Annotated in this window: 55 protein-coding genes, 2 tRNA genes and 1 pseudogene (1 of these 58 only partly in view); 18 read left to right on the top strand and 40 right to left on the bottom strand. The window is 66.0% G+C overall.

Features of this window, described 5'->3' with window-relative positions:
- The 5 genes from rpmI to uvrB all read right to left on the bottom strand — a co-directional run.
- Nucleotides 1–63, bottom strand: the start of a protein-coding gene (gene rpmI, locus AC3A3X_RS06680) for a 50S ribosomal protein L35 (protein WP_027083463.1). It extends 135 nt beyond the left edge of the window; 63 of the gene's 198 nt are visible here — the first part of the coding sequence; it begins with the start codon at nt 61–63; its stop codon lies off the left edge, out of view.
- 381 nt (nt 64–444) lie between these two features.
- A complete protein-coding gene (gene infC / locus AC3A3X_RS06675) occupies nt 445–969 on the bottom strand; it encodes a translation initiation factor IF-3 (RefSeq protein ID WP_245157025.1) in 525 nt (174 codons plus the stop codon).
- 68 nt (nt 970–1037) lie between these two features.
- Nucleotides 1038–2939, bottom strand: coding sequence for a threonine--tRNA ligase (thrS, locus tag AC3A3X_RS06670; RefSeq protein WP_487582249.1), 1902 nt, complete (start codon nt 2937–2939; stop codon nt 1038–1040).
- Nucleotides 2940–3303: 364 nt separating this feature from the next.
- A tRNA-Val gene (locus AC3A3X_RS06665) sits at nt 3304–3378 on the bottom strand.
- A 342-nt stretch (nt 3379–3720) separates the two neighbouring features.
- Nucleotides 3721–5754 (bottom strand): excinuclease ABC subunit UvrB, encoded by a 2034-nt coding sequence (gene uvrB / locus AC3A3X_RS06660; protein ID WP_487582248.1) that lies wholly within the window; start codon nt 5752–5754, stop codon nt 3721–3723.
- Nucleotides 5755–5907: 153 nt separating this feature from the next.
- Here uvrB and AC3A3X_RS06655 point away from each other — a divergent pair, with 153 nt between their 5' ends.
- Together AC3A3X_RS06655 and AC3A3X_RS06650 are read left to right on the top strand one after the other, a co-directional pair.
- Complete coding sequence (locus AC3A3X_RS06655) at nt 5908–6411, top strand: GspH/FimT family pseudopilin (RefSeq protein WP_487582247.1); 504 nt, start codon at nt 5908–5910, stop codon at nt 6409–6411.
- Nucleotides 6412–6465: 54 nt separating this feature from the next.
- A tRNA-Asn gene (locus AC3A3X_RS06650) sits at nt 6466–6542 on the top strand.
- Nucleotides 6543–6665: 123 nt separating this feature from the next.
- On the opposite strand, the gene AC3A3X_RS06645 is transcribed toward AC3A3X_RS06650, so the two are convergent.
- Genes AC3A3X_RS06645 through AC3A3X_RS06620 form a run of 6 tightly spaced genes read right to left on the bottom strand, consistent with a single transcriptional unit; the run spans nt 6666 to nt 13296 of the window.
- Nucleotides 6666–7079, bottom strand: coding sequence for a type IV pilin protein (locus tag AC3A3X_RS06645; RefSeq protein ID WP_487582246.1), 414 nt, complete (start codon nt 7077–7079; stop codon nt 6666–6668).
- Nucleotides 7080–7130: 51 nt separating this feature from the next.
- A complete protein-coding gene (locus tag AC3A3X_RS06640) occupies nt 7131–10598 on the bottom strand; it encodes a pilus assembly protein (protein ID WP_487582245.1) in 3468 nt (1155 codons plus the stop codon).
- Nucleotides 10599–10612: 14 nt separating this feature from the next.
- The gene (locus tag AC3A3X_RS06635; RefSeq protein WP_487582244.1) at nt 10613–11191 is read right to left on the bottom strand and encodes a pilus assembly PilX family protein; all 579 of its coding nucleotides are present in this window, start codon (nt 11189–11191) and stop codon (nt 10613–10615) included.
- Complete coding sequence (locus AC3A3X_RS06630; protein WP_487582243.1) at nt 11188–12192, bottom strand: PilW family protein; 1005 nt, start codon at nt 12190–12192, stop codon at nt 11188–11190. The genes AC3A3X_RS06635 and AC3A3X_RS06630 overlap by 4 nt, the downstream gene beginning before the upstream one ends.
- Nucleotides 12189–12680 (bottom strand): type IV pilus modification protein PilV, encoded by a 492-nt coding sequence (gene pilV, locus AC3A3X_RS06625; protein WP_487582242.1) that lies wholly within the window; start codon nt 12678–12680, stop codon nt 12189–12191. Before pilV ends, AC3A3X_RS06630 begins: the two co-directional genes overlap by 4 nt.
- A 13-nt stretch (nt 12681–12693) precedes the next feature.
- The gene (locus tag AC3A3X_RS06620) at nt 12694–13296 is read right to left on the bottom strand and encodes a GspH/FimT family pseudopilin (protein WP_487582241.1); all 603 of its coding nucleotides are present in this window, start codon (nt 13294–13296) and stop codon (nt 12694–12696) included.
- A gap of 143 nt (nt 13297–13439) precedes the next feature.
- Between AC3A3X_RS06620 and AC3A3X_RS06615 the strand changes: the two genes are divergently transcribed.
- Nucleotides 13440–14462 (top strand): sensor histidine kinase, encoded by a 1023-nt coding sequence (locus AC3A3X_RS06615; RefSeq protein ID WP_487582240.1) that lies wholly within the window; start codon nt 13440–13442, stop codon nt 14460–14462.
- Between the two features lie 92 nt (nt 14463–14554).
- Here AC3A3X_RS06615 and ppnN read toward each other — a convergent pair whose 3' ends face one another.
- The 5 genes from ppnN to grxD form a co-directional block, all read right to left on the bottom strand.
- Entirely contained in the window at nt 14555–15934 is a 1380-nt protein-coding gene (ppnN, locus tag AC3A3X_RS06610; protein ID WP_487582239.1) for a nucleotide 5'-monophosphate nucleosidase PpnN, read from the bottom strand.
- Nucleotides 15935–16044: 110 nt separating this feature from the next.
- Nucleotides 16045–19251: a TonB-dependent receptor gene (locus tag AC3A3X_RS06605; protein WP_487582238.1), complete on the bottom strand. Its 3207-nt coding sequence runs from the start codon at nt 19249–19251 to the stop codon at nt 16045–16047.
- 324 nt (nt 19252–19575) lie between these two features.
- Nucleotides 19576–20172, bottom strand: coding sequence for a YhgN family NAAT transporter (locus AC3A3X_RS06600; RefSeq protein WP_487582237.1), 597 nt, complete (start codon nt 20170–20172; stop codon nt 19576–19578).
- A gap of 24 nt (nt 20173–20196) precedes the next feature.
- A complete protein-coding gene (locus AC3A3X_RS06595) occupies nt 20197–20982 on the bottom strand; it encodes an SDR family NAD(P)-dependent oxidoreductase (protein ID WP_487582236.1) in 786 nt (261 codons plus the stop codon).
- A complete protein-coding gene (gene grxD / locus AC3A3X_RS06590) occupies nt 20979–21299 on the bottom strand; it encodes a Grx4 family monothiol glutaredoxin (RefSeq protein ID WP_200604401.1) in 321 nt (106 codons plus the stop codon). The genes AC3A3X_RS06595 and grxD overlap by 4 nt, the downstream gene beginning before the upstream one ends.
- A 159-nt stretch (nt 21300–21458) precedes the next feature.
- Between grxD and AC3A3X_RS06585 the strand changes: the two genes are divergently transcribed.
- Nucleotides 21459–22037 (top strand): superoxide dismutase, encoded by a 579-nt coding sequence (locus tag AC3A3X_RS06585; RefSeq protein ID WP_487582235.1) that lies wholly within the window; start codon nt 21459–21461, stop codon nt 22035–22037.
- Nucleotides 22038–22160: 123 nt separating this feature from the next.
- On the opposite strand, the gene AC3A3X_RS06580 is transcribed toward AC3A3X_RS06585, so the two are convergent.
- Together AC3A3X_RS06580 and purE are read right to left on the bottom strand one after the other, a co-directional pair.
- Complete coding sequence (locus AC3A3X_RS06580) at nt 22161–23309, bottom strand: 5-(carboxyamino)imidazole ribonucleotide synthase (protein WP_487582234.1); 1149 nt, start codon at nt 23307–23309, stop codon at nt 22161–22163.
- Nucleotides 23306–23809, bottom strand: a complete 504-nt coding sequence (purE, locus tag AC3A3X_RS06575; protein ID WP_487582233.1) for a 5-(carboxyamino)imidazole ribonucleotide mutase — start codon at nt 23807–23809, stop codon at nt 23306–23308. The genes AC3A3X_RS06580 and purE overlap by 4 nt, the downstream gene beginning before the upstream one ends.
- A gap of 64 nt (nt 23810–23873) precedes the next feature.
- Between purE and AC3A3X_RS06570 the strand changes: the two genes are divergently transcribed.
- Nucleotides 23874–24143 carry a Trm112 family protein gene (locus AC3A3X_RS06570; RefSeq protein WP_487582232.1) on the top strand — a complete coding sequence of 90 codons (270 nt, stop codon included), beginning with the start codon at nt 23874–23876 and terminating at the stop codon, nt 24141–24143.
- Complete coding sequence (gene nadC / locus AC3A3X_RS06565; RefSeq protein ID WP_487582231.1) at nt 24140–25012, top strand: carboxylating nicotinate-nucleotide diphosphorylase; 873 nt, start codon at nt 24140–24142, stop codon at nt 25010–25012. The genes AC3A3X_RS06570 and nadC overlap by 4 nt, the downstream gene beginning before the upstream one ends.
- Nucleotides 25013–25077: 65 nt before the next feature.
- Here nadC and AC3A3X_RS06560 read toward each other — a convergent pair whose 3' ends face one another.
- Nucleotides 25078–25887, bottom strand: a complete 810-nt coding sequence (locus AC3A3X_RS06560) for an FHA domain-containing protein (RefSeq protein ID WP_487582230.1) — start codon at nt 25885–25887, stop codon at nt 25078–25080.
- Between the two features lie 106 nt (nt 25888–25993).
- Here AC3A3X_RS06560 and AC3A3X_RS06555 point away from each other — a divergent pair, with 106 nt between their 5' ends.
- Nucleotides 25994–26317: a DUF3301 domain-containing protein gene (locus AC3A3X_RS06555; protein ID WP_158733118.1), complete on the top strand. Its 324-nt coding sequence runs from the start codon at nt 25994–25996 to the stop codon at nt 26315–26317.
- Between the two features lie 411 nt (nt 26318–26728).
- Here the strand turns inward: AC3A3X_RS06555 and AC3A3X_RS06550 are convergent, their stop codons facing one another.
- From AC3A3X_RS06550 to AC3A3X_RS06520, 7 genes are all read right to left on the bottom strand, one after another.
- Nucleotides 26729–27232, bottom strand: a complete 504-nt coding sequence (locus AC3A3X_RS06550; RefSeq protein WP_487582229.1) for a ClpXP protease specificity-enhancing factor — start codon at nt 27230–27232, stop codon at nt 26729–26731.
- A gap of 105 nt (nt 27233–27337) precedes the next feature.
- A complete protein-coding gene (locus tag AC3A3X_RS06545) occupies nt 27338–27973 on the bottom strand; it encodes a glutathione S-transferase N-terminal domain-containing protein (RefSeq protein WP_158733116.1) in 636 nt (211 codons plus the stop codon).
- 149 nt (nt 27974–28122) lie between these two features.
- Nucleotides 28123–28908: a cytochrome c1 gene (locus tag AC3A3X_RS06540; protein WP_487582228.1), complete on the bottom strand. Its 786-nt coding sequence runs from the start codon at nt 28906–28908 to the stop codon at nt 28123–28125.
- Nucleotides 28901–30160 carry a cytochrome b gene (locus tag AC3A3X_RS06535; protein WP_487582227.1) on the bottom strand — a complete coding sequence of 420 codons (1260 nt, stop codon included), beginning with the start codon at nt 30158–30160 and terminating at the stop codon, nt 28901–28903. Before AC3A3X_RS06535 ends, AC3A3X_RS06540 begins: the two co-directional genes overlap by 8 nt.
- A 3-nt stretch (nt 30161–30163) precedes the next feature.
- Entirely contained in the window at nt 30164–30787 is a 624-nt protein-coding gene (gene petA, locus AC3A3X_RS06530) for a ubiquinol-cytochrome c reductase iron-sulfur subunit (RefSeq protein ID WP_487582226.1), read from the bottom strand.
- A gap of 178 nt (nt 30788–30965) precedes the next feature.
- Nucleotides 30966–31907, bottom strand: a complete 942-nt coding sequence (locus AC3A3X_RS06525) for a lytic transglycosylase domain-containing protein (RefSeq protein WP_487582225.1) — start codon at nt 31905–31907, stop codon at nt 30966–30968.
- Between the two features lie 188 nt (nt 31908–32095).
- Nucleotides 32096–32977, bottom strand: a complete 882-nt coding sequence (locus tag AC3A3X_RS06520; protein ID WP_487582224.1) for a lytic transglycosylase domain-containing protein — start codon at nt 32975–32977, stop codon at nt 32096–32098.
- A 152-nt stretch (nt 32978–33129) separates the two neighbouring features.
- Between AC3A3X_RS06520 and miaB the strand changes: the two genes are divergently transcribed.
- Complete coding sequence (gene miaB, locus AC3A3X_RS06515; protein WP_487582223.1) at nt 33130–34533, top strand: tRNA (N6-isopentenyl adenosine(37)-C2)-methylthiotransferase MiaB; 1404 nt, start codon at nt 33130–33132, stop codon at nt 34531–34533.
- A 164-nt stretch (nt 34534–34697) separates the two neighbouring features.
- Here miaB and AC3A3X_RS06510 read toward each other — a convergent pair whose 3' ends face one another.
- The 5 genes from AC3A3X_RS06510 to AC3A3X_RS06490 form a co-directional block, all read right to left on the bottom strand.
- Nucleotides 34698–36362 carry an amidohydrolase gene (locus AC3A3X_RS06510; protein ID WP_487582222.1) on the bottom strand — a complete coding sequence of 555 codons (1665 nt, stop codon included), beginning with the start codon at nt 36360–36362 and terminating at the stop codon, nt 34698–34700.
- Between the two features lie 317 nt (nt 36363–36679).
- Complete coding sequence (locus tag AC3A3X_RS06505) at nt 36680–37798, bottom strand: ABC transporter permease (protein WP_487582221.1); 1119 nt, start codon at nt 37796–37798, stop codon at nt 36680–36682.
- On the bottom strand, nt 37795–38727 hold the full coding sequence (locus AC3A3X_RS06500) for an ABC transporter ATP-binding protein (RefSeq protein ID WP_487582355.1): 933 nt from the start codon (nt 38725–38727) through the stop codon (nt 37795–37797). Before AC3A3X_RS06500 ends, AC3A3X_RS06505 begins: the two co-directional genes overlap by 4 nt.
- 23 nt (nt 38728–38750) lie before the next feature.
- On the bottom strand, nt 38751–39737 hold the full coding sequence (locus AC3A3X_RS06495) for an HlyD family secretion protein (RefSeq protein ID WP_487582220.1): 987 nt from the start codon (nt 39735–39737) through the stop codon (nt 38751–38753).
- Between the two features lie 11 nt (nt 39738–39748).
- Complete coding sequence (locus AC3A3X_RS06490; RefSeq protein WP_487582219.1) at nt 39749–40453, bottom strand: TetR/AcrR family transcriptional regulator; 705 nt, start codon at nt 40451–40453, stop codon at nt 39749–39751.
- A 149-nt stretch (nt 40454–40602) separates the two neighbouring features.
- On the opposite strand from AC3A3X_RS06490, the gene AC3A3X_RS06485 reads away from it, so the two are divergent.
- The 8 genes from AC3A3X_RS06485 (at nt 40603) to AC3A3X_RS06450 (ending at nt 48212) form a co-directional block, all read left to right on the top strand.
- Nucleotides 40603–40833: a hypothetical protein gene (locus tag AC3A3X_RS06485; RefSeq protein WP_487582218.1), complete on the top strand. Its 231-nt coding sequence runs from the start codon at nt 40603–40605 to the stop codon at nt 40831–40833.
- A 123-nt stretch (nt 40834–40956) separates the two neighbouring features.
- The gene (locus AC3A3X_RS06480; RefSeq protein ID WP_487582217.1) at nt 40957–41958 is read left to right on the top strand and encodes a PhoH family protein; all 1002 of its coding nucleotides are present in this window, start codon (nt 40957–40959) and stop codon (nt 41956–41958) included.
- A gap of 11 nt (nt 41959–41969) precedes the next feature.
- Nucleotides 41970–42455 carry an rRNA maturation RNase YbeY gene (gene ybeY / locus AC3A3X_RS06475; protein ID WP_487582216.1) on the top strand — a complete coding sequence of 162 codons (486 nt, stop codon included), beginning with the start codon at nt 41970–41972 and terminating at the stop codon, nt 42453–42455.
- Between the two features lie 120 nt (nt 42456–42575).
- Nucleotides 42576–43460 carry a CorC family transporter gene (locus tag AC3A3X_RS06470; protein ID WP_200604378.1) on the top strand — a complete coding sequence of 295 codons (885 nt, stop codon included), beginning with the start codon at nt 42576–42578 and terminating at the stop codon, nt 43458–43460.
- Nucleotides 43461–43560: 100 nt separating this feature from the next.
- On the top strand, nt 43561–44715 hold the full coding sequence (locus AC3A3X_RS06465; protein ID WP_487582215.1) for a lipoprotein N-acyltransferase Lnb domain-containing protein: 1155 nt from the start codon (nt 43561–43563) through the stop codon (nt 44713–44715).
- A 122-nt stretch (nt 44716–44837) separates the two neighbouring features.
- Nucleotides 44838–45830 (top strand): magnesium/cobalt transporter CorA, encoded by a 993-nt coding sequence (gene corA, locus AC3A3X_RS06460; RefSeq protein WP_487582214.1) that lies wholly within the window; start codon nt 44838–44840, stop codon nt 45828–45830.
- A gap of 113 nt (nt 45831–45943) precedes the next feature.
- Entirely contained in the window at nt 45944–48004 is a 2061-nt protein-coding gene (locus tag AC3A3X_RS06455) for a carbon starvation CstA family protein (RefSeq protein ID WP_487582213.1), read from the top strand.
- Nucleotides 47988–48212 carry a YbdD/YjiX family protein gene (locus AC3A3X_RS06450; RefSeq protein WP_487582354.1) on the top strand — a complete coding sequence of 75 codons (225 nt, stop codon included), beginning with the start codon at nt 47988–47990 and terminating at the stop codon, nt 48210–48212. Before AC3A3X_RS06455 ends, AC3A3X_RS06450 begins: the two co-directional genes overlap by 17 nt.
- A gap of 185 nt (nt 48213–48397) precedes the next feature.
- Here AC3A3X_RS06450 and AC3A3X_RS06445 read toward each other — a convergent pair whose 3' ends face one another.
- From AC3A3X_RS06445 to AC3A3X_RS06405, 9 genes are all read right to left on the bottom strand, one after another.
- Nucleotides 48398–48808, bottom strand: a complete 411-nt coding sequence (locus AC3A3X_RS06445; RefSeq protein ID WP_487582212.1) for a hypothetical protein — start codon at nt 48806–48808, stop codon at nt 48398–48400.
- A gap of 164 nt (nt 48809–48972) precedes the next feature.
- Nucleotides 48973–49509: a cold shock domain-containing protein gene (locus AC3A3X_RS06440; protein WP_487582211.1), complete on the bottom strand. Its 537-nt coding sequence runs from the start codon at nt 49507–49509 to the stop codon at nt 48973–48975.
- A gap of 8 nt (nt 49510–49517) precedes the next feature.
- Nucleotides 49518–49979 carry a hypothetical protein gene (locus AC3A3X_RS06435; RefSeq protein ID WP_487582210.1) on the bottom strand — a complete coding sequence of 154 codons (462 nt, stop codon included), beginning with the start codon at nt 49977–49979 and terminating at the stop codon, nt 49518–49520.
- 172 nt (nt 49980–50151) lie between these two features.
- Complete coding sequence (locus AC3A3X_RS06430) at nt 50152–50628, bottom strand: DUF6985 domain-containing protein (protein WP_487582209.1); 477 nt, start codon at nt 50626–50628, stop codon at nt 50152–50154.
- A 34-nt stretch (nt 50629–50662) separates the two neighbouring features.
- Complete coding sequence (locus AC3A3X_RS06425; RefSeq protein WP_487582208.1) at nt 50663–51037, bottom strand: bleomycin resistance protein; 375 nt, start codon at nt 51035–51037, stop codon at nt 50663–50665.
- 45 nt (nt 51038–51082) lie between these two features.
- Nucleotides 51083–51523 (bottom strand): hypothetical protein, encoded by a 441-nt coding sequence (locus AC3A3X_RS06420; protein WP_487582207.1) that lies wholly within the window; start codon nt 51521–51523, stop codon nt 51083–51085.
- Between the two features lie 69 nt (nt 51524–51592).
- The gene (locus AC3A3X_RS06415; RefSeq protein ID WP_487582206.1) at nt 51593–51982 is read right to left on the bottom strand and encodes a VOC family protein; all 390 of its coding nucleotides are present in this window, start codon (nt 51980–51982) and stop codon (nt 51593–51595) included.
- A gap of 172 nt (nt 51983–52154) precedes the next feature.
- A complete protein-coding gene (locus tag AC3A3X_RS06410) occupies nt 52155–52481 on the bottom strand; it encodes a nucleotide pyrophosphohydrolase (RefSeq protein ID WP_487582205.1) in 327 nt (108 codons plus the stop codon).
- Nucleotides 52482–53584: 1103 nt separating this feature from the next.
- Entirely contained in the window at nt 53585–53863 is a 279-nt protein-coding gene (locus AC3A3X_RS06405; protein WP_487582204.1) for a hypothetical protein, read from the bottom strand.
- A 312-nt stretch (nt 53864–54175) separates the two neighbouring features.
- Between AC3A3X_RS06405 and AC3A3X_RS06400 the strand changes: the two are divergent.
- Nucleotides 54176–54571 (top strand): annotated as a pseudogene (locus AC3A3X_RS06400) (IS110 family transposase); the annotation flags it as partial.
- Nucleotides 54572–54917: 346 nt separating this feature from the next.
- Nucleotides 54918–55112 (top strand): hypothetical protein, encoded by a 195-nt coding sequence (locus tag AC3A3X_RS06395; protein ID WP_487582203.1) that lies wholly within the window; start codon nt 54918–54920, stop codon nt 55110–55112.
- Nucleotides 55113–55254: the final 142 nt, after the last annotated feature.

The raw sequence follows: 55254 nt of genomic DNA, 5'->3' as shown, positions 1-55254 counted from the left end.
CTTGCCGGAAGCAGTCTTCCGGAAGCGCTTGGCTGCCGCCCGATTGGTCTTGATCTTGGGCATTGCGATGTCCTTTCGGAGTTTGGTCACTGGCCTGGGCGGTGGCTCGCGCCACTCTTTCCGTCCTGCCCTTGCCGGCTTGTAAGTCGTTGATCTTGAAAGGATTCTACGACAGGTTCCTGGTACAGCACACAACAAACCCGGCGAACCGGGCCGCACATTATGCGGGCTGGCTGCCGGGCTTGCAAATGTTTTCTTTGAGAATCAGGGGTTTGGGGCCTTAACCCACGCTCCCGCCGCTCCTGGCCCCCTCTCCCGCTTGCGGGAGAGGGTTAGGGTGAGGGCAGGCAGCCGGTCACCCAAAAAAGCCAAGGGCGCCTGGCGGCGCCCCTTGCCCTCACCCCGGCCCTCTCCCGCAAGCGGGAGAGGGAGCAAAGCGGCGGGTCAGACCTTCTTCTTCGGCGCGATCATCATGACCATCTGCCGCCCTTCCAGGCGCGGACGCGACTCGATCACGATGTCCTCGCCCAGGTCGGCCTCGATCCGCGCGGCCATCTCGCGGCCGAGCTCCTGGTGGCTCATTTCGCGGCCACGGAAGCGGATGTTGACCTTGACCTTGTCGCCCTCTTCCAGGAAGCGGCGCATGTTGCGCAGCTTGATCTGGTAGTCGCCTTCGTCGGTCACCGGACGGAACTTGAGTTCCTTGATCTCGACCTGCTTGGTCTTCTTCTTCGCCTCGTTGGCCTTCTTCTGCTGCTCGAAGCGGAACTTGCCGAAGTCCATGACCTTGCAGACCGGCGGATCAGCGTTGGGCTGGATCTCGACGAGGTCGAGGCCTTCGTCTTCTGCCATGCGCAGCGCTTCGTCGCGCGTAAGCACGCCGATCATCTCGCCATCACTGCCAATCACGCGCACGCGCGGGACGCGGATTTCCTGGTTCTTGCGATTCGGCTTTTCGGGGGTACTGATGTTGCAATCTCCGGTATGGATCGTGCCGGCCGCCGGGGGTGGCAGCCGGACCTGTGCAGCTTACGGGCTTATTGAACGCCCTCATTGCGCAAACGCGAGGCGAATTCGGAGACGGTCATCGTCCCGAGGTCCTCCCCTCCCCGCGTGCGCACAGAAACCTCGCCGTTTTCCTTCTCGCGGTCTCCGACCACGAGCAGGTAGGGCACGCGCTGCAGGGTATGCTCGCGAATCTTACGGCCGATCTTTTCGTTGCGCAAATCGGCATCGACCCGGAATCCTTGATTCGCAAGGGTTTTCCGGACTTCGTCGACGTAGTCGCCCTGGGCGTCGGTGATGTTCATGACCACCGCCTGGACCGGGGCCAGCCAGGCCGGGAACTGACCGGCATGGTGCTCGATCAGGATGCCGATGAAGCGTTCCATCGAGCCGACGATGGCCCGGTGCAGCATCACCGGATGGCGGCGCTGGCTGTTTTCGTCGACGTATTCGGCGCCCAGGCGGCCCGGCATCATGAAATCGACCTGCATGGTGCCCAACTGCCAGGTGCGGCCGATGGCGTCCCTGAGGTGGTATTCGATCTTGGGGCCGTAGAAGGCGCCCTCGCCGGGCAGCTCCTCCCACTGCACGCCGGCCGCGCTCAGGGCCGAGCGCAGGGCGTTTTCGGCCTTGTCCCAGGTGGCGTCGTCGCCCAGGCGCTTGTCCGGGCGCAGGGCGATCTTGATCTGGATCTCACTGAAGCCGAAGACGTCGTAGACGGCCAGGGCCTGCTGGTGGAAGGCGCTGACCTCGGCCTCGATCTGGTCCTCGGTGCAGAAGATGTGGCCGTCGTCCTGGGTGAAGCCGCGCACGCGCAGGATGCCGTGCAGCGCGCCGGAGGGCTCGTTGCGGTGGCAGGCGCCGAACTCGCCGTAGCGGATCGGCAGGTCGCGGTAGCTGTGCAGGCCGTGGTTGAACACCTGCACGTGGCCCGGGCAGTTCATCGGCTTGAGCGCGTAGGTGCGCTTCTCCGATTCGGTGAAGAACATGTTCTCCTGGTAGTTGTCCCAGTGGCCGGACTTCTGCCACAGCGACACGTCGAGGATCTGCGGGCAGCGCACTTCCTGGTAGCCGCTGTCGCGGTAGACCTTGCGCATGTACTGCTCGACGACCTGCCAGATCGACCAGCCCTTGGGATGCCAGAAAATCAGGCCCGGCGCCTCTTCCTGCAGGTGGAACAGGTCCTGCTGCTTGGCGATCTTGCGGTGGTCGCGCTTCTCGGCTTCCTCCAGCTGGGTCAGGTAGGCCTTGAGGTCCTTGTCGTTGAGCCATGCGGTGCCGTAGATGCGGCTGAGCATCTGGTTGTTGGAATCGCCGCGCCAGTAGGCGCCGGCGACCTTCATCAGCTTGAACGCGCGCAGCTTGTCGGTGGACGGCACGTGCGGGCCGCGGCACAGGTCGGTGAACTCGCCCTGGCTGTACAGCGACAGGTCTTCGCTGGCCGGGATCGATTCGATGATCTCGGCCTTGTAGGCCTCGCCGATGCCACGGAAGAACGCAACCGCGTCGTCACGCGACTTCACGCCACGCGAAACCGGCAGGGCTTCCTTGACGATCTTGAGCATCTCCGCCTCGATCGCCGGCAGGTCTTCCGGCGTGAACGGGCGCTCGTAGGCGAAATCGTAGTAGAAGCCGTTGTCGATGACCGGGCCGATGGTGACCTGCGCGCCCGGGTACAGGCGCTGCACGGCCTGCGCCAGCAGGTGCGCGGCGGAGTGGCGCAGCACTTCGAGGGCGTCGGGGTGCTTGTCGGTGACGATCTCGAGCGAGACGTCGTGGTCGATGCGGAAGCTGGAATCGACGAGCTTGCCGTCGACCTTGCCGGCCAGGGCGGCCTTGGCCAGGCCGGCGCCGATCGAGGCGGCGACCTCGGCGACGGACACGGGCTGTTCGAATTCGCGGCGGCTGCCGTCAGGGAGGGTGATTGCGATCATGAGAGGGCGTCTTGCTGGCGCGCGGGTGCGCGGCTTGGCGGTTGGAGATCGTCGGAAGCGGCAACAAATCCCGGCTTCCGGAAACGAAAAACGGCGCCGCGGCGCCGTCCTGCAGGGGCGTCGTCGGCGTTCAGCGATGGGAAGTGGTAGTGCTCATGTCGCACGCTCGGCCGGCGGTGTTGCCGCGGGCCACCTCTGGGTCCTGTTTCCGGCCGATGCCGGAGCCAAGTGAAATAGTTGGGCCTTCGCACGGCCAAGTCAACGCCGGAGCGCGGGCGGCCTGCAAGCGGCGGGAATCCGCCCCGGAAAGCACGGGCCCCGAAAAGCAGAACGGCCGGGCAGAGCCCGGCCGTTCGCAACATATTGGTGGGCGGTACAGGGTTCGAACCTGTGACCCCTACCATGTCAAGGTAGTGCTCTACCGCTGAGCTAACCGCCCTTCGTTTCGCCACAAGTGGCTCACGAGGGCGCGCAGTTTAGCCCGTCGGCGCGATGGCGGCAACACCCTGATCTGTCGGAGCGGTGGCGGCAACGCCCCATTCCGTCAGCATGGTGGCGACAGCTTCCCGTCATTCCCGCGAAGGCGGGAACCCAGGGACGTTGCTCTGCGCGTTGGCTGACGATACAGATTGGTGTCGCTGCATCGCAGGGAGCAGAGTCGCTGGGTTCCCGCCTTCGCGGGAATGACGGTCTACTGGCCTTCGCGGGAATGACGGGGCACTGGCCCTCGCGGAGAGTGACGGGGTACTGGCCTGCGCGGTGGTGACGGGTCAATACGTCTTCATGCCGCGAAGCCGGCGTCCTTCAGTTGCCGCAACTGGTCGCGCACCGCCGCGGCTTCCTCGAACTCCAGATCGCGCGCGTGCTGGTACATCTGCTGCTCCAGCGTCTTGATCCGCGCTGCGAACTGACTCGGGCTGAGCCGGGCGTACTCGGCCAGGTCCTCGGCGACCTTGCGTGCCTTGCCCCTGCCCTTCGCGGTCTCGCCCGGTTCGGCGCGGGCACCTTCCATGACGTCGACCACGGCCTTCGCGATCGACTTGGGCGTGATGCCGTGCTCCAGGTTGTACTCGACCTGCTTCGCACGACGCCGGTCGGTCTCGTCGATCGCCTTCTGCATCGAGTTGGTGATGCGGTCGGCGTACAGGATCGCCTTGCCGCGCAGGTTGCGCGCGGCGCGGCCGATGGTCTGGATCAGCGAGCCGGCCGAACGCAGGAAGCCTTCCTTGTCGGCGTCGAGGATCGCCACCAGCGACACCTCCGGCATGTCCAGGCCCTCGCGCAGCAGGTTGATGCCGACCAGCACGTCGAACTTGCCCAGGCGCAGGTCGCGGATGATCTCCACGCGCTCGACGGTCTCGATGTCCGAGTGCAGGTAACGCACGCGCACGCCGTGCTCGCCGAGGTATTCGGTGAGGTTCTCGGCCATGCGCTTGGTCAGCGTGGTGATCAGCACGCGATCGCCCATCGCGACGCGTTCGCGGATCTCGCCGAGCACGTCGTCGACCTGGGTGCCTACGGGGCGGATCTCGACTTCCGGGTCGATCAGGCCGGTCGGGCGCACCACCAGTTCGACGATCTGGTCTTCGGACTTGCGCATCTCGTACGGGCCCGGCGTCGCGGAGACATAGATTGCGCGCGGCGAGCGGCCTTCCCATTCCTCGAAGCGCAGCGGCCGGTTGTCGAGCGCCGACGGCAGGCGGAAACCGAACTGCACCAGGGTTTCCTTGCGCGAGCGGTCGCCCTTGTACATCGCGCCGATCTGCGGGACGGTCACGTGCGACTCGTCGACCACCAGCAGCGCGTCCGGCGGCAGGTAGTCGAACAGGCACGGCGGCGGCTCGTCGGGCATGTGCCCGGTGAGGTGCCGCGAGTAGTTCTCGATGCCGTTGCAGTAGCCGACCTCGGCCAGCATCTCCAGGTCGAACTGCGTGCGCTGGGCCAGGCGCTGCGCCTCGACCAGCTTGTTCTCGGCGTACAGCTGCTCCAGGCGCATGCGCAGCTCGTCCTTGATCGTCTCGATCGCGTCGAGCACGGTGCGGCGCGTGGTGACGTAATGCGAACCCGGGTAGATGGTGTAGCGCGGCACGCGGCGCAGGGTCTCGCCGGTGAGCGGGTCGAACACGCTGAGCTGCTCGATCTCGCCGTCGAACAGTTCGATCCGCAGCGCCTCGGAATCGCTTTCCGCCGGATGCACGTCGACGACCTCGCCGCGCACGCGATAGGTGGCGCGGCGCAGCTCGGTGTCGTTGCGGGTGTACTGCATCTCGGTCAGGCGACGGATCAGCTCGCGCTGGTCGATGCGCTCGCCCCGGACCATGTGCAGGACCATGCGGAAGTATTCGTTCGGATCACCCAGGCCGTAGATCGCCGACACGGTGCAGACGATGATCGTGTCGCGGCGCTCCAGCAGCGCCTTGGTCGCCGACAGGCGCATCTGCTCGATGTGCTCGTTCACCGAGCTGTCCTTCTCGATGAAGGTGTCGCTCGATGGCACGTAGGCTTCGGGCTGGTAGTAGTCGTAGTAGCTGACGAAATACTCGACCGCGTTGTGCGGGAAGTACGCCTTGAACTCGCCGTACAACTGCGCGGCCAGGGTCTTGTTCGGCGCCATCACCAGGGTCGGCTTCTGCACCGTCTGGATGATGTTGGCGACGGTGAATGTCTTGCCCGAGCCGGTCACGCCGAGCATGGTCTGCGAGGCCAGTCCGCTCTCGAAGCCGTCCACCAGGCGCGCGATCGCCTGCGGCTGGTCACCCGCGGGCTCGTAGGGCGATACCAGTTGGAAGCCTGCGGGATGGAGACTGTCGTTCATCGGCGATGACCCCGGGGTAATCCTTCAGTGTAGACGGTGCTGGAGATGGGGGCAGCGGTGGCGGTTCCCTACCCCGGCTCGCTTCTGCGCGCCGACTGGATTCAGCTGCCGGCGCGCGGATAGTCGGTTGCCCGCGACACCGGAATTGGCGCCATGGATCGGCACCCGCAAGGCCTGACCCTGCTCGAGCTGCTGGTGGCCGTGGTGATACTGGGCGTGACGCTGGGCCTGGGTGCGCCCGCGTTCAGGCAACTATCGGTGGCGGTCCGGGCCAATGGCGCTTTCCACGAATTGACGTCGTCGCTGGCGATGGCGAGAACCCTCTCGCTGGTGCGCGGTGCCCCGGTCGTGGTCTGCCCGAGCCAGGATGGCGTCACCTGCAGGCAAGACAGCGTCTGGGACCAGGGATGGATCACATACACGGCACGGGACGGCAGGCTTGTGCGCGCTTCGTCCGGCGGACGGGGGCTGGTGATCAGAAGCAATCGACAGCGCCTGCGCTTCCAGCCGGACGGCTTCAGTGAGGGCAGCAATCTCACCTTGTCTGTGTACGCCGCCGCGGGAGGCCCAATGATCGGTAGCATCGCGGTGAGTCGGGCAGGCCGGATCCGATCGGAACGGACGCCAATGGCCACGAACAGCAGTAATTCGCCCTGATCTTCCGCCTGGACTATTGACCCAGTCCGCGGAGGCTTTACAATGCCCGTCCCCGCCCGAATAGCTCAGCCGGTTAGAGCACTTGACTGTTAATCAGGGGGTCGTTGGTTCGAGTCCAACTTCGGGCGCCAGATAAAAGAAAAAGGGCTGCGAGAGATCGCAGCCCTTTTTCTTTGTGCCTGCCGAAGCCGGCGCGTCCCGTGGAAGCGTGGCCCGCGCTGGCAGGCCACCCGTCCCTAGTCATTTCTGCGCGATCACCAGCACGAGCTGACGCTCGTGGAGGTGTTGCTGACGCTCTTGACGCCCAGCTGGTTGATGTTGAGCGTGGCGCACTTGGTGTCCTTGCTGGCCTGCTGGTTCTGGGGAACCGCTTGCACTACGTACGTCGTAGGCGACATCCCGGTGAGGCCGATGTTGTAGTGCGCGGCCAGATCGGTCCGGCACGCGATCCCATTGAGGGGCGGCGGGTTGTTGGCCGCATCGATGACGTATCGCAGGTTCGTCGTGTAGTAGCGCTCCATGTACTGCGCCACTTCCAGGCTGCACGCCGCCGCCGCCGCCCGCCGCGTCTTGACCACGTGAGTCTGGTAGCTGGGATAGGCGATGGCCATCAACACGGCCACCACCAGCACGGCGATCATCAATTCGATCAGCGTGAAGCCCGACATCCGACGAGGGCCTCCGGTTCGCACAAACAGTTTGCCTGCAGTTTTCATCGATCAGTCCTTGAGACCTTCGCGCCAGGAGACACGGCCCCAACCGGGACCCCAGTTGAACTTCACGCAGCCCGGCGCGCCCGTGGTGCCGTTCACGCAAATGATCGGAGTGCTCGGGGCGCCGCCGGAACCCGGAACGAAGCCGGGCAGTCCGACAACTCCGTCGGTGATCATGCCCAGGTTCATGCCGACCGAACCTGTAGGCACGGTGGTGTCGTTGGTGCCGTCGCCATCGCTGTCGACGGGGAGTTCGTCCTCGTGGTTGAAGATGCCATCGCCATTCGCGTCGATGAACGGTGTCGATACGGCACCACCGGTGAAAGCATCGATGTAGTTCAGATACCCCGAGCCACCGACCGAACAGGCGGTGTTGCCCGGAATCACGCTGGAGGCGACCAGCACGTTGCCCGCGATCACGAACTGCGCACCGATCATGCGCTCGCCTTCGGCGGTGCCGCTGGGCGGGGTCTCCAGGTCGACCACCCAGCCTCGCTTGTCCGCCATGTCGCCAGCAACAGGCTTCTCGAATGCACGGAAGGTCTTGGTGGTCCCGTCCTCCGCCGTGATCGTGCCCGCCACCTTGATCGTGCGCTCCTTCAACTCGTCGCGGCTGGCGATGGCCGTGCCGGTGTCGGTGAAGCCATACCAGCTCTGGACAGAGTTGTCGTCCGGGTCGGTCTCGGTGATGTAGCGGCCGGTGCCAAACAGGATCCAGGGCGTGAACGACACCGGGCTGTAGGCGATGGTGATGCCGCCGGTGATCGGCTGGCGCTTGGTCACGTCGGTGCCACTGACCTGGGTCGTGTGGGTCGCGGTGAACAGCTTGGTGGCGCTCCACTCCGTGGGGTCGGCACTGGTCAGGTCGAACTTCCAGACATTGCCCTGCAGGTCGCCCGCGTAGGCGTGGTCGGCCGTGCCGTTGCCGTCGATGTCGACCGCGGTCGGCATCGACAGGCCATTGGCGGTTTCGCTGTTGGTGGTGATCTTGGCCAGTTGCACGCCGGTCTCGGCGTTCACGACGAACAAGGCCGCCTTGTCGCTGGTGCTGTTGATGCCGTTGGGCACCAGCACGCCAGTGGCGCCATTGGTCTCGTTGGTCTTGACGATCAGCGGCCGGCCCAGTACCTGGCCCATGTCGTCATCGCCGGGAAACTCCCAGGCGCGACCGGTGGTGCTGAAACTACCCGGCGTCGTGACATCCAGGCCGAACACGCCCTTGCCGCCGCGACCGAGCGTGCCGATCAGGATGTTCTTGTCCGGCGTCTGGGTGCGCGTGGACACCACGATCGGACCGTCGACGTAGAACTTGTGGACGAAATCGACCTTTTGGCTGATCTCCTTGAGCTGGGCCATGTCGATCAGGCCCGGCACGTAGGCAAACAGTTCGTGGCCGTTGGTGGCGTCGATGGCATGCAGCATGCCGTCGTTGGCACCGACGTAGACGGTCTCGGTGGTGCCTTCCTTCACGTAAACGGGCGAGGAATGGACGACGTCGCCGAAGATGCTGCCGCGCGCGCGGTAATCCGTTCCTTCGCCAGCACGATTGCCCTTCACATAGTTGGCGATGGCCGTGGTGAGTATGGTTTCCTGGGCAGTGGTCGGGAAGCTGACGGGTGCCTGGCCATTGCTTCCGAAGGTCAGCACGGTGCGACTGGTCGGAATGCCGGCCGCCGCGTTCCACAACTGGGTCTTGGATACGCCGGTGGAGGTCACCGCAAACGCCTTGACGTCGCCGCTCCATTGCCCGGACACAAAGCTCGCCACGTAGCTGCGCGTCCCGTCGCTCAGGGTGGTGCCGTTGAACGAGACGCTGGAGGCCGAACCAACCGCTTCCGCGATCGAGTTCAGCGCCGCGCGCAGGCCAGTGGTAAACGCAGTCGGGTTGGTAGCAGCAACGAACTTGCCGCGACTGTTGACCGCCGCATGCAGCAGGTCGTCGATCTTCTCGGGTTTGTCGGTGCTGCCGCTCGGATCACCCCAACTCTTCGCACCGCTGGTCAGGGCGGCCAGGTCCGTGTCCGCGAGCCGGCCCTTGAGGCCGATGGAGATGCCGAACGTGACCATGTGCTGCCAGAACGCCGGATTGGCGGTGACCGCGGTGCTGGTGGACGCCGGCACGATGTTGTCGAGGTCGTCTCGAAGGTCGGTCTTCCAGTAGTGCATCGCGATGTCGCCGAGCGTGTCGGTGGCCGAATGCGAGAAGGGGCGATCGGGCTCGTAGGTGAAGGTGCGTCCATCGGGTTCGCCGAAGGCATCGTGGCCAATGATCTCGGACCCGGCCGTGCCGTCCTCGTTACCGATTGCGTTGTAGTTGCTCTGGTCGTTCCAGTAGCCGTCAGTCGTCAGGATCGCGAAGTTCTGCCGGCACGCCAGCTGCGGCTCGCCCGCCGTACCCGAACTCCAAGGGCCGTTGTCATCATCTCGCTTGAAGTACTCACCGGCGTTCTGTAAGGCGCCTTGCAACGGCGTGCCCTGGTTGCCCTCGGCGGAAAACAGCCGGTCGAACCAGATCTTGCGATTGGCTGCGTCGGTTTCGGTGGTCGTCGCCGTCACCTTCTTGAACAAGCCGCCGGCATTGGTCACCGGAATATCGAAGCCGCGACGTTGCCAGATCGTGCGGTAGCCGACGCGGTAATTCTCGCCCAGGTCGTTGAAGGCGTAACTGGCGCCGGCCTTGGCGACCTTCATGCGCGTGCGGTGGTAGCCGTACCACGTCGCGTAGTTCTGCCATTCCTCGGCGATCGTTCGCGTGACCGTAGTGACCGTGGTTCCCTCGGTCGTCGTCCAGGTGAAACCTGTGTCCGTGATCGCGCTGCACGTCCAGCGCCACTTGTTGCTGCCGTCCAGGTTCGGCAGGCACTTGCGCGCCGACGTGCTATTGATCAGCTCGTAGAAGGCGTACTTGGAGAGGTCTGACAGATCGCCCTTGTCATCGTCGGGAACGTAGAACCTCCTGCGGCTTCCCTGGATGCTGCCCTTGTTGCTCGCCGCCGTTGCCGGAGCACCCGGGTGCGCCGGCACGGCGAACGCGAGATTCTCATCGGTGTAGGTGAGTGCCGCCGTCACGGCCGGCCCATCCGTGCCATCTGCAAGCTTCCAGGGCTTGTAGGTGATACGCGGGTTGTAATAGAGCGTGTTGTAAGTGTAGGCGAAGTTCCGGTCGTCGCTCGTGCCGGAGGAATTGATTGGCGAGCCGATCCTGTCCAGTTCGAGGCGCGTGTTGTTCGATTCCACCGTCTCGATGTCCCCCAGATCCTGGTTGCGCATGTCCGTGTCTTCCATCGACCCGGAATCGTCAAGGATGAACATGATGTTCGGCGCAACCGGAGTGCCGGACTGCAGCGGATTGGGCGGGATCACCAGGGCAGCATGACTCTGGGCACCCAGCAGGGTCGCCAGGAACGTGATGGTCGACGCGGCCAGCAGTTGCTGGCCGGCGCCTTTGGATCGCTTGCGTGCAGGAGTTGTCATGTCGGGGTCCGGACTCAAGGCGAGGGAATGCGGAGGGCGGACTGGAGGAGGATGCTGGCGCGTCCGGCGGCTTCGTACTTGGCGCTGATGCGGAAGAGCTTGGCCTTGCACAGCGGATCGCTCGGCTTGCCGTTCGGCCCCATGACCTGGTCGCATTTGGCGGTGGTGTTGTACTCGCCGAGATACTCGACCAGGTACTGCAGGTCGTTGGCATTGATGACCGCAAGCGTTTCATCGCCTTCCAGCCGCGTCGCATTGACCCAACCGGTGGTGCCAAGCGAGCGGTCCAGGCCCGTCGTCGGTGGCCCGCAAACGCCGAGATTGCAGTTGGAACCGGCGGGGATCACCGTGTCCGGGTTCGCGGCCACGGCCTCGCCCTGGCGCAGTGCCGTCTCGGCGGCCTGGAACGAAAGACTGCGATCGAACAGGTTGCCGCTCATGCGCTCTTCGAGCATGGTTCCACGCAGGCTGGCCAGACCCAGCAGGGTCATGATCAGCAGCAGGACCAGCACCACCAGCAAGGCGATGCCGCGCTGCCGTCCGCGAGCGGCGATGGAGGGATTGGAGCGTCGCACGGAAGGTATGCGGTTCATGCGTTTCGGTTCCGCAAGGTGACTACATGGGTGATCTGGCGGCGCAGGCCGTTGCCGTCGGTACCGACCTTGATCCGGTCTTCGTTGTTGCCCTGCTGGCCTTCGAGCTGGAGCACGATGCGAACTGCCGTGACGTTCTTCCAGTTGCTATCAGCCGTGATAACACCGGCATCGACGTAGGTCGTTTCGCCGGGTACCAGGTAGGTCAGTTGCAGGTCACGAACACCTTCGATGATCTCGATCTCGGTGCCCATGGCATCCTGGAACAACGAGTTGCCACCCCGCCCGTTGTCCTTGACGTACCAGCGCACGCCGCGCACCTTGGCCAGCATCGCCTGGCCGTTGGCAGCGGTGCCGTAGTTGTAGGCAGTGGTGCCGCAGGCGCCACCCAGTCCCAGGCCGGTGCCGCAGTTGCCTGTGGTTGCGACCGGGATGCTGGCGCCGGACGGCGTTCCGACCTGGAAGATCGTCCCCTGGTTGCCGTCGCAGGCCATGACCACGTCGTTGGCGACGATGCCGTGCGTGGCGGTGCTGGCAGTGAAGGCAGCGGATCCGTAGCTCGATACCGTCACCGCGCTGAGGCCGGCCGAGTGCATTTCGATTGCATCGGTCCCGGCCAGGCTGTCGGGGAAAGCGCCATTCTCATAACCCCGCAACCCGTTGCCCCAGTTCGCCCACCAGGCGCCGGAGGTCAACAGATTGGCTACTGGCAGCATGATCACCGAGGCCGACGTGGCCGGCGAAGGTTGCGGCTGCCGACAGGCCGTGCCATCGGCCTCGCGGATATCGCGCGCCAGCAGTTCGAACCCGATCCGTCCACCTTCCTGGATGCGACCCAGGCTCTCGGTGGCGACATAGGTCTTGCGGTTGCTCATGAACATGGCGATGGCGCCGCCGACGACGAGCAGCCCCAGCAGCATCGCCACCATCAGCTCGATCAGGGTCACGCCGCGGACACCGCGGGCGCGGAAGCCACCTTGGTTGCGGATAGCAGCGCTCACATCTGGCTCCTGGTAACGATCTGGTAGGTCTGGCTGCCGCCGGCGGAACGACTCTCGTCCCATTCGACGGTTACCGTGCAGACACTGGCTGCGCAAACGATGGTTCCGCAGGGTGTACCGCCCAGGCTGGCCCTGAGGTTCCCCATCCAGAGCCGGACGTCGTTCTGCGCCAGCGTTCCGGTCGCCGTCGGCACGTCGCAGGTCCGCGCCAGGTCATAGGCGTCAAGCGCCGCGGCCTTGGCCGTGGGGTTGCTGATTCCGCTGCCCGGTACTGCGGCGCGAATCGCATCGAGGATCGCGTAGCTCTCGATCACCGCCTGGCTGCGGCCGAGCGAGGTCTGGCTGTTGCGGAGCGCGGCGGCCTGCAATGCGGCGACGCCAAGCAGGCCGATTGCCAGCACCAGCACGGCAATCAGCACCTCGAGCAGGCTCATGCCGGCACTGGATCGCGGATGCGAAATGGGCTGCCTCTTGTTTCGTGAAGTCATCGCTGCTCTCTCGCTAATCGCTATTGCCAGGGGCGGCGCAGTCGCCGTTGTTTCGGCGCTGGACGGAGGTTCGCCCACCCAGTCCGATGGTCACGTCGCGCGCGTTATCCGCCGGCAGGTCAACTGCAGCGCACACACCGATCTTTGCCTGCAGCAAAGCGCCTCCGGTATCGCGCGGGAAACCGTCGGACCGGAAAACCAGCTTGCCCTGCGTGACGTTGCTGCTGGACTGGACCGTAGCCGGCGCGAGCACGGTGAGCGCCTGGATGATTGGCTCTCCGGCATCGACCGTGCCGTCCCGGTCGGTGTCGGCGAAGACGATCCAGCCGTCCCATGTGCTGCTGTTGGAGCAACTGGCGCTGTCCGACGAACTGCACATGACCACGCGCGCGTTACGCCGGATCGCCTCGGCGCGGGCGAGCTGGATGCTCGCCAGCAGTTCGTTCGCCGGCGTCGTGATCCGCGCGGAGTTGTGAACGTAGCGGAAGCTCGGGATGGCAATGCCCATCACCACGCCGAGGACCACCACGGTGATCATCAGTTCGACCAGGCTGAAGCCCGCTGTACGCCGTTGCCGCTCCGGATTTGACCGGAACGGGCCATCAATGTGATGCAAGGCGGTGTACTCCCCAATTACCCAAGGCCAAAGGTATTTCAGGCCTTGTCGGCATGCCAGCGGCGTCGGGACAGGCGGGGCGATTTGTCCGGCCAGCGGTAGGCGCGGTGAATTTGCCGGCGCGGGCGTGCATCATGCTGCCCATGCCACACCATGCCCCAACGCGCCCGCTCGACGCCCTATGGCAGGCGCCGGCATTGATCTGGGTAGTCCTCGCCGGCGAGGGACTGGCCGTGGTCCTGGCGCTGGCGCCTGGCGTCGATCTGGACCGCTGGGTCTATTTCGGCCTGACTTCCATGGTTATCCAGTGGGTGGCCCTGCTGACCCTGGGCGGCCTGTACCTGCTGCGCCGCCAGCTGAGCGACTACCGGCCTCAGCGGTTGAGCTATGTGGCGCTGGGCCTGCTGCTGTTGAGCACCTGGTTGGTGGCGGGTCTGTCGTGGCTGACGATGCGGGAACTGTGGCCGATGACGCAGGGCGGCTGGACCTCACTGTTCCTGCGACTGACCGGCATCTGCCTGACTGTCGGCTTCCTCGGCCTGGCCGCATTCCAGAACCACTGGCGCGGCATGCTGCACGCCGTCCGCGCCAAGCAGTCCGAACTGTTGGCACTCCAGGCCCGCATCCGCCCACACTTCCTCTTCAACACCCTCAACACCGGCGCGGCCCTGGTCCACCGGCAGCCGGAAGAAGTCGAACGCTTGCTGCTTGACCTGGCCGACCTGTTCCGGGCGGCGCTGGCCGGCCCGCACGACATCTCACTCGAGGACGAACTGGCCCTGGCTCGCCGCTACCTGGAGATCGAGCAGTTGCGCTTCGGCGAGCGCCTGCAGGTTGACTGGCAGCTACCGCGGGAGATTCCCGCGGTGACCGTCCCCGCACTGTCGATCCAGCCGCTGGTCGAAAACGCGATCCGCCATGGCATCGAGCGACGGCCCGACGGCGGCCAGATCGAGATCGCGGTCACGACCACGCCGGAAACAGTCATCGTGCGCATCATCAATCCGCTGGCGTCGCGGGCCGGGCAAAACCCCGGCCATCACGTCGGCCTCAATGCCTCGCAGGTCCGCATCGAGGCGCTTACCGGCGGGCGTGGCAGCGTGATCACGCAGTTGGAAGGCAAGCGGTTCATCGCGACCGTGCGGTTGCCGGTGTCGCAGGCGTAGCTGCGGCGGCCTGCCCTGCCCTCACCCCTCTCCCGCCAGCGGGAGAGGGGCTCCATGAATCAGGCGACCTCGCGGGAGAGGGGTTCGACGCGTCAGGCAACCACGCGATAGCAGGGCTTGTACTCGCCGGCGATCTTCATGCGCCGCTGCTCGACGAAGGCGCGCAGCAGTGCATCGAGCGACTGCATCATGTCGGCGTCGCCGTGGATCTCGAACGGGCCCTGCGCCTCGATCCGGCGCATGCCGTCTTCCTTGACGTTGCCGGCGACGATGCCGGAGAACGCGCGGCGCAGGTCGGCGGCCAGTTCGTGCGGCTTGCGGCCGTGGTGCAGGTCGAGCGAGGCCATCGCCTCGTGGCTGGGCACGAACGGACGCTGGAACGCCAGCGGAATGTCGACCGACCAGTTGAAGAAGAACGAGTCCTTCTGCGCGATGCGGTGCTCGCGGACCTTGCGGATGCCCGCGGTCATGCGCTTGGCGACCTTGTCCGGCTCGCCGACGATGATCTCGTAGCGCCTGGTGGCTTCCTCGCCCAGGGTCAGGCGGATGAACTTGTCGATCTGCTCGAAGTACGGCGCCGACGCGGTCGGGCCGGTGAAGATCAACGGGAACGGCAGCTGCGCGTTTTCCTCGCGCAGCAGGATGCCGAGCAGGTAGAGGATCTCCTCGGCCGTGCCGACGCCGCCGGGGAAGACGATGATGCCGTGGCCGAGCCGGACGAACGCCTCCAGGCGCTTTTCGATGTCCGGCATGATCACCAGGTGGTTGACGATCGGGTTCGGCGATTCGGCAGCGATGATGCCCGGCTCGGTGATGCCGATGTAGCGCGTGCGCCCGCGACGCTGCTTGGCGTGGGCAATGGTCGCGCCCTTCATCGGGCCCTTCATCGCACCCGGGCCGCAGCCGGTGCAGATGTCGAGGCCGCGCAGACCGAGCTCGTAACCGACCTGCTTGGTGTAGACGTATTCGTCGCGCGAGATCGAGTGACCGCCCCAGCACACCACCAGGTTGGGCTCGGTCGGATGCAGGATGCGGGCATTGCGCAGCAGGCCGAACACCGAGTCGGTGATGCCCGCGGAGGTTTCCAGGTCCTGGTTCGAGTCCGGGCCCAGTTCCATCACGGTATAGGCCAGGTCGCGGACCACGGCGAACAGCAGTTCGGCGACACCGCGGATGATCTCGCCGTCGACGAAGGCCATCGCCGGTGCATGGGTCAGGTCGATGCGCACGCCGCGATCCTGCTGGTGCACCTGGATGTCGAATTCGGGATACAGCTCGCGCGCGGCGCGCGGGTCGTCGGACGCGCTGCCGCTGGTCAGCACCGCCAGCGCGCAACGGCGCAGCAGGTCGTGCATGCCGGTGGACACGTCGCGCAGGCGCGCAACCTCGTCGCGCGAGAGGACGTCGAGGCCGCCTTTCGGGTAGATCCGGGCGTTGACGGTGGGGAGGGTGGTTTCAATGGTGGCGCTCATCTTTCTCTTCTTTTCTTCTGTTTACCGGCGTGACTCTAGCGTGCCTCCCCCACAAAAGAAAACGGCCGGGAAACCCCGGCCGTTTTCGTGCATACAGGCAACCGAGACGATCAGAACTCGTAGCGGACGCTGACCTGGGCGGCCCAGCGCGAAACGCCCTTGTCGTCGTAGATCGTCAGGCTGTCAGGCGTGTTGAAGCGGTACACATACTTGCCGGTCGCCGGATCGATGCCGCCGTACTCCACCACGCCGCGCATCGCCGGGAATGCCGCTTCCTCGATACGACCCCAGTCCTTGTTGATCAGGTTGCCGACGTTGAGGATGTCGAACGACAGCTCGGCCTTGTGGCCCTTCATGAAGCCCGGGAATTCCTGGGCGATGTGAAGGTCGAACTGATTGACCCACTCGCCATGGGCCGCGTTGCGCTCGGCAACCTGGCCACGGTGCGAGTTGAGGTACTCGTCACTGTAGATGTACGCCCAGAACGCAGCCTCTTCCGCGGCCTGCGTCGCGCCTTGGCCGACGATCACGTCGCCCGGAGCGCTCGGGATGTACAGCAGGTCGCTGAACCGCCCGTCGCCGTTGGCGTCGTTGTCGAAGGTGTAGCTGTACGGACGACCCGTGCGACCTTCATAGACCAGCGACACGATGGTGTTGTTGTCGCCGAAGAACGCATGCTTCCAGCTCGCAGTCGCCAGGAAGCGATCCTTGATCTCGTAGCTCGAGGTCGCAGTGACTTCCTCGTTGGCCTGGAAGACCGCGGTATTGCCCAGCTGCGAGCTCGAGGTCGAGCTGGTCAGCGGACTGACTTCGTTGGCGTTGGTGTACGTGTACGACGCAGCCCAGGACCAGTCGCTGTCGTTGAACGGCTTGTTCAGCGCAAGCGTCAGCTGCTGGCTCTCGCCCTTGGTGGTCTGCCTGGCGATGATGGCGTCGTTGAAACCCCTCTGCTCCGGCGAACGGTTGCCGCGGGCGGTGGCGCCGTTGCTGGAAACACCATCGCGGTTCCAGTTGGCAGGATCCAGGCCCGCCGCGTTCCAGTAGATCGCGCGACCGTCGGTCTCGCTGACCGCACCGGTATTACCCAGGTTGAGCTGCTGATAGTAGATACCGTCCTTGACCGAGGTCAGCACCAGCTCGGTCGAAGCGACAATGCCCCACCACGGCAGCTCGGTGTCGAACGCGATGTTGGACTTCCACACCGACGGCTGCGCCAGGTCGTTGTCGATGAAGTCCACCGACTGCTGGCCCGGCGTACCCCCGTCCTGGGCAATGGCCAGCTGGCCATTCGGGTCCGGCGAGAACAGCGTGGTGCCGTTGGAGTCGAAGAAGTCGGTGTAGGTCACGCCGTTGTTGGCATACGGGTTGGCCAGCCACACCGTGGCCGCCGCGCCCTTGAACAGACCCAGGCCGCCGCGGATCTGGCTCGGACGCTCGCTGTCGAAGGTGTAGTTGAAGCCGAATCGCGGCGACCACAGGTCGGTGCCGTCGATGGTGTTGTCATTGCGCACGCCAAACAGCGCCGAGGCCGCCGCGTTGAACACCGGCTTGTCGTCGACGATCGAGCCGTCGTAGCGCAGGCCGTAGGTCAGCGTCAGGTTGCTGTTGACCGCCCAGCTGTCCTGCACGAACACGCCGATGTTCTTCTGGGTGAACGTCGCGGCCATCGCGTCCAGGTCGCCGCCCTGCGGGTAGAACAGCTGGTAGCGGCTGGAACGGTTGGCGGCGTAGTCGGCGATGCTGTTGAAGGTGTAGACACCGTTGACGCGGCGGCCGAACAGGTTGTAGACCTCGTTGGACTCGTAGTCGACGCCGAACTTGACGGTATGGTCGCCGAGGAACAGGTTGCCTGCGAAGAAGGCGTTCCAGGTCTCGGTCTCGAGGACGTTGGCGTGCGTGTTCTCTTCGGTGCCGAAGTTGAGCGTGTTGCTGCCGATGCGCACGGCGATCGAAGGCAGGTCGACGAGCGGGTTACGCACAGCCGAGTAATCGCGATAGGAAACCTTGGCTTCGGTCGAGAACGTGTCGGTCCAGTCACTGAACAGCTGCGCGCTGTACGTGGTCAGCTCGAAGTCCTGCACGTAGTGGTACGTGTTCAGCGCAAGCGCCGAGTTGCTGAAACCCTGCAGGAACGGCGTGCTCTGCTCGGTCTTGCCGTAGCGGAAGGTGGCTCGTTGAGCGTCGGTGATGTTCCAGTCGATCTTCAGGCCGTACTCTTCGCTCTCGGTGTCAAGCGAGGGCTTGGCCAGGGTGCCCGGGTCGAAACCCTTTTCCTTGGACAGATCGATGATCTCTTTGATCTGATCCTGGGTGATCTGGACGATGTTGCTCTCGCCCGAGCCGATCGGACCGAAACCGGAATTGCCGGTGAACAGGTCCTTGCCGGTGTAGTTCTCGTAGTTGGCGAAGAAGAACAGCTTGTCCTTGACCAGCGGGCCGCCGAAGGTCATGCCGTAGGTCTGTTCGTTGTCGAACAGCGTCGGACGGATGTCGTTCTGGTTCTTGCCCGACCAGTCGTTGTCGCGGTAGATGCCGTAGACCGAGCCGTGGAACTCGTTGGTGCCCGACTTGGTGACGGCGTTGATCACGCCGCCGGTGCCACCGGAAATGGTGACGTCGTAGTTGGCGACGTCGACCGAGATTTCGTCGATGGTGTCCATCGAGAACGGCTGGCGCGGGGTCGGCAGGCCATTGCCCTGCAGGCCGAAGGAGTCGGCGCCGCTGATGCCGTCGACGCGGATGACGTTGTAGCGCGGGTTCTGGCCACCGACCGTGATTTCGTTGCGGGCCTTGTCGCTCTGCACGACGCGCGGGTCGAGGCGGGCGAAATCCTGCAGGTTGCGATTGATGCTCGGCATCGTCTCGATCTGCTCGCGGGTGATCTGCGAGCCGGCGCCCATCTTGTTGGCGCTGAACACTTCCGAGCCGCCGTACGAGATCGCCTGCACCGATTCCAGCGTGGTGACTTCGTTGTTCAACGACAGGTCGACCTGGTTGACCTTGTCGAGGTTGAGGAAGACGCCGTCCTGGCTGGTCGTGCCGGCGCCGGCCTTGTTGATGGTGACCGTGTACGGACCGCCGACGCGGAGGCCGCGGGCGTTGTAGCGGCCGTCGGCACCGGTGGTGGCGCGGCTGACGGTGCCCGACTCGGTATGGGTGATGACGACTTCGGCGCCGGCGACCGGCTGGCCGTCTGCAGCGACGACGCGGCCACCGATACCGGCCGAAGTGGCCTGGGCGAACACGGAAGAAGTGGCGAGGGCGGCGAGCAGGCCAAGGGTGAGCTTGGACATGCGGACGCGGTTGGGATGGGTCATTACGATGGCCTCATGCATGATCGAATGAAAAGAAAACGGCGCGACCCACGCGGAGTTGTTCCACGGCGTGGGTCGACTATCGGATTTGCGGCTGCCCCGGCCCCTGTGGGGTGCGGGCCCCTGACCACTGTGTTAACAGTAGTTTAACAGGCTAGGCCGGACTTGTGACAGAGACGTGACGGCCGTCAAGAAACGCCGAAGGCGGCAAAGTTGGGGCCGGCAAGCAGACGGCTTTGCGGAACCGGCCTTGGCCCGTTGCCGGATCGCTGGCGGCCGGGCGGCCCGGCCGGGAAAAGCGAGCCGCGGCGAGGCGCGGCCAATGCCTTACGGAGGGGCGATCTGCAGGTAGGTGCCCAGGCCGTCCAGGAACATCTGCACCGAGATGGCCACCAGCAGCATGCCCATCAAGCGCTCGATCGCGGTCAGCGCGCGGATGCCCATCAGTTTGTAGAGCAGGGTCGCGCTGAAGAGGATGGCCGCGGTCGCGCCCCAGGCGATCAGCAGGGCCAGGCTCCATTCGCCCAGGCGGGCCGGCTCGTTGCTGCCCATCAGCATCACCGCCGCCATGCCCGACGGCCCCGCCACCAGCGGGATGGCCATCGGCACGATGAAAGGTTCGCCGTCGGGGATCTCGCCCATCAGCCCTTCCGGCGGCGGGAAGATCATGCGGATGCCGATCAGGAACAGGACGATGCCCCCCGCTATCGAGACCGACTCCTGGCGCAGGTGCATCAGTTCCAGGGCGTACTTGCCGCCCCACAGGAACATCATCAGCACCGCCAGCGCGATCAGCAGTTCGCGCGCGAGCACGATCCGCTGGCGCTTGGGCGGCAGGCCACGCAACAGGCTCAGGAACACCGGCACGTTGCCGAGCGGGTCCAGGATCAGGAACAGCAGCAGTGCTGCCGAGGCAATCGTCATGGGCGTGGCGTCATCGGTAAGGCGTCAGAGGCCGGAAAGCGTCGGCAGTGTCGGCAGCGCGGTCGCGGCCGGCGGGTTCCAGACCTGGCCACGATGGACTGCACCGGCCTGCGACAGGAGGGTGACGCAGGCGGCGGCATACGCCGACGGCTCGACGGCGCCGCGGTCGTTCTCTTCGACGTAGGCCTTGGCGCGCAGCGCTGTGCGCATCGGGCCGGGCTGAAGACCAGCCACGCGCACCGACGTGTTGGCGAGTTCACCGTGGAGCGTGCCGACCAGACCGGCCAGGCCTTGCTTGGCGACGCCGTAGCCACCCCAGTAGGCCTTGCCGATGCGTGCCGGATCGTCGAGCACGAACACCACGGCCGCATCACGCGCCTTGCCGAGCAGCGGCAGGCAGGCCTGGGTCAGCCACCACGGCGCGGTGAGGTTGACGTGGATCGCGCGGGCGAACACGGCAGGGTCGGTCTGCGCCAGCGGCGTCAGTCCGGCGAATTCGGCGGCGCAGTGCAGTACGCCATCCAGTCGCCCCACTTCACTCTCCAGTCGCTGTGCCAGCTCGGCGTAATCGTCGGGCGATGCGCCTTCCAGATCGAGCGGATACAGCATCGGCTCCGGGCCGACCTGGGTCAGTGCGTCGTACACACGGTTCAACTTCGGCAGCTTGCGTCCGAGCAGCACGACCGTCGCGCCGGCGCGCGCGCACGCCAGCGCCGCGGCCTGGCCGAGGCCGCCGTGGGCACCGGTCACCAGGATCACGCGCCCCTGAAGCGGGCGCCCGTCGAGCGCGCGGTCCACTGCAGGACTCACTGGCTGTGGGTCTCGCTGATCATGCGCGCCAGCTCACCGGACTCGAACAGCTCCATGGTGATGTCGCAACCGCCGATCAATTCGCCGTGGATGAACAACTGCGGGAACGTCGGCCAGTTCGAATAGCGCGGAAGATTCGCGCGGATCTCCGGATCCTCGAGCACATTGACGGTGTGCAGCTCGTCGGCACCGGCGGCCTTGAGCGCCTGCACCGCGCGGCTGGAGAAGCCGCACATCGGGAACTGCGCCGTCCCCTTCATGAAAAGGACGATCGGATGGCTTTCGACTTCAGCCTGGATCCGCTCCATAACGGACATGGGTGCAACTCCTGCGATGGTGCGTTGCGGACCTTTGACGGCACGGCAACGAAGCGTGGGGATAGAATGTCCAATTGTAAGCCTTCCCGAGCCGCGGACGCTCCGGCACCCCGGATATCGCCCCCGGCCCTCCCCTTAGCCAGCCCTCTGGAGCCCGCAATGGCCATCGAACTGCCCGCCCTGCCCTACGACCGCACCGCGCTCGAACCGCACATCTCCGGCGAAACCATCGACTTCCACTACGGCAAGCACCACAAGACCTACGTCGACAACCTCAACAAGATGATCGAGGGCACGCAGTTCGCCGGCCTGGCGCTCGAGGAGATCATCCGCAAGTCGCAGGGCGGCATGTTCAACAACGCCGCGCAGATCTGGAACCACACCTTCTACTGGAACTGCCTGTCCCCGAATGGTGGTGGCGAGCCCGGCGGCAAGCTGGCCGAGCTGATCAACAAGGCCTTCGGCGACTTCGCCAAGTTCAAGGAAGAGTTCACCAAGGTCTCGGTCGGCACCTTCGGCTCGGGCTGGGGCTGGCTGGTGCAGCGTCCGGACGGTTCGCTGGCCCTGGTCAGCACCTCCAACGCCGCCACCCCGCTGACCGGCGACGACACCCCGTTGCTGACCTGCGATGTGTGGGAGCACGCCTACTACATCGACTACCGCAACGCCCGCCCGAAGTATCTCGAGGCGTTCTGGAACCTGGTCAACTGGGACTTCGTGGCTGCGAACCTGAAGTAAGCCGGTTTTGCCCTTCTCCCGCACGGCGGGAGAAGGTGCCCGGAGGGCGGATGAGGGCGCTTTCTGCAATGCGCTAGAGGCTGCCCTCACCCCAACCCCTCTCCCGCACGCGGGAGAGGGGCTCTAAAGCGAACGAGCCAGCGCCGCAATCACCGGATCGACCTGCGCCTGGCGGCCCAGGCCTTCGCCTACGCGCTGCAGTGACGTCGCCAGCGCCTGCGCCGAATCGGCGCGCACGGTGGCATGACCGACCTTGCGCCCGGCACGCGGCAACTTGCCATAGTCGTGCCAGTGCCCGCCCGGCTCGGCCAACACCGGCGTTGCCGACGGCATCTCGCCGATCCAGTTGAGCATGCACGCCAGGCCGACCATGCGCGTATCGCCCAATGGCAGGCCCAACACCGCGCGCAGATGGTTCTGGAACTGCGAGGTCTCGCTGCCTTCGATCGTCCAATGGCCGGAGTTGTGCACGCGCGGCGCCAGTTCGTTGGCCAGCAGTTCACCGTCACGGCAGAACAGCTCGAGCGCGAACACGCCGACGTAATCCAGCGCCTCGCCCAGCTTGCGGGCATGCTCGTAGGCGACTTCCGCCAGTGCGCTGTCGACGCGCGCAGGGGCGAGACTGGCCGAGAGCACGCCGTCGACGTGCCAGTTCTCGGTCAGCGGCCAGGTGCGGAACTCGCCATCGCGACCGCGCACGGCCACCACCGACAACTCACGCTCGAAGTGGATGAAGCCTTCCAGGATCAGCCCGACCTTGCTCGCCTGCGCGCCCAGCGCCTCCCAGGCGGCATCGGCATCGGCGGTCGTCTTGATGCGGAACTGGCCCTTGCCGTCGTAGCCGAGACGCCGGGTCTTGAGGATGCACGGCGTGCCGATCTGCGCGATCGCGGCGTCGAGCTGCTCGCGCGTCTCGATGGCGGCGAACGGCGGCACCGGGATGCCCAGTCGCTGGAACAGGGTCTTCTCTGCCAGGCGATCCTGCGCCGTCGCCAGCGCGCGCGGGTTCGGGAATACCTGCACCCGCTCGCTCAGCCACTGCGCCGACTCGGCCGGCACGTTCTCGAAATCAAACGTGGCCACGTCGACGCGCGAGGCGAATTCGGCCAGGGTGGTTTCGTCGCGGTAGTCACCCACCACCATCGGCGCGAACTGGCCCGCGCAGGCATCGGCGACGTTGTCCATCACCAGGAAGCGCAGGCCGAGCGGCGCGCCGGAAAGCGCGAGCATGCGGGCCAGCTGCCCGCCACCGAGGATGCCGACGGTGGTCATTTCCGCGGATCGTCGTTGGCGAGCACGTCGTCGGTCTGGCGCGTGCGGAACGTTTCGAGCGCGGCGCCGATCGCCGGATGCTCGGCAGCGAGCATGGCTGCGGCGAACAGTGCGGCATTGGCGGCACCGGCGTTGCCGATGGCAAAGGTCGCCACCGGAATGCCAGCCGGCATCTGCACGATCGACAGCAGCGAGTCCATGCCGTTGAGCGCCTTGCTCTGCACCGGCACGCCCAGCACCGGCACGGCGGTCTTGGCGGCGAGCATGCCCGGCAAGTGGGCGGCACCGCCGGCACCGGCGATGATCGCGCGCAGGCCACGCGACTGCGCCGTGGCGGCGTAGTCGAACAGCACGTCGGGGGTGCGATGCGCCGAGACCACGCGGATCTCATGCGGGACGCCCAGCGCCTCCAGCCTGGCGGCGGCGTGCTGCATCGTCTCCCAGTCGGAGCGCGAGCCCATCACGATGCCCACCAGCGGGGCCACTAACGATTCGGACATTGGTCGAGCCTTGGTGCAAAGACGTATTCTAACCGCCTGTTCCGTTCTCCCGGCATCACACCGTATGGATCGCAAGCTGCTCGACCTGCTCGTCTGCCCGACCACCCGCCAGCCCCTGCAACTGCTGGACAGCCGCGGCCTGCAGGCCCTGAACGCCGCGATCCAGGCCGGTGGCATCGTCCGCGGCGACGGCAGCGCCCAGGCCGAACCGGTCAAGGAGGCGCTGGTCACCCGCGACCGCAAGCTCGCCTACCGCATCGACGACGGCATCCCGGTGCTGCTGGCCGAGGAGGCCATCGCCACCGCCCAGGTCGACGCCTTCCCCAGCGCATGACCGCACCGTTCGCCCCGCCGCCGGCCGAGGTCATCGCCGCCGACGTCGACCGCGCACTGGCCGAGGACCTCGGCAGCGGCGACGTCACCGCCTCGCTGCTGCCCGATGCCGCCGACAGCGCCTACCTGCTGTGCAAGGAAGATGCGGTGGTCTGCGGCCGGCCCTGGTTCGACGCCTGCCATCGCGCACTCGATCCGGACGTGCGCATCGACTGGCGCGTCGCCGAGGGTGACCGCGTCGCCAAGGGCACCGTTCTGGCAATCCTGCAGGGCCGTTCTCGCGCTCTGGTCAGTGCCGAGCGCGCCTCGCTGAACTTCCTGCAGACCCTGTCCGGCACCGCGACCACCACCGCGGCCTATGTCGATGCCGTGCGTGGCACCGGCGCGAAGATGCTCGACACGCGCAAGACCATTCCGGGCCTGCGCCTGGCGCAGAAGTACGCCGTGCGCGTCGGCGGCGGCGTGAACCACCGCATCGGTCTTTTTGATGCGGTGATGCTCAAGGAAAACCACATCCGCGCCGCCGGCTCGCTGACCGCCGCCATCCGCGCCGCACGCCGGATGCATCCGCAGCTGCCGCTGATCGTTGAGGTGGAGACGATCGCGCAACTGGAAGAAGCGCTGCACGAAGGCTGCGACCGCATCCTGATCGACGACTTCGATGCGGACACACGCCGCGAAGCCGTCCGCATCGCCGCAAACCCGCCGTTCAACCGGCGCATCCCGCTGGAGGTTTCCGGCGGTGTCGACATGCAGACCCTGCGGGCGATCGCCGAAGACGGCGTCGACTGCATCTCCATCGGCGGACTGACCAAGCACGTCCGCGCCATCGACCTGTCGCTCAAGCTCGGCCCGCCACCCGCTGCGTAGGAGCGAGCTTGCTCGCGATCAGAGGTGGCCGCCGCGGTTGCGCCCGGTCGCGAGCAAGCTCGCTCCTACAGTTCCAGCAGCCCTTGGCCCTTCAGCACGAAGGCGCCGACGGCCGCCGATCCGAGCACCACGACCGCCATCAGCCATGGCCACATCGGACGCCGGCGCGGGGCCTGGCGCGGCGCCGCACGCACCTGCACCGGCTCGCCCTTCGCCGTGGTCGCAAGGCGGAAGCGCAAGGTGTCGAATGCGATCTCGTCGCCGACCTTGGCCTCGCCGCGCAGCACGCGCTTGCCGTTGATGAAGCTGCCATTGCTCGACCCCAGGTCCTCGACCTGCACGCCGCTGTCGGTCGGCATCAGGCGGGCGTGGTTTCGCGACAGACCGGGCGAATCGAAACGCAGCGTGCTTTCGCTGCTGCGGCCGACCGTGATGACGCCGACCAGCGCCTCGCTGCGTCCGGACACTTCGGCCGAAACGCCGCGCAGGAAGAAGCGCGGGACCACCGGCCGCACCGCGGTCACGCCCGGGTCGTCGTTGGCTGGCGCCAGGTCCGGTCCGGGCTGCAGCGGCTGCCGACCGACCACGGGCGCCGGGCCCAGCGCGGCGAGCTTGGCCTGGACCTGGTCGAAGCCGACGCTGTCACCCGGCCGCAGCGTGATAAGGCCCGCCACCTTGCGGCCGTTGACGCTGACCACGGTGCCGGGCGGGACATCGAGCATCACGCCCTGGGCGGTCACGTGCAGCTGGCAATGCTGCGGCAACACCCCGGGGTGGTCGATGACGATGGTGGAATGTGGATCGGAGCCGACGCGATTGATGCCGTGGCCCAGCAGAACCTGCGGGTGTTCGCCACCCGGAAAGACGAGTTTCATCGTGGACCTGCTCCCCTGTCAGCAATGTCCTGTACCCCTTGCGGCCGGCGCGGCGCGCCGCCACATTTAGGACCTGGATACCCCACGCTCCGCGGTCCCGAATTGCATGCCGACTTTACTGATCCTGATGATTGCCGCTGCGATGGTGTTCGCATTCTGGAGCGCCGGACGCGCCGCCGCCGAGCGTGCCGAGGCGGTCGGCCGGGACGCCTGCAAGGCCGCCGGGGTGCAATGGCTGGACCAGAGCGTGCACGCGACCGGCATCCGCCTGTGCCGGCATGACAACGGCTGGCTGGGCTGGGAGCGCACGTTCCGCTTCGATTACTCGATCGATGGCGAGGACCGGCATGTGGGGCGCATGGTCCTGCGCGGGGATCGGTTGATTGCGTTCAGCGGGCCGGTGACGCGGGCGCCTGCGCAGTTGCATTGAGGGGTGTCGGCACGTCTGTATCGGCACGTCTGTATCTGTGCAACACCCTCACCCGTCATCCCCGCGAAGGCGGGGACCCAGTGACTTTGCCCTGCATGCAGGTCGAATCAACCTGCGCGGGAATCACCGTCGAACGGAGAGCAACGACACTGGGTCCCCGCCTTCGCGGGGATGACGGGTTGCGGGCCAACGTCCTTGGATAGTGCTGCCCTTCGGCAGCCCAAAAGACCCCGCCTTCGCGGGAATGACGGGCAACGTCGCTGGGTCCCCGCCTTCGCGGGGATGACGGGTTGAGGGGATGACGGGATGACGGGATGACGGGATGAGGGGATGACGGGTTGAGGGGCAACGTCCATGGATAGTGCTGCCCTTCGGCAGCCCAAAAGACCCCGCCTTCGCGGGAATGACGGCCTACTTGACGATGCGCAGATGCCCGCCGCGACGCGGGGTCGGTGTCGGCGATTGCGGGCCGTCGTCGTCGCCCTCGGGGGCCGGATCGCTGGGGACCGCGCTCAGCGTCGTGGTCACGCCCTCTTCGGCGCTGTCGATGTCGCCGTCGAGGTCACTGTCGTCGCCGGCGGCATGCACGTCGTCCGGCAGGGCCATGCCCTGCCCGGTCTCGCGCGCGTAGATCGCCAGCACCGCCTGCACCGGCACGCTCACCGGGTAGCTGACGCCACCGAAGCGCGCACTGAAGCGGATCGCGTCGTTGCCCATCTCCAGATGCGAGACCGCGCGCTCGGCGATATTGAGCACGATCTTGCCGTCCTTCACCGCGTGCATGGGCACCTGCACGCTCGGGCGGGCGGCATCGACCAGCAGGTGCGGGGTCATGCCGTTGTCGGCGATCCATTCGTACAACGCCCGCAGCAGATAAGGGCGGTGGCTGGTCATCGGGGGACTTTCCTGACTCATGCGGCGAGTTTAGCGCCGTCGCGTCGCGGGCAGGTGGAAACCGGCGGCAAATAAACCAAGCGGGCCATGCGGCCCGCTCGTCGAATCGGAATGCCGGCGGCCGAATCAGGCCGGCATTTCGCGCAGTTTGCGTTCCTGTTCGGTCAGGCTGCGGGTGAAGCCGGGATTGCGGAAAATGCGGTTGCCGTAGTCCTCGATCGCCTTGCCGTCCTTCGGCATCGGCACGCCCAGCGCATCGAGCCGCCAGATGATCGGCGCCATCGCGCAGTCGGCCAGGCTCATCTCCGGATTGAGGAAGAACTTGCTCGCCTTGAACAGCGGCACCGAGGCGGTCAGCAGTTCCTTCAGGCGCTTGCGACCGGCTTCGGCCTGGGCCTTGTTGCCCAGCTGGATGGCCTGCACCTGCGGCACCCAGTCGTGCTCCAGGCGCAGCATCGCCAGGCGCAGGCGTGCGCGCGAAAGCGGGTCGACCGGCATCAGCGGCGGGTGCGGGTAGCGTTCGTCGAGGTACTCGCTGACCACGCTGGCCGCATAGAGCACCAGGTCGCGCTCGACCAGGGTCGGCACCGAGTGGTAGGGGTTGAGGTCGACGAGGTCTTCGGGCGGGTTCTGCGGGTCGACCGGGACCAGATCGTAGGTGACGCCTTTGGCCGCAAGCACCAGGCGCACGCGGTGACACAGCACGCAATCGGTGGAGGAAAACAGCGTCAGGGCATTACGCATACGTGGACTCGCCGCCATTATCGACCTCTCCCAGCCACCGGAATCCGCCAGTGGCAAGACGCCATCCACCCCGTGTGGACGGTCGTCACGGCCTCGATCGCGCAGCGCGCCGCATCAACCAAGGAGCCCGCACATTGCTGGGCGGGCTCCAAGGGATACAGCAGCGATCAGTGCTTGTCCACGTCTCGCCAGTACTCGATCTTGAGCAGGTAGGCGATGATGGTGAACATCGCCAGGAACAGGATCACCCATACGCCCAGGTTCTGGCGCTTGAGGGCGGCCGGTTCGCCGGCGTACTCGAGGAAGGTGGTGATGTCGCGCACTGCCTGGTTGAAGCCCTGCTCGTCGAGCTGCCCCGGCTGGGTCACCTTCAGTCCGTGCACCGGGCGGTCGCCGGTCTTCTTGTCGGCTTCGCCGAACTCGGCGTGCTGAAGACCCTGCAGTTCCCACAGCGGGTTGGGCATCGAGGCGTTCGGGAACAGCTGGTTGTTCCAGCCCAGCGGACGCGACTCGTCCAGGTAGAACGACTTCAGATAGGTGTAGATCCAGTCGCTGCCACGCACGCGCGCGATCAGGCTCAGGTCCGGCGGCATCTTGCCGAACCACTGGTTGGCGTGCTCCGGCGTCAGGCTGACCTGGATCTGCTCACCGACCTTGGCGCCGGTGAAGTTCAGGTTGGCCATGACGTCGTCCTCGCTCAGGCCGAGGTCTTCGGCCATGCGCGAGTAACGCAGGTACTTGAGCGAGTGGCAGCCCGAGCAGTAGTTCATGTACAGCTTGGCGCCGCGCTGCAGCGAGGCCTGGTCGCCCAGGTCGGTGCCCGACTGCTGCAGGTGGCCGCCTTCGGATGCGAAGGCGGTGACCGACACCAACAGGCCGGCGGCAAAAATGGCGAGCTTCTTCACGATGTGCGTCTTCTGGAAGGGCTGGCGGACGTCGGTCTGGTTAGTCATGCATCGTCACCCGTTCCGGCACCGGCTTGGTCCTGTCGAGCTTGGTCCACAGCGGCATGGTGATGAAGAAGACGAAGTACAGGAAGGTCAGCACGCGGCCGATGATCGTCTCGACCGGGTCGGTACCCGGGCCGGCGCCGATCTTGCCCAGCCACAGGAAGCAGATGGCGAGCATGCCGAGCATGATCTTGGTCAGGATGCCGCGGTAGCGGTGCGACTTGACCGGCGACTTGTCCAGCCACGGCACCAGGAACAGCACCGCGATCGCGGCGAACATCACGATCACGCCGCTGAGCTTGTGCGGGATGACGCGCAACATCGCGTAGTACGGGGTGTAGTACCAGACCGGCTTGATGTGCTCCGGCGTCACCAGGCGGTTGGCCTCGGTGAAGTTGTCATGCTCCAGGAACCAGCCGCCGAAGGCCGGCGCGAAGAAGATGACGAACGCGCAGATGATCAGGAAGAAGCCGACGCCGAACAGGTCCTTGACCGTGTAGTACGGGTGGAACGGGATGCCGTCGAGCGGCTTGCTCGCGTCCCAGCGGTTGCCCTTCGGGCCTTTCTTGATGTCGACGCCGTCGGGGTTGTTGGAACCGACCTCGTGCAGCGCGCCCAGGTGCAGCACGACCAGCAGCAGAAGCACCAGCGGCAGCGCGATCACGTGCAGGGCGAAGAAGCGGTTGAGGGTGGCATCGCCGGGCAGGTAGTCGCCCATGATCCACTCGGTCAGGCCGTTGCCGATCACCGGGATCGCGCCGAACAGCGAGATGATCACCTTGGCGCCCCAGAACGACATCTGGCCCCACGGCAGCACGTAGCCCATGAAGGCTTCGGCCATCAGCACCAGGTAGATCAGCATGCCCAGGATCCACACCAGCTCGCGCGGCTTCTGGTACGAGCCGTACATCAGGCCGCGGAACATGTGCAGGTAGACGACGATGAAGAACATCGACGCGCCGGTGGAGTGCATGTAGCGGATCAGCCAGCCCCACTCCACGTCACGCATGATGTATTCGACCGACGAGAACGCTTCGGCCGCGGACGGCTTGAAGTGCATCGTCAGGAAGATGCCGGTGACGATCTGGTTGACCAGCACCAGCAGTGCCAGCGAACCGAAGTAGTACCAGAAGTTGAAGTTCTTCGGTGCGTAGTACTCGGTCATGTGCTTGCGGTACGCCGGCATCATGCCGGGCGCGCGCGCGTTGACCCAATCCCAGGCGCCGAGGGCGGTGCGGGTAATGATGTTCGACATGACTTACGCCGCTCCCTTGCTGCCGGACGACGGATCGACGCCGATCACGATCGTGGTGTCGTTCTCATAGTGGTGCGGCGGCACGACCAGGTTGGTCGGCGCCGGGACGCCCTGGAACACGCGGCCGGCCATGTCGAAGCGCGACTTGTGGCACGGGCAGAAGTAACCGCCCTTCCAGTCGTCGTCGAACGGCTCCGGGCGGATCTCGGCCTTCATTTCCGGCGAGCAGCCCAGGTGCGTGCACAGGCCGACCAGCACGGAGATCTCCGGCTTGATCGAGCGCAGCTCACCGGTGATGTAGGCCGGCTGCTGGTCCTTGTTTTCCGACTTCGGGTCGCGCAGGCGCGCGTCCAGGGTCGGCAACGCGGTCAGGATCGCCTTGGAGCGCTTGACGATCCAGATCGGCTGGCCGCGCCACTCCAGGATGATGCGCTGGCCTTCCTCCAACGCACTGATGTCCGCTGAAATCGGAGCGCCGGCGAGCTTGGCTCGGGCACTCGGGTTCCAGGACTTGATGAACGGTACCGCCACAAAACCGGCCCCGACCGCACCGACCACGGCAGTGGTCGCGGTCAGGAACCGACGGCGGCCCTGGTTGACAGGATCGTGGACCCCTTGGTTGGCCATCCGGCACTCCGCAAAGCTGTTCGAAGTTACACCGCGTAGCCAGCCACTGGCGACGGCTCGCGGCACAAAAGACGGGGAAGTGTAACGGAACGGTGAATGGCCCGACAATCCGCCGATGTTGCGCAAACCGCCCGCTGGGCCCCGGCAGGCGCCCTGCGGCCTTAAGAAACTCCTCAAATCAGCGGACGACGCTGCCCGCGCCGCGGTAGCGCTCGGCCAACTGGGCCACGCGCACGACGTAGCGCTGGGTCTCGCTGTAGGGCGGCACGCCCTTGTACTTGTCCACGGCGCCCTCGCCGGCGTTGTAGCCGGCCGCCGCCAGGGTCAGGTTGTTGTTGAAGCGCTTGAGCAGCCAGGCCAGGTACTGCACGCCACCCTGGATGTTCTGGCTGGCATCGAACGCGTTGCTGACGCCGAAGCGCCGCGCCGTCGCCGGCATCAGCTGCATCAGGCCCTGCGCACCCACGCGCGAGAGCGCGTTGGGGTTGTAGGCCGACTCGGCGTGGATGATGGCGCGCACGATCGACTCGTCCACGCCGTGCTGGCGGGCGGCGGCGGCGATCTCGTTGCGGTAGGCGTCGGTATTGAGGCGGACCGTGCCGAAGTTGACGCCGGGACGGGCAGCGCAGGCGTAGCAGGTCTCGATGTAGCTGTAGCGGATAGTGCGCACGGCGCTGGCGTTGGCCACGCCCCGCGGCGCCTTGCTGGTGTAGTGGCGCACGCCGTCCTGGATGTACGAGTACACCTGGCCGCGCACCACGCGCGGTGCCGTGCTGCTGGCCTGGGACGGGGCGGGCGATGCCGGCGTGGCTGCCGCGGGAACGAGCATTGCGACGGGCACCGCGACCGGTGCGGCCGGGGCATGGATCGAAACTGGAGAGCCGGTAACGGCATTGGCCGGGGTGGCGCTGCCCATCGCCGTCGGCGCCTTGGCGGGCGCGGCAGCCGGACGATCGACCCCGCGCGACTGGCTGATCAGGGTGCAACGGGCGCCTGCCGGCTTCTTGCTGACGTAACTGCGACTGCCGTCGGGCAGGTCGCAACGGTACAGGCCACCGGCCACGGACGGCGCCGCAGCCAGCAACAAGGCAATCCCCAGTAGCAGTGAGCCCCCCCTCATGGCCGCGAGTGTGTCCTGTCTCCCCTGGTGCTTCAAGTGTTTGATCGAACTGGGTGAATCGAAACGTGATCGGTGCCGCTTGGCGCCCGCCCACCCGTTCCTTCCAGGGCGATTCCCGTCGCTCCCATGGCGGGCGAGGCTGGAGCCCCACCTCCAGCCTCGCCCCCTGGGCCCCTGTCATGCCTCGCTCAGGGCGACGCCCTGGCGTTGCGGTAGCGATCGGCCAGCACGGCAACCCGCTCGACGTAGCGCTGGGTCTCGCTGTAGGGCGGCACGCCCTGGTAGCGGTCGACCGCGCCTTCGCCGGCGTTGTAGCCGGCCGCGGCCAGCGTCAGGTTGCCGTTGAAGCGCTTGAGCAGCCACGCCAGGTACTGCACGCCGCCGCGGATGTTCTGCCCGATGTCGAAGACATTGGCCACGCCGAAGCGCCGCGCCGTGGCCGGCATCAGCTGCATCAGCCCCTGTGCCCCGACCCGCGACAGTGCGCGCGGGTTGTAGGCCGACTCTGCGTGGATCACCGCCCGCACCACCGCCTCGTCGACGCCGAAGTCGCGCGCGGCCGCGGCGATCTCGCGGCGGTAGGCCTCGGTGTTGAGGCCGACGGTGCCGAAGTCCACGCCAGGCTGCAGGTCACAGGCGTAGCAGGTTTCCATGTAGGTGTAGCGCACCCGGCTGACCGGACCGATGCCGGCGCCATGCTCCGGGCGGCGGCTGCTGTAGATGATTTCGCCGCCGCTGTTGTAGCTGTAGATCTCGCCCTGGGCGACCCGCATCGGAACGGCGTCGGCCGCTTGCGCCGACGCTGCGCTGGCGACCTGGGGCTCCTGGAGTTCGCGCGCCACCGGCGGCAGCAGGGTCGTCTCGCCGACCCGGGCCGGCATCGACGGCTGGCTGACCCGTCCGAGCGGCGCGGGCTCGACGGCGCCCGGGCAAGCGGGCGTGGAGACTGCCGAGGCGGCCGTCAGCGGCTCGGCGCCGCGTTCGCAGCGCTCGGGGCCGGCGGCCACGACCGGCGAGAACGCCAGCAGGCACACCACCCGCAGCCACCACGCACCTGCCTTCACGGACATTCCCTCGGCCCCGTCGGCGCACGCCGCGCCCTGCCCTACTTCTGAGCGAACGCGAACCAGCCGCCAACCCGGCCCGCCCCCTGCCGCCGGCGCGGGTAGAATGACGCCCCCTCCGGAGCGGAATAACCGCCGCCCCTCCCGGAACGAGCCAGATGACCGACACGACTACCCCAGCCGCACCCGTTCCCACGGGCACCAAAAAGCTCTTCATCCAGACCCACGGCTGCCAGATGAACGAGTACGACTCGGCCAAGATGGCCGACGTGCTCGCCGCCAGCGACGGCATGGAGCTGACCGACAACGTCGAGGAAGCCGACGTCATCCTGATCAACACCTGCTCGATCCGCGAGAAGGCGCAGGAAAAGGTCTTCAGCCAGCTCGGCCGCTGGAAGTCACTCAAGCAGGGCGGCCGCCCCGTCGTGATCGGCGTCGGCGGTTGTGTCGCTTCGCAGGAAGGCGAGGCGATCGTCAAACGCGCGCCGTACGTCGACCTGGTGTTCGGCCCGCAGACCCTGCACCGACTGCCCGAGTTGATCGCCGCCAAGCGCGCGACCGGCCTGCCGCAGGTCGACATCAGCTTCCCCGAGATCGAGAAGTTCGACCGCCTGCCCGAGCCGCGCGCGGAAGGCCCGAGCGCGTTCGTCTCGATCATGGAAGGCTGCTCGAAGTACTGTTCGTTCTGCGTGGTGCCCTACACCCGCGGCGAGGAGATCAGCCGTCCGTTCGAGGACGTGCTGGTCGAAGTCGCCGACCTGGCGTCGCAGGGCGTGCGCGAGATCAACCTGCTCGGCCAGAACGTCAATGCCTACCGTGGGCCGATCGCCCCGGCCGAGGACGGCGGCGAGGCGGAAGTCGCCGACCTGGGACTGCTGATCCGCGCCATCGCCGAGATCGAAAGCATCGGCCGCATCCGCTTCACCACCTCGCATCCGCTGGAGTTCTCCGACTCGCTGATCGAGGCCTACCGCGACGTGCCCAAGCTGGCCAACTACCTGCACCTTCCCGTGCAGGCCGGCAGCGACCGCATCCTGGCGGCAATGAAGCGTGGCTACACCGCGCTCGAGTTCAAGCAGAAGATCCGCAAGCTGCGCGCCGTGCGACCGGACATCAGCGTGTCGTCGGACTTCATCGTCGGGTTCCCGGGGGAGACCGATGCCGACTTCGAAAAGACCATGAAGCTGATCGAGGACGTCGGCTTCGACCAGTCGTTCTCCTTCATCTACTCGCGCCGCCCGGGTACTCCGGCCGCCGACCTGGAAGACAGCGTCTCCAGCGAGGAAAAGCACGCGCGCCTGTCGCGCCTGCAGGCCGCCATCAACGACAACGCACGGCAAATCGGCCAGGCCATGGTCGGCAGCGTGCAGAGCGTGCTGGTGGAAGGTCCGTCGAAGAAGGACCCGAACGAGTTGACCGGCAAGACCGAGAACATGCGCTCGGTGAACTTCCCGGGCCACCCGCGCCTGGTCGGCCAGTTCGTTGATGTGGTGATCACGCAGGCGCTGAGCAACTCGCTGCGCGGGCGTGTGGCGACGACCGACGTACTGGACGTCGCCTGAACCCTGAAGCCCCTCACCCTTTTCCCTTCTCCCGCCAGCGGGAGAGGGTGCCCGAAGAGCCTGCCCCGTACTTGATACGGGGGCGGATGAGGGCGCTTTTTGCGATGCGCTAAAAGCTGCCCTCACCCCAACCCCTCTCCCGCAAGCGGGAGAGGGGCTCTGCGCTACTTCGCGGCGCGATACACCGCGCGCCCGTCGACGTACGTCGCTTCCACCGTCAACTCGCGCAAACGCGCCGGCGGGATCGCCAGCGGGTCTTCCTTGAGCACGACGAAATCGGCGCGTTTGCCGACCTCGAGACTGCCGACTTCCGTCTCGGCGAAACCGGCGTAGGCGGCATCGAGCGTGAAGCCGCGCAGCGCTTCGAACGCGGTCAGCTTCTCCTGCGGGAACCAGCCACCCACCGGCAGCCCATGCGAATCGGCGCGCGTTGCCGCCGCGTAGAGCCCGAAGCGCGGATCCACCGACTCCACCGGGAAGTCCGATCCCAGCGCCAGGCGCGCACCGCTGTCGCGCAGCTGGCGCCAGGCGTAGGCGCCGACGATCCGCTGCGGCCCGACACGATCCTGCGCCCAGGGCATGTCGCTGGTGGCGTGGGTGGGCTGCATCGAGGCGATCACGTGCAACTGCGCCAGGCGCGGCAGGTCCTGCGGCGTCAGCACCTGTGCATGCTCGATGCGCCAGCGGTGGTCGCCCGCCGCATCCGCACCCAGCGCCTTCGCATAGGCTTCGAGCACCTCGTGGTTGCCGCGGTCGCCGATGGCGTGCGTCGCCACCTGCACGCCGCAGCCCTTGGCCTTGATCGCCGCGGCCAGCAACGCCTCGGGCGACATCAGCATCAGGCCGCGATTGCCGTGGTCGTCGCTGTAGTCCTGCATCATGGCCGCGCCGCGACTGCCGAGCGCGCCGTCCGCATACAGCTTGACGGTGCGCATCTGCAGGCGGCCTGACGGATGCTTGTAAAGACCATCGCGGCAGATCTGCGCGAGCGCATCGCCGTCGCCGGACGCCATCGCAGTGATGCGCAACGGCATCTGGTTGCGATCGGCCAGGTGCTGGTAACGCTGCAACTCGGCCAGGCTGACGCCGGCGTCGTGGACGCCGGTCAGGCCGTGCTCGACAGCGGACTGCATGCCCAGAACGAGCGCGCGTTCGGCCGTGGCGTCATCGATTGGCGGCCGCGACTCGTCGACCAGGGCCATTGCGCCGTCGACGAAGATGCCGGTGGGTTTGCCGGCGGCATCGCGCTCGATGCGACCGCCATCGGGCTGCCAGTTGCCGGCGAGGTCGCGTTTGACCGCACGCATCGCCGCGCTGTTGGCCCAGCCGGCATGGCCGTCGATGCGCTCCAGCCAGACCGGACGATCGGGGAAGGCCGCATCGAGGTCGGCCGCGGTCGGGAAGCGTTTCTCGGGCCAGTCGTTCTGGTCCCAGCCGCGCCCGATCAGCCAGGCACCGGCGGGCAGTTTGGCGGCGAACTCGCGCAGGCGCTTGATCACCTCGTCCTTGCTGGTCGAATCGACCAGGTCGGCGGTGAGCATCGTCAGCCCGAGGCCGGAGACGTGCGCGTGCGCGTCGATCAGGCCGGGGACGATCGTGGCGTCCGCCGCGTCGATCCGCTTGGCCTTGGGGTAGCGCTTGAGCAGCACGGCGGTGTCGCCCAGGGCGAGGATCCGTCCGCTGTCGTCGTAGGCCAGTGCCTGCACGCGCGGCTGGGCGGTATCCATCGTGTGGATCCGGGCGGCACTCAAAACCGTGACTTCCGCTGCAGTTGCACCGCCTGCCAGCGCCAGCAGCAATGTCGAAATGGCCAATCCAAGCTTGTGCATCACGCCCTCCCCAGGCGATTGGAGCCTGGCGACTTTGCGCAATGATGCGGTGGGGTGCAAGTCGCACCGTCGTCCCCCTCGTACCGTCATCCCGGCGAAAGCCGGGATCCAGGCCCGCACCGCTGCAGCCCCCTCACCGTCATCCCGGCGAAAGCCAGGATCCATTTAGCTTTTGCTCGCTTTCCGCGAAAGCGGAACAAGCAACGGCAAAAGCAAACTGGATCCCGGCTTTCGCCGGGATGACGGTGAGGGTGAGGGTGAGGGCGATGACGGCGAGGGTGAGGGCGATGACGATGAGGGCAGAGTCGGAGAAAGGGTCAATCCAGCCGCTTGCGGAACCGCATGATCGCCGCCGTCATCATCACCGTGATGAAAACCAGCAGCGCCAGCACCTCCGGCCACAGTTCGACCAGGTTCGCGCCGCGCAGCATCACGCCGCGGATCAGGCGCAGGAAGTGCGTCAGCGGCAGCACCTCGGCCAGCCACTGCACCACCTTGGGCATGCCGGCGAACGGGAACATGAAGCCAGACAGCAGGATCGACGGCAGGAACACGAAGAACGTCATCTGCATCGCCTGGAACTGCGATTGCGCCTTGGTCGAAATCAGCAGCCCGAGCGTCAGGTTGGCGATGATCAACAGCACCGAGGCGAGGTAGACATCCAGCAGGCTGCCGCGGATCGGCACGTCGAACAGCCATACGCCCAGCACGATCACCAGCGTGGTCTGGATCAGGCCGATGCCGGCATAGGGCAGCACCTTGCCGATCATCAGTTCGCTGCTGCTCAGCGGCGTGGCGATCAGCAGCTCCATGTTGCCGCGCTCACGCTCGCGGACGATGGCCACGCCGGTGAACATCACCATGGTCATGGTCAGGATGATGCCGATCAGGCCGGGCACGATGTTCACCGCCGAGCGTCGCTCGGGGTTGTAGAAGCTGACCACGCCGATCTGCCCGGCCGCGACCTGGCCGGTGCCGCCGCGCGCGGGCCCGAGGTTGCTGGTCGGCGTGTTGCTCAACGGCAGCTGCGCCAGCTGCACCGCCGCGCTCTGCACCACCGTGTCACTGCCGTCGACCAGCACCTGCACCGCTTCGCGGCCCTCGAAGCGGCGCCGCTCGAAGTCCGGCGGGATCACCACGCCGATGCTGATTTCGCCGCGGCGCAACTGCTCCATCAGCTGCCGCGGCGTGGTTGCGCTGAAGGTCGGATCGATCACCCCGGTGGCCACCATGTCCATGACCACCGCGCGCGACCCGGCGGTATTGGCCTGGTCGGCGACGCCGGTTTCCAGGCCACGCAGGTTGAGATTGATCGCATAGCCGAACAGCACCAGCTGCATCACCGGGATGCCGACGATCATCGCCAGCGTAATGCGGTCGCGGCGCATCTGCCGCAATTCCTTCTGCACGATCGCGAACAGGCGGCGCAGGTTCATGCGGCGCGCTCCTGCGGCTGCTCGGCACGGCCGCGCGTGGACGCGACGAAGACGTCCTCCAGGTTCGGGTGCGTGGCCGCCACCGTCGCCTCCAGCCCGGCATCGGTCAATGCCTTCTGCAGTCGCGCCGCGGCGTCGCCGTTGGTTTCGTTCAACACACGCAGCGTGTTGCCGATCTGCGCCACGCTCAGCACGCCCGGCACCTTGACCAGCATCTGCTGGGCGCGCCGCGGCTGCGCCGCCAGCACTTCGACGGTGCGGCCGGCCAGGGCCTGGGTGAGTTCGTCCGGCGTGCCGTCGGCGACCAGCACGCCGCGATCGAGGATGGCGATGCGATGGCAGCGCTCGGCCTCGTCCATGTAGTGGGTCGAGACCAGGATGGTGGTGCCGGCGTCGGCGAGGTCGAACAGCTTTTCCCAGAAGTCGCGCCGCGACTCCGGATCGACCGCACTGGTCGGCTCATCCAGGAACAGCAGCTCGGGGTTCTGGATCACCGCGCCAGCCAGCGCCAAGCGCTGCTTCTGGCCGCCGCTCATGGTGCCGGCCAGTTGCTTCTGGCGGTCCTCGAAGTGGTACTGCGCGACCAGTTCGTCGATGCGCCGGGCTGCCTGTGCGCGCGGGATGTCCTGCACGGCGGCGAGGAACTCGAGGTTCTCGCGCACGGTCAGGTCCTCGAACAACGAGAACTTCTGCGTCATGTAGCCGATGCGCTTGCGCAATTCCTCGGCCTGCTCGGGGATGCGCAGGCCGAGCACTTCGACGTCGCCTTCGCTCGGCGTGAGCAGCCCGCAGAGCATGCGGATGGTGGTGGTCTTGCCCGAGCCGTTGGGCCCGAGGAAGCCGTAGACATTCGCGCGCGGCACGCTCAGCTCGACATGGTCGACCGCGACCAGCGAGCCGAAGCGCTTGGTCAGTCCGCGCGCGCGGATGGCCAGTTGGTCCGTGCCGGCGTTCATTTCGCACCGGCCTCGAATTCGACCCGGACCGGCAGGCCTGCCGGCAGGTCCGCTGTCTGGCCGCCAACCAGTTCGACTTCCGCCAGATAGCTCAGCCGTGCCGCGTCCTTGCCGATCAGCGCGTAGTACGGGGTGAAGCTTGCCTCGTTGCGGATCATCCGCACCCTGCCCTCGTGCGAGCCGTCGCGGCCGTCGATGAACACACGCGCGGACTGGCCCACGTGCACGCCGACGCGGATCGGCTCGGGCACGTAGACACGCGCATACGGCGCATCGCCGACGAGCATGATCGCCAGCGGCGCGCCGACCGGCGCCTGGTCGCCAAGGCGGTACGGCAGGCTGTCGACCACACCGGCGCGCGGCGCGACCAGATCGAGCTTGTGCAATGTCACTTCCTGCGAAGCGGCCTGCGCCGTGGCGGCGGCCAACGCCGATTCGCCCTGCGCGATCTGTTCGACACGGGTGCCGCGCTCGAGTTCGAGCAGCGCCGCCTGTGCCGCACGGACTTGCGCCTGCGAGTTGCCGGCAGCGGCGCGTGCGCGGTCGACATCGGAGGCGGCGACGAGCCGTTGCCGCCCCAGCGGCTGCAGGCGCGCGTAGTACGCGCGCGCATCGGCGGCTTCGGCCTGTGCCGCGGCGAGGTTGGCGCGTGCCTGGGCGATGTCTTCGCTGCGCGGGCCGGCCTCCAGCTCCGCCAGCACGTCGCCGGCCTGTCGGGCCTGTGCCTGCAATGCTGCCAGCTCGGCCTGCGTGCGGGTCACTTCGAGTTGCACCAGGCGCGCGCCAGCCTTGACCCGCTGCCCTTCGCGCACGTCTATGCGGACGATGCGTTCCGACGCCGTCGCCGGCAAGGCGATGCGGTCCCATTCCAGCGTGCCCAGTGCCTGCGGCGGTTCCTTGCCGCAGCCAGCCAGCAGCACGACGCATGCAAGGCCCAGCCAGGCAGCCGGCGTTGTCGTGTGGTTGCGCTTGTTCGTGTTCATGGCTTCGCTCTTCATCCCACCCCCAGACCGCGGTCAAGCAACGCCAGCGTGTGCCGACGCAGTGCATCGAAATCCAGGTCATCGGCCTGGAACATGCGGCGCCAGATCGGGGCGCCGGCCGCGGGAAACAGGGTCAGGCCGATCAGCGACACCATCAGCAGGCGCGGGTCCAGGTCCTGGTTGAGTTCGCCGCGCTGCTGCGCCTGGGCGAAGCGTGCGGCCATCATCAGCGGCATCTGCGGGCCGATCCGTTCGAACAGCACCTGGCGCAGGGCGCCGCCTTCGCACAGGACTTCGCGCACCCACAGCGCCGGCAGCCAGGGATGCGCGGCGACCAGGTTGCCGATGCCCATCACGAATGCAGCAACCAGATCGGCGATGTCATCGCCGGCATCCATCAGCGGATCGCGCAGGCGCGCGAATGCCGGCAGCACGCGCTCGGCGACCACCGCCTCCTGCAACTGCGCCTTGTCGCCGAAGTAGTAGTGCAGCAGCGCCGGCGTAACCCCGGCCTCGGTGGCGATCGCGCGCAGCGGGGTCGCCGCGATGCCCTGGCGGGCAAAGCAGGCGATGGCGCCGTCGAGCAGGCGCTCGCGCAGGTCGGGGCTGTCCGGGCCGGGGCGGCCGGGAGCGCGGCGGACCGCGCCTTTCGCGCCTTTGGCGCCTTTGCCCGACTTGCTGGCCTTTGCGGCCCTGATTTTGGGGGACTCTGTCATGGCGATATATTTAATTCAACGATTAATTAGTTTCAACCCCCGACCGACGAACGGTCAATCGATGGCCGCCCTGCTGCCCGGAGCCGCAACCACCGGCGCTCCGCCCTGCCCTATCGTGTTGCCTGCCCTCGCCCGAGATTGCCGTTGCCATGCCCGACCCTGCTCCTGCTCCCGGCCTGCTCCAGCGCTGCGCTCTGGGACTGTGGTTCTGCGCCATCGCCGCACTCGGACTGCTGCGTTATGCGATGCGCTACGTCCGCAACGGCGAGCATGCCGGCGACACGGTGATGTGGTTGTGGCTGATCGGCTCGTTGCTGGTCGGCGCCATCGGCGTGCGACTGGTCTACCGCGCGCTGAAAGCCCCGCCCCCGCGCAACTAGCGACGACTGATCCCAGGGAAGCGGCGCCTGTTTTGCGAAATGGCCCGCGCAGGCGCAAGCTGTTTGCCCCCCGGCACGCAAGCGCGTGCGTCCCCAGATCGCCACGGAAGACACTTCCTCTCGATGTCCTCTCGAACCACTTCCGAATTCGCCCTCGAACCTGCCGCGGCAGAACGCCTGGCCAACCTCACCGGCCCGTTCGACGGCCACCTGCGCATGATCGAACTGCGCCTGGGCGTGGAGATCGCCAATCGCGGCAACGTCTTCCGCATCGTCGGACAGCCACTGGCGGTCAACAAGGCCGAGCGGCTGCTGCGCGACCTGTGGCGCGATGCCGCCGAGGAGACGCTGACCGAACCTGCGATCCACCTGCGCCTGACCGAAATCGACGCCGACGGCGTCGCCAATGACGACGTCGAACCGCAGGAAGTGAGCATCCGCGTCAAGCGCGGCACGATCCGCGGCCGCGGCGCCAACCAGGCCAAGTACCTGCACGCGATCGCCACCCATGACATCAACTTCGGCATCGGCCCGGCCGGCACCGGCAAGACCTTCCTTGCCGTCGCCAGCGCGGTGGAAGCGCTGAACGAAGCGCGCGTGCAGCGCCTGATCCTGGTGCGCCCGGCGGTGGAGGCCGGCGAGAAGCTCGGCTTCCTGCCGGGCGACCTGACCCAGAAAGTCGACCCCTACCTGCGCCCGCTGTACGACGCGCTCTACGAGATGCTCGGCGTGGAAAAGGTGGTCAAGCTGCTGGAGAAGAACGTCATCGAGATCGCACCGCTGGCCTACATGCGCGGACGCACGCTTAACGATGCCTATGTGATTCTCGACGAAGCGCAGAACACCTCGATCGAGCAGATGAAGATGTTCCTGACCCGAATCGGCTACGGCAGCACCGCCGTAGTCACCGGCGACCTGACCCAGATCGACCTCCCCAAGCACCAGAAGTCCGGGCTGCGCGATGCGCTGGACGTCCTGCGTGGCGTCAATGGCATCAGTTTCACCTTCTTCGAATCGCGCGACGTGGTACGCCACCCGCTGGTGGCGCGCATCGTCAACGCCTACGACGCCCGCGACGCGAGGGACGCCAGCACTGGCGAAGCTCGTCCCGGTCCGTCCACCTGAGCGCAGACACCATGACCCGGGGCCCCATTCGACTCGACGTTTCGATCAACTATGCAGTTCCGCGCACCGGCATCCCGGCGGCGGTGAGTTTCCGCAAATGGGTGGCCGCCGCGCTGGAAAGCCGGATCCGCGAAGCCGACCTGGCCATCCGCATCGTCGGCACCAAGGAAGGTCGCGCGCTCAACCGGCATTACCGGGGCAAGGACTACGCGACCAACGTGCTCAGCTTCCCCGCCGAACTGCCCGACGGCCTGCCCAAAGGGGTGAAGCTGCCGCTGCTGGGCGACCTGGTGATCTGCGCACCGGTGGTGGCGCGCGAGGCCAGGGAACAGAAGAAGCCGCTGGCCGCCCACTACGCCCACCTCACCGTCCACGGCGCCCTGCACCTGCTGGGCTGGGACCACGAGGACGAGAAAGAGGCGATCTGCATGGAGCAGCTCGAGCGCGAGATCCTGGCCGGGATGGGGATCGAGGACCCGTACCGGGACGACACTTGAGCTCCTCCCCCTGCGAGCAGGGGGAGGTTGGGAGGGGGTCGGGGCTCTGCCCAGCACCCCCAGCCGCTTCCGCGGTAGACTCCCTTCGTCGCCCTCCCCCTGGGCGCCTTCAAGAACACAATGTCCGAGGACGACAGTAGTAGCTTCCACGCGCAGGAAACCCACGAGCGGCGGCACCACGAGAAGCCGCGCTCCTGGCTCGAACGCATCAGTTCGGCGCTTTCCGGCGAACCCACCACCCGCGAGGACCTGGTCGAACTGCTGCGCGACGCGCAAGCCGACGGCCTGATCGCCGCCGACACCCTGCGCATGATGGAAGGCGCGATCGCGGTGTCCGACCTGACCGTGGGCGACGTGATGATTCCGCGCTCGCAGATGGTCTCGTTGCCGGCCGACGGCAAGTTCCTCGACCTGATGCGGCAGGTGGTCGAGTCCGGCCATTCGCGCTTCCCGGTCCACGGCGACGACAAGGACGAGATCCTCGGCGTGCTGCTGGCCAAGGACCTGCTGCGCGGCGTCGTCGCCGATTTCGGCCCCGGCAACGTCCATGAGCTGCTGCGCCCGGCCGTGCTGATCCCCGAGTCCAAGCGCCTGAACGTGCTGCTGCGCGAGTTCCGCCAGTCGCGCAACCACATGGCGATCGTGATCGACGAGCACGGCGGCGTCGCCGGACTTGTCACCATCGAGGACGTGCTCGAACAGATCGTCGGCGAGATCGACGACGAGCATGACGACGCCGAAGACCCCAGCGCCCTCATCGCCGCGCAGGCCGACGGCCAGTTCGTGGTCGACGCGCTCACGCCCATCGCCGACTTCAACGAGCGTTTCAGTGCCGACTTCGACGACGACGAATACGACACCATCGGCGGCCTGGTCACGGCTGCGATCGGCCACCTGCCCGAAGCCGGCGAGGAACTCACCCTCGGCCGCTTCGTCTTCCGCGTCTCCGGCGCCGACGCCCGCCGCGTCCATGCCTTCCACGTCGGCGTCCTCTCGGATGCGTGACGCTTCGATCCTCTCCCCGACATCCGGGGAGCGGCAGGAACGAGCCCCCTCCCCCGCTTGCGGGGGAGGGTTGGGGTGGGGGCGAACGAAGCGGCTACTCATGAGCGTTGTCCTGCTCGCCGTAAGCCTCCTGAGCACCCAGGCCTTCGCCACCACGCCCCGCATCGGCGTAGCCACGATGCAACCCGGCGAGATCTTCTTCGAGCGCTTCGGCCACAACGCGATAGTGGTCGTCGACCCCGACACCGGCGCCGCGATCTCCTACAACTTCGGTTTCTTCGACCCGAGCGAACCGGACTTCATCAGCCGCTTCGTCCGCGGCCACATGCGCTACCAGCTGGCAGCGCTGCCGTTCGAGCAGGACCTGCTGCAGTACCGCGACGAAGGCCGCGGCGTCGACGTGCAGTGGCTCGACCTGAGCGACGCGCAGGCGAACGAACTGGCCGCGGCCCTGGCCGAGAACGCCAAGCCCGAGAACGCGCACTACGCCTACCAGTACTTCGACGACAACTGCAGCACGCGCGTGCGCGACTCGCTCGACCGCGTGCTCGACGGCGGCCTGCGCCGCCAGATCGAAGGCCGCTCGCACGGCAGCACCTACCGCAGCGAGGCCGTGCGCCTGGCCTCGCCGGCGTGGTGGATGTGGCTGGGGTTCGATGTCGGCCTGGGCCCGTCCTCGGACAAGCCGCTGCCGGTGTGGAACGAGTCGTACGTGCCGATGCGCCTGGCGGCGGCACTGCGCGAAGTGAAGAACAGCGAAGGCCGGCCGCTGGTGAAGTCCGAACAACCGATCCTGCCGCACCGCCTGCCGCCGGAGCCGCAGGAGCCACCGCCGCGGTGGTGGCCGTGGTGCCTGGCAGGCCTCGCCTTGGGGATCGCCGCGGCGTGGGCCGGTCGCCGGCATCCGCGGGCATTGGCTGCGGTCGCGTTGCCCTTCTGGACGCTGTCAGGCGTGCTCGGCGCGCTGATGCTGTTCATCTGGCTCGGCACCCAGCACCGCTACGGCTGGGCCAACAACAACCTGCTGCTGCTGAGCCCGCTGGCCTGGCTGTTGCTGCCGGGCGGATGGCGGGTGCTGCGCGGACGCGACCCGGGGCCGTGGTTCCGGCGCTGGCTGGCCGTGCTGGCCGCTGCCGCGGTGGCGGCGCTGTTCCTGCACTGGCTGCCGATGTACCCGCAGCGCAACGCCCACTGGGTCGCGCTGTTGCTGCCGATCCAGCTGGGGCTGTGGCTGGCCTTCCGCCGCCCCCGATAGGTGGTAGGAGCGAGCTTGCTCGCGATATGGCGCAGCCGCCGCAAATCGCGAGCAAGCTCGCTCCTACACCACACCCTGCGCGATGGGTTGCCGTGCCGGCCTGAGGCGGGCACGATCGCGCCATGAAAGATCCCACCCTCCCCCAGTGCGTGGTCAACTGCGCCGCCTACACCCGCGACGGCAAGCGGCGCGACATCAACCTCGACGAGATCAGCGACGTCCTCGCCGTCGATGACGGCACCTTCATCTGGGTCGGCCTGTACGAGCCGGCCGATGACATCCTCGAGAAGCTGCAGGAGGAGTTCTGCCTCCACGACCTGGCCATCGAGGACGCGCGCAACGCGCACCAGCGCCCGAAGATCGAGACCTACGGCAACTCGTTGTTCATCGTCGTGCACACCGCGCAGAGTGTGGACAGCCACATCCGCTTCGGCGAGAGCCACATGTTCGTCGGCCCGCGCTATCTGGTGACGGTGCGCCATGGCGCCTCGACCAGCTACGCCCCCGCTCGCGCCCGCTTCGAGCGCGACCCGGAGGACATCGCCCACGGTCCCGCCGCGGCGCTGTACGTGGTGCTGGACCAGATCGTCGACAACTTCCTGCCGATCGTCCAGGAGTTCAGCCAGGACCTCAACGAGCTCGAGCAGGACATCTTCGCCGACGAGTTCCGCAAGGACACCGTCAAGAAGCTCTACGAACTCAAGCGCGAACTGACCCGCCTGCGCATGGCGGTAGCCCCGCTGCAGGACATCCTCGGCCAGCTCGCTCGCGCGCGCGGCGCGATGATCGACGAGGAGAGCGCGCTGTACTTCCGCGACGTGCTCGACCACGTCGTGCGCATCAACGAGTCCACCGATACCCTGCGCGAAATGCTCACCGCGGCGATGAGCGTGAACCTGTCGCTGGTCACCATCTACCAGGGCGAAGTGGTCAAGCGCCTGGCCGGCTGGGCGGCGCTGCTGGCCGCGCCGACGCTGATCGCCAGCTGGTACGGCATGAACTTCGAAGCCATGCCCGAACTGCACGGCCGCTACAGCTACGCAATCCTGATCGGCGTCACGGTTCTGGTGTGCCTGGTGCTCTTCGGCTTCCTGCGCCGGGCCAAGTGGCTGTAAACACTGGGATTGTTGTCTCGCTTAGACCAAAGTCTCAGGCTTCATTGCGCGCTGCGCATTGACCCGGCGCCATCGCCGGCGCGACCCTTCGTTGATCCTTACGGAGGGGTGTCATGAAAGCATTGTCCTGGCTTGGCTGGGTCGCGCTCGCGGTCCTTGCCGTGTTCTGCATCGGCACGATCGCCCTGCACCGAGGCGAAACCATCAGCGCGATGTGGCTGGTGGTGGCCTCGGTCTCGGTGTTCACCGTCGCGTACCGCTTCTACGGTCTGTACATCGCGCGCAATGCGCTGATGGTCGATGCCACCCGCGCGACGCCGGCATGGCGACGCAACGACGGCCTCGACTACGTGCCCACTGCGCGCAGCGTGCTGTTCGGCCACCACTTCGCCGCGATCGCCGGCGCCGGCCCGCTGGTGGGCCCGGTCCTGGCCGCGCAGATGGGCTACCTGCCCGGCACGTTGTGGATCCTGTTCGGCGTGGTCCTGGCCGGCGCGGTGCAGGACATGCTGGTGCTGTTCTTCTCCACGCGCCGTGACGGCCGCTCGCTTGGCGAGATGATCCGCGCCGAGATGGGGCCGGCGGCGGGCGTGATCTCGATGATCGGCATCCTGATGATCATGGTGATCCTGCTGGCGGTGCTGGCACTGGTCGTGGTCAAGGCGCTCGCCGACAGCCCGTGGGGTACCTTCACGGTGGCGATGACCATCCCCATCGCGATCCTGATGGGCCTGTACCTGCGCTACTTCCGCCCGGGCCGGATCATGGAAGTTTCGGTGATCGGCTTCGTCCTGCTGATCCTGGCGATCTGGAGCGGCGGCAAGGTCGCGGCGAGCCCGGACTGGGCGCCGGTGTTCCATCTCACCGGCACCACCCTGGCCTGGCTGATGATCGGTTACGGCTTCGTCGCCGCGGTGCTGCCGGTGTGGCTGCTGCTGGCCCCGCGCGACTATCTGTCGACCTTCCTCAAGATCGGCACGGTGCTGGTGCTGGCACTGGCGATCCTGATCGCCATGCCGGACCTGCAGATGCCGGCGATGACCAAGTTCGTCGACGGCACCGGCCCGGTGTTCAGCGGCAAGCTCTTCCCGTTCCTGTTCATCACCATCGCGTGCGGCGCGGTCTCGGGCTTCCACTCGCTGATCAGCTCCGGCACGACGCCGAAGATGATCTCGAACGAATCGCAGATCCCGCTGATCGGTTACGGCGGCATGCTGATGGAAGCCTTCGTCGCGATCATGGCGCTGATCGCCGCCTGCGTGCTGCAGCCGGGCGTCTACTTCGCGATGAACGCTCCTGCCGCGCTGGTCGGCACCACGGCCGAGTCCGCGGCCGCGGCGATCTCGAGCTGGGGCTTCGTGCTCACGCCTGACATCCTCACCGCCACCGCCAAGGAAATCGGCGAGACCACCATCCTCTCGCGCACCGGCGGCGCGCCGACGCTCGCGGTCGGCATGGCGCAGATCCTGCACGGGCTGGTCGGCGGCGAAGGCATGATGGCGTTCTGGTACCACTACGCGATCCTGTTCGAAGCCCTCTTCATCCTGACCACGGTCGATGCCGGCACGCGTGTGGCCCGCTTCATGATCCAGGAGCTGATCGGCCTGGCCTACTCGCCGTTCAAGCAGACCGAAAGCTGGGCGGCGAACGTGGCCTGCACGGCATTGGCGGTGGCGCTGTGGGGTTACTTCCTCTACCAGGGCGTGGTCGATCCGCTGGGCGGCATCAACACCCTGTGGCCGCTGTTCGGCATCGCCAACCAGATGCTCGCCGGCCTGGCGCTGGTGTTCTGCAGCGTGGTGATGGTGAAGATGAAGCGCGAGAAGTTCCTGTGGATCCCGCTGATCCCGACCGCGTGGCTGCTGATCTGCACGCTGACCGCCGGCTGGCAGAAGCTGTTCCACCCGGACCCGAAGATCGGTTTCATCGCCAACGCCCGCAAGTTCGCCGACGCCGCCGCGCGCGGCGAGGTGCTGGCACCGGCGAAGTCGATGGACGACATGTCGCGGGTGATCTTCAACAACTACCTCGACGCCGGCCTGTGCGCGCTGTTCGTGCTGGTGGTGCTGGCGACGGTCTACTTCGGCATCAAGGCAGCGCTGGCCGCACGCCGCAACAACGCCCCGACGGCCAAGGAGAGTGAGTATGTCGCGCTCGATGCGGTCGCTCGCTGAGGCCGGCACGCTGGGCCTGGCGCTGCTCGCACGCTGGTGGCGTGCGGCAGCCCAGACCGCGCGCCTGGCGATCGGCATTCCCGACTACGACAACTATGTCGAGCACATCCAGCGCAATCACCCGGACCGGCTGCCGATGAGCCGCGACGAGTTCTTCCACGAGCGGATGATGGCGCGCTACGGCAAGGGCCGTTCGCGCTGCTGCTGACCCGTTGAAAAGCCCCTCTCCCGCCCGCGGGAGAGGGGTTGGGGTGAGGGCTCAGCCTGTGGAAGCCCCTCTCCCGCTTGCGGGGTGAGAGGACACCGCTTGCGAGCCATTGGCTCGCGTGTCCTCGAACGCCCGAGCGCCATGCGCTCGGGCCGGGGTGCGGGTTGGGGTGAGGGCCTCAGGGATCAACCCGCCGCCTGCGTCCGCACGACGTAATCCTGATACGCCGGGATCGCGATCGCCGCGAGGATGGCCAGTCCCATCACGCCCACGATGACCACCAGCGACCATATCGACCACTTGCGCTGCACGCGCTGGAAGTGCTCGACGCTGTCCCAACGCTTGTTGCGCCACGCCCACTCGCGGCCCTTGATGCCGAGGACGATCGACATCACGAACCCGACGTAGGGGATGAAGCAAAGCAGGCCGATCCAGGTGCGGTTGCTCACCGCCCAGATCCAGTTCAGCAGGAACGCACCCCAGCTCCAGCCGGCAACGCCCGGCGGAATCTTCGCGTCCTTGCCCATGCCGGACGTGTTGTCGCCCATCGACAGCTCGGCCAGCGTCGCGGCCGGCGCCTGATACGGATTCTGCATTTTGTTTCCCCTTGGTTGACTGATCGAGCCGATCTCGCGATCGGCCGCATGGATGGCACCGGCATCACCGGTGCCGCGATGCCCTCCCCAGGGCACCGCACGCAGGATAGTCGCGGCCCAGTCACCCGCGGCCAGCGAGGGCCGCCGTGACCGCCGTGGACCCCTCAGTTACACCATTGCTGCTCACACGGCTCGCCGTCGCCGTTCCCGTCCATCTTCGTGTTCGGGCAATGTTTCAGGAAGTACGTCGCCTCCGTGCAGGACGTCATCTGCGAACACATGGTGCGACCGTCGCACTGGAATGCCGCCACCGGCGGCGCAGTGGCGAGGTGAGCGGCAGGTGCGACGGTGCTCTCAACGGGCACCGGCTTGTTGAACTCACGATAGCCGTACAACGCAATGGCAGCGATGGCTGCAGCCGTGACAACGCCTGCCAGGCTGACGCGCCGACGCGCAGGCGCCGCGCGATGGCGCTGCGCGTGCCTGGCAGGTGTCCCGGGACGCATGACGCGGAGCGCACGCGTCTTGCCGTCCGGACCGGCCTGGATCTCGAAGGAGATCAGCTCGCCCACCGTGGGCCGCGGACCACCTGGCGGAAACGCCGAGACGTGGACGAATATCTCACCAGAGCCCTGCGCGGGCGTGATGAATCCAAAGCCGCGGTCGTCATTCCACTTCGACAAGGTGCCGTGCGTTCGCATTGCGTTGCTCAGGCGCCATCAATGCCGGGCAGGAACGACAGGTCCATGTAGTACCTGCCAGTGCGCTGCGGATCGATGTAGACCGCGACATGGTCCTCCACGATGAAGACGGTCGGGTCGTGCCACAGATACCAGCTCTTGAACGTATGCATCTGGCGTGTGTCGGGATCCAGCCACAGCGCCTCGACCCGGTAAGGCGACCGGCCATCGACCTGGAACACCTTGCTGACCTGGACCCGGCGAACCAATGCGTCCACACGTCGACCGCTCTGCATGAGGCGGGTCGCCATGCTCTTTCGCCGCCATCTCCACAACATGATCGACAGGCCCACGGCAGCGACCGCGACGCCTATCAGCGATTCCAATGGTCTCGCCGAGACCAGCAGTGTCGCCGCAAGCCCACTACCGAAGAACAGCAGCGCGGTCGATGCAAACGTCGAGGTGGGATAGGTGGAGACGCGATCAATCATGGTCGCGTCCCCCAAGCCGGCGTGCAACTGCGTTCGTGCCCGGCATCGCAATGCCGACAACGTTCCGATTCAAGGAGCCCCCCTTTTAAAGCCCCGATCCCCGGAAGCAGACGCTATCACCTGGATTGGCGATCGACAACTGAACCGCATCGGCCGGCTTGAATCGCCCGCCTCAGGGCGCCAGCACGCTCCCGCACAACTCCACGAACGCGTCGCCCTTGAAGCGCACACCGAGCATGTGCTCCTCGTCCCATCGCGTGGCGTATCCCAGTTCGGTCGTGAGGTGCCCGCTCAGCGGAAGAACGGCGATGTACTGCAACGACACGTGCGGCCAGACGCCGGCGGGCGCTGTGATGCTCGGGAATCCCTCGCCCGTCTCCTGCTCCTCGCCGGCAGCCAATGCCTCGGCATAGGGTTCGTAGTGTTCGAACATCGCCGTCTCGATCGCATCACGCCAACTGGCAAGCCGGGCCTGGACTTCGCTGGCAACAACCAGCGCCAAGGGGTCAGGCTCGGTCCGGGTTCCGGTCACGACCAGCGGCGCCGAACCCGACTCAAGCTGGATGCTGCCGCGCCAGAAGCCGCGCCAGCGAACCAGCTCACCAAGCGACGGATCGGAAAATGGCAGTGACTTGAACAGTCCGAACATGAAGTCTCCGGTGGTCGCTGAGTGGCTTCTGATTTCAGGTTACTGCGGCGCCAAACGTGAGCCAATCTCCGTCCGGCATGCGAACCTGAAACTCCCGCTGGCGCCAGGGCCGATTCATCAGCGGCTCCACGCGATCGTCAGGTAACGAGGCAAGCGCCGGAGCGAGTTCGGCATGCAACGCATCAATGTCGGTGACATCGATATAGACCGTGACACGGGCCTTGCCATCGACAGTGAGCCTGCGTGCCCGCTCCTCCAGCAGGCGCAGGCCACAGCCCGCAAGCTCGATGTAGGCGTAGTTGCTTTCCCGGTACTTGAGCTCGAACCTGAGCAGATCGCAGAAGAATGCAAGCGCCGCCTGCATATTCGGGACATGCAGGAAAGGAGTTATCTGATGGATTCTTGTCATGCATCCCTCCTGGGCCGCTCCAAATGCGCCGACTTGAATGCCTTGTCAGGGCACGGCTCGTGATAGCTGAGACCAGGCCTGCCACGTCCCGACAAGATACAGCGACCCGATGCCAAGGCAGATTGCCGAGCTCCAGAACCAGAATGCCGCCCCGCGGTCACCTGGAGCAGCCACGGCAAGCACCAGCCCTGCCAGGCCACGCAGCAAGTAGATGCTGGTAATGCCGACAAGAGCAGAGCGCACAAGGGGAAGTCTGGGCAGGACGCCCGCACCGGAAAGCGCATAGGCCGCCCAGAGCATGAGCACGGTCGCGATACCGACAGTGATGATGGCTGGGACAATGCTACCGGCAGCCGAAAGACGGGCCAGGCGCTCGCCTGCACCGAAGAAGCGATACCACGATGGGCCGAAGACAATGCAGCCAATGTGCAGGAGGGCTGCAACTGCGCTCAACACCGCGCCAGCAATCAGGTATGGATTCGCCATATCGCCCTTTCAGTGGCCTGATGCGAGAGTCTGGCCGAGCCGCAAAGTGGGTTCGGCTTGTACGAATTGTCAGGCTGCACCCAGTGCACTGACCATGACGTAATACCCATCAGGGTCCCGGAGTGCAAACTCTCTGGTCCCGGTGTTGGGGCTCACGCTTGGCTCCTCATCAAGGCGGGGGACGAGTGCACGTGCCCTGGCAAGGGCGTCATCAAAGTCATCCACGCGGAAGAACAAAAGTAGTCCATTGCCAGGTTGCGCCTGGTCGGGGCTGCTCAGTGTCGGATGCTCGTGCGCTCCCCATTGGTGGAGACAGAGCAAGACCGTCCCATCGGTGTCAAGGATCTGGCCGAAGTACGAATGAGCAGGAGCCGACTCGGACAGGCCGAACAGCGACTGATACCACTTGAAGCTGCGAGCAACATCCGCAACTCCGATGATTGTCCATGTGCGCTTCATAGGGCTACACCTGCGGCATGACGCCAGAGTTAAGCCGGGCCGCGGAGCGGCTTCGGCTTCGGCTTGAATGAATTGTTGGGCGGCTGCTCCGTGTTGGATGAGCACGAAGTCATCAGCAGTCTTCGACGTGTAGTGGAAGCGGCGCCGAGCTGGTCGCTGCGCAAACCTAATGTTATGTGCCCAGCTCGCTGGATACATATTCGGCCAGCTCCCTGGTATTTCTTACAAACTCCGCCTCCAAATCAATGCCGCACTTGTTTGCAAGAACAATAATCGACCATAAGCAGTCCGACAATTCATGACCAAGTTTCGCTTTGCAGTCATCAATAGTTCGGATACCAGCGTTTGCCTGGATCAGTTTCGCTAGATCGCCTACGTCCCCCATGAAACCGAGCGCAAGTTCTTCTGTGGTCCAGATGCGCCCATACCTCTTGATCTCAAGCTGTTCGTAGAGCTCGTTTAGCTGCAATGCCGACTTTTCAAGATCACTGAGTTTCATGTTGTCCCGCCTGACGCCAGAGTCAAGCCGAGCCGCGAAGCGGCTTCGGCTTGAATGAATTGTTAGACCGCACCCTCACTGCTCATCCTCCGGACGCAATGGGGAATGGGACCAGTCAAACGCGGCCAAAACCTCTTTGGCCAGAGTATCGAACTCTGCGCGGTAGTGATGCTCGTGCGGTGCCGGAACCTCAGGCCGCCCGGGGCTAAAGCCCATAGACCTTAGGGTGGAGACGTACCGATCAATTGGACCGTAGCCGAATACTTGGTCATGCCGGTCCCATACAACAGTGCCCCTGTCCCCCGGAGAGTGTGCCCAGAGGTCAAAGCGGGCGTCTGCGGAGAGAAACGGAGCAAACCGGGACAGGAACTCTTTGACCTGAGGCAATGACAAGGTTGGACTTTGGTAGCGGCCAGGCAGCGCCTCTCCACGAGGAGTGTGAAGCAGGTATAGCAGGTAATACGGCGGCTCCAGGCACTCAACCAGTCGCTCAAACACAGTGGGATCGCTGCCAGGAACGCCCGCAGTTAAGCGTTCCGCGACGTCGAACACTGGCGGGTGCGAGTGGGCAGTCCACTCGCCGTCAACAAGGTGGCCGAGACGGTACATATGCGGTCTAACACCAGCGTTAAGCCGCACCGCGGAACGATGTCGGCTTGAATGAATTGTTAGCGCCCATGCCGACTAGCCGCCAGAGCGATAGAAAACGACATGAGACGCCTCGGGATTCGTGCGGAAGCGGAACTCTGACTTGTACTCGCAGATGCAGGCGGCCACGTCGCCGCTCGGTGAGTACAAGTTGTAGGCCAACTCCAGGGTTTCACCAACCAGCTTGTACTCGGGCCGTCTGACAGAGTACCCGCAGGTTGCAGGTTCACTGACGTGATAAGTGACGCTCGAACCCGCCACTGAGCTTTGAACTAGAGTCCCGTATGGACGGTTCTCTGGCCAGTCGTTGCAACCCAAGTACCGAAACTCCACACCAAACTCGTCACTTGGATCGGATACCGAGTGCCAACCACGGGCCGAGTAGCACCAAACAAACCCGCCCGCTCCTGCTGCTACCAAAAGCCCAATTAGCAAGTGACGTTTGTTCATGGGCGCTAACGCCAGAGGTAGGCCGCACCGCGGAGCGGTGTCGGCTTGAATGAATTGTCAGGGCCCGCCCTAAGGCAGATCGCGTGGGTAAGTGAAGCGACCGCCAGCCCGCAAAGAATTGCGAAGAAGCCCAGGGAAATGGATACAGCCAATGCTAGGAGCCCAGGAAGCGAGCCGACGAGCAGGACGTTGGACCAACGAACCATGCGGCGCTGCAAGAGCAGGTAGTAAATGGGCGCGCCGAACAGCACCACAATAGGCGTGCCAAACAGCGCGGTGTACACAAAGCCAAGCCAAGCAGAAGACGCGGGGCCGATAAGGGAGTTGGCATGGAGCGTTGACTCCAGGGCCCCATAGCCAGCCATTGTCCCTGCCGCGACTAGCAGCGCGAGCAAGGCGACCAGCTCAACTGCTGCAAATTGCCTGAGACATGTCATGTTGGTCCTAACGCCTTATGTCTTGTGATTCCCCTAGGCTAAGCGCCGAGAGCCCGGTGACGTCCTTCGCCCGAACAGTTGCGCGAGATAACCTCGCACCGATAAGCCTGGGCAGGTCGTGATCGCTCTCGACACTTCCTACTCTAGCGGAGTCTGGTCATGACGGCAGCAGGCATCGATGTGGGCAAAGCGGTCTTGGACTTGGCCATCCACGGCCAGCCACAAGTGCAGCGGTTCGCGAACACGGCGGCTGGGATCCGCCGCTTGGTACGACGGCTGCAGACTCAGGGCGATGTTCGAGTCGTGATGGAGGCCACGGGCGGCTATGAGGAGCCGGTCCTGGCCGCCTGTGCCGAGGCCGGCCTGTGGGCGGCTCGGGTCAACCCGCGCCAGGCCCGCGACTTCGCGCGCGCCACCGGTCAACTGGCCAAGATCGATGGCCTGGACGCGAGGATGCTGACGGAAATGGCACAGGTTTTCCATGCCCACCTGCGCCCGCATGCGCCGGCTCCGGCTTGGCAAATCGAGCTCAAGGGCTGGCTGCGTCGTCGCCACCAAGTGGTCGACACGATCCAACGTACCCGCCAGCAACAGGCGATGACTTTGCCTGCGATCCGGCCGCTCATCAGGAGGACGCTGGCGGCCCTACAACGCGAGTTGGCTGTGATCGATGGCGCCCTGAAGGATCTGCTGAAGGCCCACACCACGCCGGCGCTGCACTCGTCCAAAGACCTGGGTCCGCTATTCCAGGCGAGCGTGCTGGCGCTGCTGCCGGGGCTAGGCCAGTTGAATCGCCAACAGATCGCCAAGCTGGTGGGCGTGGCTCCGCTCAATCGCGACAGCGGACAGCGGACAGAGCCAGGGCAAGCGACGCATCTACGGCGGACGCGCCGAGGTACGGGTGGCCCTGTACATGGCCACGTTATCGGCAGTGCGCTGGGAGCCCGCGATGAAAGCCCACTACCAACAGCTACGGGCGCGCGGAAAGGTCGCGAAGGTGGCCCTTGTCGCCTGTATGCGCAAGCTGCTGACGATCGTCAACGCGAGGCGCCGGGATGAGTTGCATGGGGTCGCGGTGGCGACTTGCGCCACCTAGCAAAAGAGTCGCGCTCAAGACAGTTGCTGAGTTAAGCCGAGCCACGAAGTGGCTTCGGCTTGAATGAGTAAAAAGGAGACTTCCCGCCCCTGCGGACAACCGCTCGGTCTTTGATGACCATGATGGTTTTCACCATCGGCAT

This window comes from Lysobacter sp. Soil_N_23, assembly GCF_057656135.1.
The sequence above is the reverse complement of the archived record's forward strand: the minus strand, read 5'-3'. Positions and strand labels throughout refer to the sequence as shown.

Coding starts and splice junctions, on each gene's coding strand:
- thrS (WP_487582249.1), bottom strand. CDS start 2,939: ATGATCGCAATCACCCTCCCTGACGGCAGCCGCCGCGAATTCGAACAG.
- uvrB (WP_487582248.1), bottom strand. CDS start 5,754: ATGAACGACAGTCTCCATCCCGCAGGCTTCCAACTGGTATCGCCCTAC.
- AC3A3X_RS06655 (WP_487582247.1), top strand. CDS start 5,908: ATGGATCGGCACCCGCAAGGCCTGACCCTGCTCGAGCTGCTGGTGGCC.
- AC3A3X_RS06645 (WP_487582246.1), bottom strand. CDS start 7,079: ATGTCGGGCTTCACGCTGATCGAATTGATGATCGCCGTGCTGGTGGTG.
- AC3A3X_RS06640 (WP_487582245.1), bottom strand. CDS start 10,598: ATGACAACTCCTGCACGCAAGCGATCCAAAGGCGCCGGCCAGCAACTG.
- AC3A3X_RS06635 (WP_487582244.1), bottom strand. CDS start 11,191: ATGAACCGCATACCTTCCGTGCGACGCTCCAATCCCTCCATCGCCGCT.
- pilV (WP_487582242.1), bottom strand. CDS start 12,680: ATGACTTCACGAAACAAGAGGCAGCCCATTTCGCATCCGCGATCCAGT.
- AC3A3X_RS06615 (WP_487582240.1), top strand. CDS start 13,440: ATGCCACACCATGCCCCAACGCGCCCGCTCGACGCCCTATGGCAGGCG.
- ppnN (WP_487582239.1), bottom strand. CDS start 15,934: ATGAGCGCCACCATTGAAACCACCCTCCCCACCGTCAACGCCCGGATC.
- AC3A3X_RS06605 (WP_487582238.1), bottom strand. CDS start 19,251: ATGACCCATCCCAACCGCGTCCGCATGTCCAAGCTCACCCTTGGCCTG.
- AC3A3X_RS06600 (WP_487582237.1), bottom strand. CDS start 20,172: ATGACGATTGCCTCGGCAGCACTGCTGCTGTTCCTGATCCTGGACCCG.
- grxD (WP_200604401.1), bottom strand. CDS start 21,299: ATGTCCGTTATGGAGCGGATCCAGGCTGAAGTCGAAAGCCATCCGATC.
- AC3A3X_RS06585 (WP_487582235.1), top strand. CDS start 21,459: ATGGCCATCGAACTGCCCGCCCTGCCCTACGACCGCACCGCGCTCGAA.
- AC3A3X_RS06580 (WP_487582234.1), bottom strand. CDS start 23,309: ATGACCACCGTCGGCATCCTCGGTGGCGGGCAGCTGGCCCGCATGCTC.
- purE (WP_487582233.1), bottom strand. CDS start 23,809: ATGTCCGAATCGTTAGTGGCCCCGCTGGTGGGCATCGTGATGGGCTCG.
- AC3A3X_RS06570 (WP_487582232.1), top strand. CDS start 23,874: ATGGATCGCAAGCTGCTCGACCTGCTCGTCTGCCCGACCACCCGCCAG.
- nadC (WP_487582231.1), top strand. CDS start 24,140: ATGACCGCACCGTTCGCCCCGCCGCCGGCCGAGGTCATCGCCGCCGAC.
- AC3A3X_RS06560 (WP_487582230.1), bottom strand. CDS start 25,887: ATGAAACTCGTCTTTCCGGGTGGCGAACACCCGCAGGTTCTGCTGGGC.
- AC3A3X_RS06555 (WP_158733118.1), top strand. CDS start 25,994: ATGCCGACTTTACTGATCCTGATGATTGCCGCTGCGATGGTGTTCGCA.
- AC3A3X_RS06550 (WP_487582229.1), bottom strand. CDS start 27,232: ATGAGTCAGGAAAGTCCCCCGATGACCAGCCACCGCCCTTATCTGCTG.
- AC3A3X_RS06545 (WP_158733116.1), bottom strand. CDS start 27,973: ATGGCGGCGAGTCCACGTATGCGTAATGCCCTGACGCTGTTTTCCTCC.
- AC3A3X_RS06540 (WP_487582228.1), bottom strand. CDS start 28,908: ATGACTAACCAGACCGACGTCCGCCAGCCCTTCCAGAAGACGCACATC.
- AC3A3X_RS06535 (WP_487582227.1), bottom strand. CDS start 30,160: ATGTCGAACATCATTACCCGCACCGCCCTCGGCGCCTGGGATTGGGTC.
- petA (WP_487582226.1), bottom strand. CDS start 30,787: ATGGCCAACCAAGGGGTCCACGATCCTGTCAACCAGGGCCGCCGTCGG.
- AC3A3X_RS06525 (WP_487582225.1), bottom strand. CDS start 31,907: ATGAGGGGGGGCTCACTGCTACTGGGGATTGCCTTGTTGCTGGCTGCG.
- AC3A3X_RS06520 (WP_487582224.1), bottom strand. CDS start 32,977: ATGTCCGTGAAGGCAGGTGCGTGGTGGCTGCGGGTGGTGTGCCTGCTG.
- miaB (WP_487582223.1), top strand. CDS start 33,130: ATGACCGACACGACTACCCCAGCCGCACCCGTTCCCACGGGCACCAAA.
- AC3A3X_RS06510 (WP_487582222.1), bottom strand. CDS start 36,362: ATGCACAAGCTTGGATTGGCCATTTCGACATTGCTGCTGGCGCTGGCA.
- AC3A3X_RS06505 (WP_487582221.1), bottom strand. CDS start 37,798: ATGAACCTGCGCCGCCTGTTCGCGATCGTGCAGAAGGAATTGCGGCAG.
- AC3A3X_RS06495 (WP_487582220.1), bottom strand. CDS start 39,737: ATGAACACGAACAAGCGCAACCACACGACAACGCCGGCTGCCTGGCTG.
- AC3A3X_RS06490 (WP_487582219.1), bottom strand. CDS start 40,453: ATGACAGAGTCCCCCAAAATCAGGGCCGCAAAGGCCAGCAAGTCGGGC.
- AC3A3X_RS06485 (WP_487582218.1), top strand. CDS start 40,603: ATGCCCGACCCTGCTCCTGCTCCCGGCCTGCTCCAGCGCTGCGCTCTG.
- AC3A3X_RS06480 (WP_487582217.1), top strand. CDS start 40,957: ATGTCCTCTCGAACCACTTCCGAATTCGCCCTCGAACCTGCCGCGGCA.
- ybeY (WP_487582216.1), top strand. CDS start 41,970: ATGACCCGGGGCCCCATTCGACTCGACGTTTCGATCAACTATGCAGTT.
- AC3A3X_RS06470 (WP_200604378.1), top strand. CDS start 42,576: ATGTCCGAGGACGACAGTAGTAGCTTCCACGCGCAGGAAACCCACGAG.
- AC3A3X_RS06465 (WP_487582215.1), top strand. CDS start 43,561: ATGAGCGTTGTCCTGCTCGCCGTAAGCCTCCTGAGCACCCAGGCCTTC.
- corA (WP_487582214.1), top strand. CDS start 44,838: ATGAAAGATCCCACCCTCCCCCAGTGCGTGGTCAACTGCGCCGCCTAC.
- AC3A3X_RS06455 (WP_487582213.1), top strand. CDS start 45,944: ATGAAAGCATTGTCCTGGCTTGGCTGGGTCGCGCTCGCGGTCCTTGCC.
- AC3A3X_RS06450 (WP_487582354.1), top strand. CDS start 47,988: ATGCGGTCGCTCGCTGAGGCCGGCACGCTGGGCCTGGCGCTGCTCGCA.
- AC3A3X_RS06445 (WP_487582212.1), bottom strand. CDS start 48,808: ATGCAGAATCCGTATCAGGCGCCGGCCGCGACGCTGGCCGAGCTGTCG.
- AC3A3X_RS06440 (WP_487582211.1), bottom strand. CDS start 49,509: ATGCGAACGCACGGCACCTTGTCGAAGTGGAATGACGACCGCGGCTTT.
- AC3A3X_RS06435 (WP_487582210.1), bottom strand. CDS start 49,979: ATGATTGATCGCGTCTCCACCTATCCCACCTCGACGTTTGCATCGACC.
- AC3A3X_RS06430 (WP_487582209.1), bottom strand. CDS start 50,628: ATGTTCGGACTGTTCAAGTCACTGCCATTTTCCGATCCGTCGCTTGGT.
- AC3A3X_RS06425 (WP_487582208.1), bottom strand. CDS start 51,037: ATGACAAGAATCCATCAGATAACTCCTTTCCTGCATGTCCCGAATATG.
- AC3A3X_RS06420 (WP_487582207.1), bottom strand. CDS start 51,523: ATGGCGAATCCATACCTGATTGCTGGCGCGGTGTTGAGCGCAGTTGCA.
- AC3A3X_RS06415 (WP_487582206.1), bottom strand. CDS start 51,982: ATGAAGCGCACATGGACAATCATCGGAGTTGCGGATGTTGCTCGCAGC.
- AC3A3X_RS06410 (WP_487582205.1), bottom strand. CDS start 52,481: ATGAAACTCAGTGATCTTGAAAAGTCGGCATTGCAGCTAAACGAGCTC.